Below are 47,919 nucleotides of genomic sequence, written 5' to 3'. Positions count from 1 at the left end.
CACCTCGGCCACCCACGTCCCGCTCATCTGCTCCCACTCCGGGTGCTGCTCCACCTGTCCCTTCATCCACTCGAGTGCGGCCTCGCGCGGGCTCTTGCCCTCGTGTTGCACCTGGTGGGCGATGTGCCGCAAGGCGCGCTGGAAGTCCTCCCGGCTCACCGGCACCGGCCGCGTGGTGCCACGGCCCGGCTCCACCACCGCCACCTCGTACACCACCGCCCCCGCGAGCCCGGCGTCCGAAGCCGGGGGGGCTTCCTCCTGGGGCGCGGGTGGCGGCGTGAGTGACAGCGCAGGTCCCCGGCCCGCGAACATGCCGCCCGAGGGGTGGCCCGTGGCACACGCCGAGAAGAGCAACGGCACCAGCAACACCCACCAACGGCGGCGTGGCCTCGCCGCCACGGGGGGATTCTCCAAAGGGATGGACATGCCATGCCTCCCAACGAACCGTGGACCCTGGAAGCCAGGGGCTCGGGAGTACAGGGGGGCCTGCGTGGCCATGTCAATCCATGGGGTAGGGGCAGGGATGGAGGACGTAACAAGAGGGGCCCCCCTACGGGAATGTCACCCCTTCCAGCGAAACACCCGGGGGCTCGCCGTCCTGCCACAGCAGCAGGGTGAAGCGGCCCCGGGCCCGCGGCGCCTCGGCCTCCACCACCACGCGCTGCCGCTCCGCACCCGGAGGGAGGGGCTCCAGGGGCCACACCCGCCGCACCTTCAGCCGCGTGCCGTCCTCGCCCACCAGCACCGCGCCCGCCGCCGTCCAGGGCCGCGTGGACACGTTGCGCACCCGCAACTCCAGCGCCACCGTGTCCCGGGCGCGGTAGCTCGTGGCGTCTTCTACCTTGAGGGGCTCTCCGGGGCGTTGGGTGAAGTCCTCGCCCGACCGAAGCTTGTGAGCCGTGACGCCCGTGCTGTCCAACTGCCCGGTGGCCAGCAGGCCGGTGATTCCCTCCGGGCGCTGCTGCATCCGCGCCAGCTCCGCCTGGCACCGGCGGGCCGTGACGCGCTCCACTTCGGCCGGTCTCCAGCAAGCGTCCGGCACGGGCGGCTGCACCTCCACATTCACCTGGGGCTCGGCCCGGGAGCCCTCCACCACCAGGAGGAAGTCCGCGCTGACAGGCTGCGTCCCCTCCACGAAGCGCACCTTCAGCCGCAGCCGCCTTCCCGCCCCCAGCGCACCGGAGGGGACGAGCAGGAGCGCATCCTCCAGCACCGTCACCCGGGAGAAGTGCTCGCGCTCCTCTACCTCCACCCCGGCGAGCTTCAGGGGCGCGCCGAAGAGCAGCGTGGTGAGGAGGTCCGGGCTGATGCGCACCTCGGCAACGGCCCCCTGGCCCTCGGAGGACAACACCACGGTGCGGCGAGCACCCGCCGCTTCACCGGTGGGGGTGGAGGGCTGCGCGGCGGCGGAGGTACCGGCGAGCAGCACGAGCAACACGAGGACGGCGGGAGAAGGGTGCATGAGACCTCCGAAGTGGTGCACCATAGCAGGAACCTCCCGCGTTGGCTCCCGCGCTCTTCACCCCTCCGCTTCGTGCCCGCCTACTCGAAGCGCTCCACCGCACGCACGTGTGGGTATGCGTGGACCTTCGCCGTGTCCGGCCCACCATTATGCGGCTTCCGTAAGAGGCCCCGCTCGTCGCCATGCCCTTCCTTCGGGTAGCCCCACGCCTCCAGGCAGACGCGGTAGGTTTCCCCGGTGGGCCGCTGGGCCTCGGTGAAGCGGCCATACACGCGCTCCTTGCCGAAGAGCAGCCGCCCCGTCAGCACGGTGCCCGCCTCCAGCTGGCCCAAGTCGTCTCCCAACTCGAGCCGGGCCCCCGGCCCCTCCTGCACGGTGACGAAGTCCTCGTACACCACACCAGCGAACCGGGTGCCAGCATCGGCCCCGGTGCGGATGCCCAGCAGCCGCATGGTTTCCAGGGCGCCGGGCGGGCACGCCTCGGGCGGGGGCGTGGCGCGCACCTGGGCCCCGGGGCACCCCGCGGCGAGCGCGCCCACGGCGGCGGTGCACAGGGTGTGGGCCATGGCGCTGCGCACCGGGCCCTGCTTCTGCTGCTGCGAGGGGGAGTCCTTCCGCGAAGTCTTCACGCGCGTCGTGTCCTGGGGGAGCATCGCGGGGGCGACGGGCGCGGGGGTGGCCGCCCACGCGGGCGCCGCGCCATCTCCACCTTCCAGCGGACACCATGGAGGCGCCACTTCCTGGCGCTCCAGCACCATCAGCAGGTGCTTGAATCCCTCTTCCAGCCCCCTCTGAACCAAGAAAGACCGGGACGGTGGCACAGGTGGAGGCGGAAAGAGGTTCGTCGCCAGCGCCAGCGCCATGACGCCGCCACCGAGCAGAAATACCTTCGCCTTTGGAACGGTGGGCGCGCGCTCCCCGGCCGTAGCGGCCACGGCGGGAGGCGACACGGGAACCAGTTCCGGCACGTCCCCGGGCTTGCCACGCCGGGGGTGCTCGCGCTCGTACACCAGCAGCCGACGATCCCGAGCCAGCGCCTGCTCCACATCCAGCACTTCGTCCATCCGGGTGGTGGCGCTCTCCGGGCTCCAGGCTTCACACAACGGCACCTCCCAGGCCGCGTCCGCTCCGGCACCTACCGCCTCCAGCGCCGCACAGACAGCCTCCGCATCCGCGTAGCGCGCCTCGGGCGCCGCCTCCAACATGCGCATGCACACGGCGGACAGACCCGGGGGGACGCGCGGGTTGCGCTCGTGCGGCGGCACGGGCCGGGTGCTCAGCACCGCGTCCTCCACCTCCTCCTCCCGCGCCCCGTCGAAGGGCCACACTCCCGTCAACAGCCAGTAGAAGAGTACGCCCAACGCCCACAAATCGTCCCGGGCGCTCGCCACGTACTCCTGGCCTGGCTGGCGCTCACGCCGGAAGCGCCAGGCCTCCGGAGCACGGTAACGGATGGCGCCCGGCAACTGCCCCCGCGTCACCGTCAGCGCTCCTGGAAACGTGCCCACGCCGTAGTCCACCAACACGGGCCTGCCCTCCCCCGTCACCACCACGTTGTCGCACTTGATGTCGCGGTGCACCACGCCCACGTCATGCGCCACCACCAACTGCTCCGCCAGCTTCAGCACCACATCCGCGACCCCACGCGCCGTGGGGTTGTGGCGTTCCACATACGTGTCCAGGGGCAGCCCGGGCACATAGGCCGTAACGATGTAGAGAAAGAGGGGTCCGAAGCCAGGATGCTCACCATGGTGGCCATGGCTGTCCACCACCATGAGACCCACGTGGTGCAGGCGCAGCAACACCTCCAATTCCCGCAGCGCCCACTCGCCCGCGCGAGGCAGGTAGAGCAACTTCACCGCATACTCGGTGCCATCACGCACGGCCCGGTACACGGTGCCGTAGCTGCCCGCCCCCACCTTCGTCTTCAAGACGAGGGTGCCCACCGTCTCCCCCTCCCGTGGCAGGAACTCCTCCTGCGCCCCCTCCTTCAGGAGCCGTCTCAACAACTGCCGCTGGAGCCGTTGCGCACGAGCCTGCCGCGCCCCATCCGTCCCCCCTCCCTCTGCCTGCCTCATGCGTGCTACCTCCCAGGTGGGGCAGCCTAGCATGACACCCGCCGTCACCGGACACGTGCGGGCAGGGCCTCGGGTGGGCTCCGCTTCCAGTCAACTGGAAGCACCCCACATGCACACACATCACTTCCAGTCAACTGGAAGTGAAGGTCCTTTGGCACACCTCTCACCAGCGGCGCGTTAGCCAGCTCTACCGCCTCTCATGAGGGCTGCTGGCCCAGCCAGGAGCGCAGGCCGTGGCTCCGGGCGAAGCATGGGATGGGACGGAAATCAAAAAGGTGCGCTCACGTGGCGCATGAATCCTGCTGCTCCCCCGGACCGGAAGGATTGGGAGCCGGGACCCGGCTGATCAACAAATCGTGCCGAAAACCCCCCAACGGGGCGGCCTTCCAGTAAAAGAGCGCACGCCATGGCGAATTTCCAGGACTCGTACCTCTCCGGCGGAAACATCGACTTCATCGAGGGGCTCTACGCGCGCTACCTCGAGGATCCGTCCAGCGTGGACCCGAGCTGGCGCGAGTTGTTCGAGCGCAACGACGGCGCCGGCCGGCCCATCTTCAACAAGACCCTCATCGAGCCGCCCGCGCCCGTGGTCCCGGGCAAGGACGGCGGCAAGGGAGAGAAGGGCAACAAGGCCGCCGCCGCGGTGGCGCTGGCCCCGCAGACGGCCCCCACGGTCGCCTTCGAGCAGGACATGAAGCTGCAGGCCCGGGTGGACCAGGCCATCTCGGCCTTCCGCCTGCGCGGCCACCTGCGCGCCCAGCTGGATCCGCTCGGCCGGCCCCGCCCGGCCCTGGACCACGTGGCCGACGTGGGCATGGTGGACGACAAGCACTTCTCCACCGCCGAGCTGGAGCAGCTGGTGGAGAGCGCCCACGTCTTCCCCGAGGCCCGGGTGAAGCTCAAGGAGCTGCTGGGCCGGCTGCACCGCACGTACACCGGTGCCATCGGCGTCGAGTACATGCAGATGCTCGACAGCGAGCGGCGGCGCTGGCTGATGAAGCGCATGGAGTTCACGGAGAACCGCACGGCCTTCTCCGTGGACGAGCAGCGCCACATCCTCACCCGGCTGTCCTACGCCGAGGGCTTCGAGAACTTCCTGCACACCAAGTTCATCGGCGCCAAGCGCTTCGCGCTGGATGGTGGTGAGGCCCTGGTGCCCATGCTGGACGCCGTGCTCGAGGTGGGCGGCGACCTGGGCCTCAAGGAGGTCGTCATCGGCATGGCCCACCGCGGCCGCCTCAACGTGCTGACGAACATCCTGGGCAAGAAGCCGGATCAGATCTTCAGCGAGTTCGAGGGCCCGCAGGACCCCAAGCAGCACATGGGCCGCGGCGACGTGAAGTACCACATGGGCTTCAGCTCGGACCACACCACGCGCGGCGGCAAGGGCATCCACCTGTCGCTGGCCTTCAACCCCAGCCACCTGGAGGCGGTGGATCCGGTGGTGGAGGGCCGCGTGCGCGCCAAGCAGGACCGCAGCGGCGACACCGAGCGCACCAAGGTGATGCCGCTGCTCATCCACGGCGACGCGGCCTTCATCGGCCAGGGCGTGGTGGCCGAGACGCTCAACATGGCGGGCCTCGAGGGCTACAAGACGGGCGGCACCCTGCACGTCGTCATCAACAACCAGGTGGGCTTCACCACCGACCCGTCCGACTCGCGCAGCTCCATCTACTCCACGGCCCTGGCGCAGATGCTGGACGTGCCCGTCTTCCACGTGAACGGGGACGACCCCGAGGCGTGCGTCCACGTGGCCCGCCTGGCGTCCGAGTACCGCCAGACCTTCAAGAGCGACGTCGTCATCGACCTCGTCTGCTACCGCCGCTTCGGCCACAACGAGGGAGATGACCCCTCGTTCACCCAGCCGGCGATGTACGAGATCATCCGCAAGCACCCCTCCGTGCGCACGCTCTACGCGCAGCAGCTGGCGCAGCAGGGCCGGATTCCCGCCGACGAGTCCGAGGCCATCAAGCAGCGCTGCATGCAGGAGTTCGACGCGGCGCTGCTGCGCGCCCGCGCGGAGAGCCAGTTCAAGGAGCCCAACGCGCTGGAAGGCCTGTGGCAGCCGTACAAGGGCGGCGCGCACAAGAGCGCCCCGCTGGCCACCACCGCGGTGGACAAGGAGACGCTGCGCGCGGCCCTGAAGAAGCTGGCCGAGGTGCCCGAGGGCTTCAACGTCCACCGCGACGTGGAGCGCACGGTGCTCAAGAAGCGCCAGGCCATGCTGCAGAGCGAGGAGCTGCAGTGGAGCGAGGGCGAGTCGCTCGCCTACGCCACCCTGCTCTCCGAGGGCTACGCCATCCGCCTCAGCGGCCAGGACAGCGAGCGCGGCACCTTCAGCCACCGCCACGCCGTGCTGCACGACGTGAAGACGGGCGACAACTTCGTCCCCCTGCGCCAGTTCCCCACCGGCAAGGCCCGCTTCGAGGTCTTCAACAGCCCCCTGTCCGAGATGGGCGTGCTCGGCTTCGAGTACGGCTACAGCCTCGACGTGCCGGACGGCCTCACCCTCTGGGAGGCCCAGTTCGGTGACTTCGCCAACGGCGCTCAAATCATCATCGACCAGTTCATCGCGGCCGGTGAGAGCAAGTGGCGGCGGCTGAGCGGCCTCACCCTGCTGCTGCCCCACGGCTACGAGGGCCAGGGCCCGGAGCACTCCAGCGCCCGTCTGGAGCGCTTCCTGAGCCTGAGCGCCGAGGACAACCTCCAGGTGGCCTACCCCACCACGCCCGCGCAGATCTTCCACCTGCTGCGCCGCCAGGTGCTGCGCCCGCTGCGCAAGCCGCTCGTCATCATGTCGCCCAAGAGCCTGCTGCGCCGCCCCGAGGCGACGAGCAAGCTGGACGAGCTGGCCACCGGCACCTTCCAGGAAGTCATCCTGGACCGCGTGAACCCGGCCAACGTGACGCGGCTGCTGCTGTGCTCCGGCAAGGTCTACTACGACCTGGTCAAGACGCGGGACGAGCGCAAGGACGAGTCCATCGCCATCGTCCGCGTGGAGCAGCTCTACCCCTTCCCCTTCGACGAGCTGGCAGGCCTCGTCGCGAAGATGCCGAAGCTCACCGAACTCCTCTGGGTGCAGGAAGAGCCCCGGAACTCGGGTGGCTGGCACTTCATGTTGCCCCGTCTGCACGACCTGGCCTCCGCCCGGGGCCAGAACCCGCTGAAGGTGGGCTACATCGGGCGCGCGGAAGCCGCCAGCCCCGCCACCGGCTTCCCCCAGACGCACAACCTGGAGCAGCAGCTCATCGTCGAGGAAGCCATCCTCCGAGGAACCAAGAATGGCCGTTGAACTGAAAGTCCCGCCCCTGGGCGAGTCCATCACTGAAGCCGTCGTCGGGAAGTGGAACAAGAAGAAGGGCGAGTCCGTCTCCGCCGACGAGCCCCTCGTCGTCCTGGAGACCGACAAGGTCACCATCGACGTGCCCTCCCCCGCCGCCGGCTCCCTCGCCACCATCGCCTTCAACGAGGGTGACAAGGTGCGCGTGGGCGACGTGCTGGGCACCATCGACGCCGCTGGCGCTGGCGCCTCCGCTCCCGCGCCCCAGGCCGCCGCTCCCGCCGCCGCGCCCGCTCCCGTCGCCGCCGCCGCTTCCGCCGGTGCCGACGTCCGCATGACGCCCACCGCCCGGAAGATCGTCGAGGAGAACAAGCTCGACGTGGCCCAGCTCAAGGGCAGTGGCACCGGCGGCCGCATCACCAAGGAGGACGCGCTCGGTCAGCTCAACCGCCCGGCCGAGGCCCCCGCCCAGCGTGCCCCGGCTCCGGCCGCTCCCTCCGGCCCGCGCCCGCGCGCCGACCGCGAGGAGCGCGTGAAGATGACGCCGCTGCGCCGCCGCGTCGCCGAGCGCCTCGTCCAGGCCCAGTCCACCGCCGCCATCCTCACCACCTTCAACGAGGTGGACATGGGCGCGGTGATGGAGCTGCGCAAGCAGCACCAGGACAAGTTCCTCGCCCGCCACGGCGTGAAGCTCGGCTTCATGAGCTTCTTCATCCGCGCCGCCGTCGAGGCCCTCAAGGCCTTCCCCCAGGTGAACGCGGAGATCGACGGCGACGACGTCGTCTTCAAGCACTACTACGACATCGGCGTGGCGGTGAGCGGCAGCCGCGGCCTCGTCGTCCCCGTGGTGCGTGACGCCGACACCCTGTCCATGGCCGAGCTGGAGAAGAAGGTCGGCGACTACGGCACCCGCGCGCGCAACGACAAGCTCACGCTCGCCGAGCTGCAGGGCGGCACCTTCACCATCACCAACGGCGGCATCTTCGGCTCGATGCTCTCCACCCCCATCATCAACCCGCCCCAGACGGGCATCCTGGGGATGCACAACATCGTGGAGCGCCCCGTGGCCCGCAACGGCCAGGTCGTCATCCGGCCCATCATGTACCTGGCCCTCTCCTACGACCATCGCCTCATCGACGGCCGCGAGGCCGTGCAGTTCCTCGTGCGCGTCAAGGACTGCATCGAGGACCCCACTCGGCTGCTGCTGGAAATTTGAAAAGCCGCTAAACGGCACCAACCAGGAAAACAGGGCAGCCGACTGGACAGGCGCTCGGCTGCCCGCCTAGCCTTTCACCTGTCACCCGACGGACGGGGGACGGGAGAACGAGTCGGTCTCGGGCCGGCTCCTGACAAGGAAGCACAATGGCAACTGGTACCGTGAAGTGGTTCAACGACGCGAAGGGCTTCGGATTCATCGTGCAGGACGGCGGCGGCGAGGACGTGTTCTGCCACCACACCGCCATCAACATGGATGGGTTCCGCACCCTCGCCGAGGGGCAGAAGGTGGAGTTCGAGCTGGCCAAGGGCCCCAAGGGTCTGCAGGCGCAGAACGTTCGCGCCGTCTGAGTCCGCCCCGAGCCACTGCGTACCGATAGTGGCCTCGGAAAAAGGCCCGGCATCCCTCAGGAGGAGCCGGGCCTTTCTCTTTGCGGGCTGTCCCCGCGGCTACTTCGCCAGGTGCCGCTTGAAGTGGTTCATCACCCACTCGTACTGGCGCTGGGTGACGAGCGGATCCGGCACCATGTGCGTGAGGCCGCTCAGCGGCAGCAGCTCGTGGTGCTTGCCGGCGCGGAAGAGCGCGTCGGACAGCTTGAGCGTGTGGAAGAAGTACACGTTGTCGTCCGCGGTGCCGTGGATGAGCAGCAGCGGGGAGATGGGCTTGCGGGTGTCACGCGCGTAGGTGAGCAGCGAGCTCTTCTCGTAGGCCTCGGGGTGCTGCTGGGGCAGGCCGAGGTAGCGCTCGGTGTAGTGGGTGTCGTAGTCGAGCCAGTCCACCACCGGAGCGCCAGCCACCGCGGCCTTGAAGACGTCCGGACGCTCGAGGGCGGCGAGCGCGCCCATGTAGCCACCGAAGCTCCACCCCTCGATGCCCACGCGCTGCGGGTCCACCTCGGGCACCACGGCGGCGAGCGCCTGGACGGCGGCGGCCTGGTCCTCCAGCGTCACGCCGGAGAAGTCCAGGTGCACGGCGCGCTGCCACTTGGAGCCGCGCAGCGGGGTGCCGCGGCCATCGAAGCGGGCGATGAGGAAGCCCTGGTCCGCCATCCACTGCGACAGCAGGTGCGCGGCCATGGACTTGTGCACGACGGTGACGGTGGGGCCGGCGTACACCTCGACGATGGTGGGCAGCTTCTGGCCGGGCTTCGCGTTGCGCGGGCGCACCAGCGAGGACTGGAACTTCAGCGGACCCACCTCGCGGTACTCGACGACGGGGACGAAGCCGGGCTCCACCGCCACCGAGGGCAGCTCGCCCACGCGGGAGCCATCACCCCGCACCACGTAGGTGCGCGGCATGGACGTGGGGCTCGAGTGGGTGATGACGGCCAGGTTGCCGGAGCGCGCGACGCTGCCCATCTCCACCGCCTCCCCCGTGGTGCCGGGGCGCACCTGCTCCGGAGCGCCGCCCTCCTTCACGCGCCACAGGTAGCTCTCCGAGGGGTTGGGGCCGCCCACGAAGTACAGGGTGCGCTCCTTCTCGATGTAGCGCGCGAGGTTGCGGAAGCCCGCCTCCGGCTTCACCAGCGAGCGCGCGAGGCTTCCATCCGCGTTGCGCAGCTCCACCTCGGGGCCGCCATTGCGCTCGGTGTACCAGAGGAAGCCGCTGCCATCCTCGAGCCACAGCGGGAAGGTCTGCTCCAGCTCGAGCCAGGCGTCATCCTTCTCGGTGAGCAGCTCCTTCGTCTTGCCGCTGGCCGTGTCCACCGCGAGCAGCTTCTCCTCCGTCTGCGTGCGGTTCTGCACCAGCACCGTCAGGGAGCCCTTCTTCGGCCACACCACCGTGGCCAGGTACGGGTACTTCTCCGCGTCCCACTGCACCCACACCGTCTTGCCGCCCGTGACGGGAGTGATGCCCAGGCGCACCTTCGCGTTGTTCTTGCCCGGCCGCGGGTACGCGTAGTCCTCCGCGCCCTTCTCCGGGTGCATCACGTCGATGATGGAGAGCTTCTCCACGTCCGCCGTGTCCGACTCGGTGTAGGCGATGAACTTCGCGTCCGGGCTCCACCACCAACCGGAGAAGCGGCTCATCTCCTCCTGCGCGACGAACTCGGCCAGGCCGTGCGTCTTCGCCGGGCTGCCTCCCGTGGTGACACGGTGCTCCTTGTTGCTGGCCACCTCGAGGCGGAACACGTCGTTGTCCCGCACGTACGCCACCTGCTGGCCGTCCGAGGAGAGCCGCGGATCGATCACGCCCGGGCCCGTCTTCAGCTCGGTGGACTTCCCGGTGAGGCGCTCGACCAGGTAGAGCTTGCCGGAGAGCGGCACGAGAATCCGCGAGCCGTCCTCGGACAGCTGGTACGTGGTGAAGCCCCGGGCACTCACGCGCATGCGCTCGCGGCGGGCCTTCTCCTCGGGGGTGAGCGTCTCCTCGGAGCCCTTGAGGATGGCCTCGGGGGTGAGCACCTCCTTCGCCTCGCCCGTGGCCACGTCGAAGGCGAAGAGCGTCTGGATGGGCGCGCGCGGCTGGCCCCGCAGGAAGAGGACGGTCTTCTCGTCGGGAGTGATGCGCGGATTGACGGGACGCCCGCTCATGAAGCGGCGCGTCTCCGCGAAATCCTTCAGGAAGGCGTCTTGGGAGGCGGTCATGGTTTTCGCGGGGGGCTGCTGGGCGAGGACGGGGGCGCTCGTCAAAAGGAGCGCGGCTGCGAGCAGGATGCGCATGCGGGGCTGGCGCCCGGGGAGCGGGCGTTCCCTCCTTTGAGGTAGGAAGCGCGCGCAGCCTACACTCCCGGCGGCGCGCGGCCCGCCAAATGCCGTGAACGGACGGTTATTCCCTGTGATGGACGAATCCCACAAGCATCTGCGTCTGGCGGGCGTCATCCGGCTGTCACTCGGCGGTGGCCGGGGGCCCTCGGACGCATACGTGTTCGACCCGCACCGGCTGGCACTGCCCGCGTGGGCCTGCGCGCTGGAGGACGGGCCGCCGGCGCTGCTGGTGACGCTGGACCGGCACCTGGATCTGGTGGTGCCCCAGGCCCCCGCGGCGGTGCCGGACCGCTCGGCGGGGCTGCGCGCCCTGGACGAGCACGCGCGGTGGGCCCTGGACGTGCGCAACTACGATCACGTGCTGGCGGCCATGGAGGCGGGGCTGGTGGGCGACGCGCTGGTGCTCGCCCGGGGACGGCCGCGGGGGACGTTCTCCGGAGACGTCTACGTGGACACGCGGGGACGCCCGCACCGGCTGGTGGTGGTGCCCACCGTGGACCGCGCCGCCGAGGCCTTCAACGCCCCCGCCCCCGGTGACGCGGTGCGAGAGGTGCTCCAGGCCGCCGGGCGCGTCCTGCTGGACGTGGACCTGGACTGCTTCACCAGCCTGAGCGACGCGGACCCCACCACCGTGCTCCCCTGGCCCCAAGGTGTCATCCGGGACTACCTCCTGCCACCGGACTCGGAGTCCTTCTGGGACGCGGTGCTGGAGAAGTGCGTGGCGCTGACGCTCGCCCGCGAGCCCCACCACTGCGGAGGGCTGCTGGCCTCGGGGGAGCTCTTCCGGGACGTGGCCGAGGTCCTCTTCCAGGAGCTGCTCCACACCCAGCCGCCCTAGTTTTCCTTTTCCCAGTTTTCCTCTATTTGAAGGCGCACCGGGTGGGACCGGATTAACATCCCGGCCGATAGGGAAGCATCCAGGCAGGCGCCGGGATTTCTTCCCGCGCCTCTCCATAAGCCCCCCCTCCCTCTGGGAGAATGGCCACGCCTCATGAACGGCTCGCCCCCGCAGACGGTCATTCCTCCGCAGCTCGCCCGACGCATCCACCTGGTCGTGTTGGCGTGGCTCACGCCCTCCGCGCCCATCGCGGGCTACCTCCTCGCGTTGTCGTTGGGGCTGTCCGCCCAGGACCACCTCTGGGCCCTGGTGCACGTGCTCCCCGTGGTCTTCGTGGTGGCGGCGCTGCTGATTCCCTGGACGGGCATCTCCTTGCTGCTGCGCGGCAACCTCCCCGCCCGGCCCGGCGAGCCTCCCCAGGAGCGGCTCGCCCGGCTGCAGATGCTGCCCTGGAAGCTCGCGTTCATGGTGACCCAGGCCCCTGCCCTGCTGGGCGGGCTCGTCTATGTCGTCCCGCTGGTGCTCCGCACCGGCAAGCACCCCTTGATGATCGGGCTCGGGTTCCTGGTGGCCGCCACCATCGGCCAGGTGCTGGCGCTGCCCGTGGGCATCAAGCTCGAGCAGATGTTGATGCCGCTCATCATCGAGGAGCGCAACCGCCTGAGGGTGCAGGCCACCGGCCAGGGTGCCTTCTGGCCGCGGCAGCGCTGGTTCCTGCCCTACGTGTTCGCCTCCGCGCTGACGAGCACCCTGGTGCTCACCGGACTGGTGTTCATCCTGCAGACGCTCGAGCTGCGCGATGCGCAGATGAAGGCCGTGCTCGAGGACCCGTCCATTCCCCAGGCCCAGGGCGCGCTGATCGCCGAGAAGCTGCATGGCTTCAGCGACAGCCTGCTGACCACCATGGGCCCGCCGCTGCTGGCGATGGGGGCGTTCGTCCTCATCGTCCTGTCGCTGTCCGCCTGGATGCTGGCGCGCCGCCAGGTGCGCGCGACATCGGCCGTGCTGGAGGCCATCGAGGCCCTGGCCCAGGGCGCCCCCTTCGCGCCCCGCTGGGCCTCCACCGACGAGATGGGTGACCTCGCGGCGGGCATGACCACGGCGCTCGAGCGGCTGCAGGAGATTCCCACCCGCCTGCAGGCCTCGGCCACCATGCTGCTGTCGGCGAGCACGGCCCTGGGCTCCGCGAGCCACCAGCAGCGCCAGCGTCTGACGGAGCAGGCCGCCATGCTCCAGCAGGCCCAGCTCACCTCGGAGGAGATCCGCACCACCTCCGAGCTGGCCTCGCACAAGGCCGAGACGGTGCTCAGCGTGGCCGGCCACGCCGGGCAGCTCGGCCAGTACGGCGAGGAGTCCCTGGAGCGGACCCTCACGGGCCTCAACACCATCCGCGACTTCGTGGACGGCATCCGCGGCAAGGTGCTGCGCCTGCAGGAGAGCGCCACGCAGATCGCCCACATCGCCGTCACGGTGAAGGACCTGGCGGACCAGTCCCACCTGCTGGCGCTCAACGCCTCCATCGAGGCCGCGCGCGCGGGAGACCAGGGCGCGGGCTTCGCCGTGGTGGCCAGTGAGATTCGCAAGCTGGCGGACCAGACCATCCGGGAGAACGCCCTCATCCGCAAGAGCCTGCTGGACATCGGCACCGCCATCCGGGACGTGGTCTCCATGAGCGAGCAGGGCGCGCTGCAGGTGGAGGGCGGCCTGGAGATGGTGAAGTCCTCGGGCAACAACCTGCGCGAGATGTCCTTCATCATCCAGGAGAACGCCGCGGCCGTGCGGCAGATCGCCGTCGCGGTGAACCAGCAGAACACGGGCATCTCCCACATCTTCAACGCCATCGGCCACATCTCGGCGGGCATGGACGAGACGATGAAGCGGCTGGACACCACGCTGCAGGCCACCGAGACGCTCCAGGCCGTCACCCGCGAGGTGACGGAGATCGCCCGCCGCTACCAGCTCAACCGCTGAGGCGGCATGCGTGGGACGCCTGGTCCCACTACCGCGGCACCTCCGGTCCCGCGTAAGACTCCGGGCATGAGCAGGGAAACGACGGAGCCCCAGGCAGACGTGGCCGCGACGCTGGCCGCCATGACGCTCGAGGAGAAGGTGGCGCTGTGCGCGGGCCGGGACCTCTGGACGCTCGGCGGCGTGCCCCGGCTCGGCGTGCCCCGCATCGTCCTCACCGACGGCCCCCACGGCGTGCGCCTGATGAAGGGGGACCTCGGCCAGGCGGTGAACCTGGCCACGAACGAGCCGGCCACGTGCTTCCCCACCGCCTCCGCCCTCGCGGCCACCTGGGACGTGGCGCTGCTCGAGGAGGTGGGCGTGGCGCTCGGCGAGGAGGCCCGGGCCATGGGCGTGAGCGTCCTGCTCGGGCCCGGCGCGAACATCAAGCGCACGCCCCTGTGCGGCCGCAACTTCGAGTACTTCTCCGAGGATCCACTCCTCTCCTCGCGCATGGCGGCCGCGTGGATCCGCGGCGTGCAGCGCACGGGCGTGGCCGCCTCCCTCAAGCACTTCGCCGCCAACAACCAGGAGGAGCGCCGCACGTACATCGACGCGCGGGTGGATGCGCGCGCGCTGCGGGAAATCTACCTCGCGAGCTTCGAGCACGCCGTCACCGAGGCCCGGCCGTGGACCGTCATGGCCGCCTACAACCGGCTCGAGGGGACGTACTGCACCCAGCACCCGTGGCTGCTCACCCGCGTCCTCCGGGAGGAGTGGGGCTTCGACGGCGTGGTGGTGTCCGACTGGGGCGCCATCGACGTGCGCGTCGAGTCGCTCGTCGCCGGGTGCGACCTGGAGATGCCCGGGTCCCTGGGGCGGGGGGATGCGGCCCTCCTGCGTGACGTCCGGAGCGGGCGGGTGCCGCTCGCGGTGCTCGACGCGGCCGTCACGCGCATCCTCCAGCTCATCCAGCGCACGGCCAGGGCGCGCGAGCCCGGCCATACGTACGACCCGGAGGCCCACCACGCGCTCGCGCTCCGGGCGGCCGCGGAGGGAGCGGTGCTCCTGAAGAACGAGGGCGGCGTCCTGCCCGTCAGCCCCGCCTCGCACCTGGCGGTCATCGGCGCCTTCGCGCGGGAGCCTCGCTACCAGGGCGCGGGCAGCTCGGAGCTCACGCCCACGAAGCTGGAGAACGCGCTCGGGGCGCTGCGCACGCGCGTCGCGGAGGCCGGCGGGCGCCTCACCTACGCTCCGGGGTACGGCCGGTACGAGGATCGCCCCGACCCGGCGCTCATCGCCGAGGCGTGCGAGGCGGCGCGCGGTGCGGACGCCGTGCTGCTCTTCGTCGGCCTGGCCGAGGCCTATGAGACGGAAGGGCTCGACCGGGAGTACCTGCGCCTGCCTCCCGCGCATGATGCCCTCGTCCGCGCGGTGGCCGAGGTCCACCCGCGCGTCGCCGTCGTCCTGAGCAACGGGGCTCCCGTGGAGATGCCCTGGCATGCTCGGGTGCCGGCCATCCTCGAGGCCTACCTCGGCGGGCAGGCGGGAGGCGGCGCCGTGGCGCGCGTGCTGATCGGAGACCTGGAGCCCGGGGGACGCCTGGCGGAGACCTTCCCGCTGCACCTCGAGGATCTCCCGGTGAGCGCCATGCCCAAGGGCCCGCGGGTGCTCGAGTACCGCGAGAGCCTGTACGTGGGCTACCGCTACCACGACGCGGCCGGCACGGACGTGCTGTTCCCCTTCGGCCACGGGCTCTCGTACACCACGTTCGCGTACGCGGACCTCTCCCTGGACGCCGAACGGCTGCGCGACGGCGACACGCTCGAGGTCTCCGTCACCGTGACGAACACCGGCCCACGCCCCGGCGCCGAGGTGGTGCAGGTGTACGTGCACGCCGTGGCCCCCGGCGTGTTCCGCCCCCCCCAGGAGCTGAAGGCCTTCACCAAGGTGCGGCTCGCCCCGGGAGAGTCGCAACGGGTGCGGCTGACGCTCGACCGGCGCGCCTTCGCCGTCTGGGACGCCGCTCGCGGGGACTGGGCGGTGGAGCCCGGTACCTACGAGGTGCGCGTGGGCAGCTCCTCGCGGGACGTGCGCGCGCGCGCCCGGGTGGAGCTCTCCTCCGAGGCCCCTCCCCTGCCCCAGGACGTTCCCGCGGTGTACCGGGACGTGCGAGCGCCGGGAGGCTTCAGCCATGAGGCCTTCGCCGCCCTGTACGGCGCCCCCCTGCCGGAGAACACCCACGAGGCGCCCGGCGCCTTCACGCTCAACACCCCGCTCATGGACATGCACGCTTCGCCCGTGGCGCGCTTCATCCACGCGCGCATGTTCGCCGAGGCGAGCAGGTTTCTGGGGAAGGCCCGGGAGGACATCTCCCCCGTCCTCCGCAGCATGCTTCAGGAGGCCTCGCTCCGCTCCCTGTGGCTCGCCACCCAGGGCCTCGTACGGCGGCCCCTCATGGAGGCCCTGCTCTCCCTGAGCAATGGCCGCTACACCCGCGGAGCCCTCGCGCTCCTGCGGGCCGCGCTCACCCTGGGGCGATGAGCGGCCGGGGACCGGGCGCTCAGTCCTCGGCGTCCTGGCACACCGCGCCCGAGCCGCAGACGATGAACACGGTGTTGAAGTAGTCCACCCCGCTCGAGCACGAGGTGGTGCGGATGCGCTCCAGGCACGTGTCGAGCCCCTTCTCGTTGATGGCGGGGCAGTTGTTCGCCGTCCACACGCCCTGGAAGAAGTCCCGGCTCTTCACCTCACACTCGGCCCGGTCCTGGAACTCCTGGCCCGAGCCAGAGCCGATCTCCTCACAGCCCGCGTAGTAGTCGCAGGCGGCGCGGGTGGCCTGGACATGCGCGTCCTCGCGGGTGGTCGGGCCACACGCGGGCAGAACGGCCAGCAGGGACAGCAGGGACAGGGAAGGAGAGAGGCGCATACGGGTGGGCATCGTGGATGACATGGCTTGCTCCGTGTGGGTCCTGACGCGAAGCGCCTTATAGGCAGACACGCCTCATGGGTCACGCACCGAGAGCAGCCCGGGCGGCGCTCCCTTCTTCTTGGAGAGAAGGAGGGCTTTGGGTGCTTCCACTCTGGGGGTAGGCTCGGACGCTGAGTGCGGATGGAACGCAGAGGGGACGTCACCGCGGCGCACGGACCCTCGCGGCATGTGACTCCCAGCGCCCGAGGATCTCCAAATGACTGCGACCCGTTGGTTGGGACTGGCCACGCTGACCCTGCTGTTCGCCACGAACGCCCTCGCCCAGGAGGCGAGCGCCGTGGGGCGCTGGACCACCATCGATGACGAGACGAAGAAGCCCAAGTCCATCGTCACCATCTACGAAGAGGGCGGCAAGCTGTACGGGAAGATCGAGAAGCTCTTCCGCGCGCCCAACGAGGAGCAGAATCCGCTCTGCGACAAGTGCGAGGGGGCGCTGAAGAACCAGCCCATCATCGGCATGGTCATCCTGCGCGACCTCAAGAAGGACGGCAATGAGTGGACGGGTGGCACCATCCTCGACCCGGCCAATGGCAAGACCTACAAGGCCAAGATCGCCGTCGAGGACGGGGGCAAGAAGCTGAAGGTCCGCGGCTTCATCGGCATCGCCCTCATCGGGCGCACCCAGTACTGGATGCGCGCCGAGTAGGTAGAACCCGAGCATCAGGGCCGCCCTCCCGGGAGCTTCCCGGGGGCTGGCGGAGGACACGGCACATGGCGAAGTCACGCGAGTGGACGTACCGGGGACCGCGCGGCCAGCTCGTGGCGCGGACGTGGAGCGGGTCCCAGGCGCCGAGCGAGGTGCTCGCCCACGTCACGGAGTTCATCCGGACGCAGCTCACCGCCCTCTGAGGACGCGGTCACCCTCCAGCGAGCACGACAACCCGCGGCTCGGACCCTACTGCGGACGTGATATTTCCGTGGAGCGAGATGGAGACCTGTCTGGTCATCCTCGGCACCATCGTGCTAGGAACGCTCCTCGGGAGGACTGCATGAAAGAAGAAGACACGCCCTGGAGCGGAGGACCCCTGGGGCCGTATCGCATCACCCTTCGCCATCGCGCGATCGGCGGAGGACTGGGGCGCCTGTACGAGGCGCGCAACACCGAGACGGGCAACCCGGCCCTGGTGCTCATGCCCGCCCCCAAGGGAGATCTGCGGGCGGAAGAGCACTGGCAGGTGCGCGCCACCGCCAACGTCACCCCGCCCTACCTCGCGCTGGAGGTGGAGCACGCGCCCGCGAACGGACAGCCCCGGCAGCTGACGTGGATGCTCGAGCGGTGGGCGGCGACCTTCATGCGCATCGACGCCCGGCCGGAGATGCGCGCCCACCTGACGGGAGGCCCGAAGGAGTCTCGTCCGCGTCCGGCGGGCCGGCTCGGTTCGCCCGGGGCGGCGCTGGCGCTGGCCGCGCTGCTCGCGCTCGCGGTGCTCCTCTGGCCACGGGCCACCGTGCATCCGCAGGAGGTGCACGCCCAGGAGAAGCACTCCGTGGAGGAAAGCCTGGAGTTCATCCCCGCGAACGATGAGGTGCTGGCGGGCATCGCGGGGCTCCCCATGCCCGAAAAGCCTGCTGTGGGCCAGAAGAGGCCTCCGTGCGATGCCACGCGTGGCGAAGTGGAGCTGCGCGGCGCGTGCTGGCTCGAACTGGCCAAACACCCGCCGTGTCCCAGAGGCATCGCCGAGTACCAGGGCAAGTGCTACGTCGGCATCGAAGCCACGCCGCGCCCCCCCACCTCCATCGGGCCCTGAAACATCGTCCCACGGTTCCACTTGGGACTCGCGCAGGCCCAACCCTCGCGGCGCGCACGGCGAAGTCCTTCGCCACCACACAGCCAGCGTCCACCTCGCACGCCGCGCTGCCTCCAATCACGCCGGCTCCGTTCTCGTTGTCACGGTATTCATTGTCATCGCGCCGCGCACTCCGCAGCCCCTCGAGCACCTCCACCACTTGGAATGGATTGGAGGCGCAGGCCGCAAGTAGCATGGCTCCTGGACAATGATGGGCGGCCGGATGTCCAGGCCGCGGGAGGTCAGGCGGCATGATGCTCGCGGTCAAGCACCTGGATCCGGTGTTGGGAATCGACATCCACTTCATCATCACCCCACCCGGAGTGGTGGTGCCCATTCCCCACCCGCATATCGGCATCGTCTTCGACCCGTTCGACTACCTGCCCATCATCGGCGCCACGGTGGTGGTCAACGGCTTGCCGCGGGCGCAAGCGGGCACGGGCGGCGTGACACTGCCTCCCCACTTCCCCATTGGAGGGGTGTTCGCCAAACCGCCGGGCAACGAGAACGAGACCTTCATGGGCAGCTCCACCGTGGTGGTGGACGACGAGCCCTTCACCTACATGACGCTGCCGGTGCTCAGCTGCCAGGACATCGGCATGCCCTCGCCGCCACGCAAGAAGGGGCCGGGGGCCAAGACGCTGCTGCTTCCCACCTCCATTGCCCTGTCCATTCCGACGGGGCCGCCGGTGTTCGTGGGCGGGCCTCCGACGATTTCCCTGTCGGGGCTGATGACGAAGGTGGCGGTGGGAGGCCTGCTCAAGGGCTTGAAGAAGCTGCGCAAGCTGCAGAAGGGCAGCCGGAGGATGAAGGCCCTGTCCGAGCGCCTCAACCGGAAGGCGGCCCGGGCCCTGGACGCGCTGAAGGTGGGCAAGGAGTCGCGCATGCGGGACTTCGCCCGCGGTGCCATCTGCACGTTGACGGGGCACCCGGTGGACGTGGCCACGGGGAAGGTGGTGACGGAGGCGGCGGATTGGGAACTACCGGGGCCCATCGCGCTGCGTTTTACCCGCCGCTACGCCTCGAGTTGGGGCGAGAGGGACACGGGGCTGGGTTGGGGGTGGAGCCACTCGCTGGGGTTGGCGGTATGGGAGGAGGACGGGCGGGTGGTGTACCGGGCGGAGGACGGGCGGGAGCTCGAGTTCGACACCACGGGCTTCCCCGGACAGCGGATGCCGGTGGGGGCCCAGGTGGAGCAGCGGATGAACCGGCTGACGCTGCGGCGGGAAGGGGAGGCGCGCTGGGAGGTGGAGTCGGCGGAGGGCCTCACACACGAGCTGCGGCGCGTCGCGGGCGAGAGACAGCCGGGAGTGTGCCGGGTGGTGCGCACGCGCAACCGGCCAGGCCACGCCATCGAGTACGAGTACGACGGGCTGGGGCACCTGAAGTGGGTGAGGGACAGCGCGGGCCGGCGGGTGCTCTTCGAGTGCGACGCGGCGGGACGCCTCCTACGGGTGGCGCTGCCTCACCCGCGCGAGCCGGGGCAGGTGACGCACAACCGCTACGTGTACTCGGAGGCGGGACACCTGGTGGAGACGCGGGACGCGCTGGGCCAGGCCATGCGCTACGCCTACGAGGGCTGTCTGCTGGTGAAGGAGACGGACAGGACGGGCCTCTCCTTCCACTTCGAGTATGACGGGAAGGGGGCGGAGGCGTGGTGCGTGCACACGTGGGGGGACGGCGGCATCTACAACCACCGGCTGCGCTACGACAGGAGGGCACGAGTCACCGAGGTGACGGACTCACTGGGCCACACCACCACCTACCACTCCAACGCAGCGGGGGTGGTGGAGAGGGAGGTGGACGCGCGGGGAGGGGAAAAGCGCAAGGAGTACGACGAGGCGCTGCGGCTGGTAGGGGAGACGGACGCGCTGGGCCACACTACCACGTACGAGTACGACGCGCGCGGCAACCGGACGAAGGTGGTGGGACCGGACGGGACCACGGTGGCTGTGCGCTACAACCGGCACAACCTGCCGGAGGAGGCCACGGACGCCAACGGGGGCACGTGGCGCTGGCGCTACGACGTGTGCGGCCAGTTGCTGGAGGAGACCCATCCGCTGGGGGAGACGCGGCGCCATGCGTATGTGCGCGGCCTCCGGGTGGTGGAGGTGGGCGGGGGCGGTGAGCGGACGGAGTACGAGTACGACGAGCAGTGCAACCCCATTCGCGTCCGCCTGCCCACCGGAGGGCAGGTGCGTCTGGAGTACGACCGGAGGGGCCGGAGGGTTTGCCTTCGAGACGCACGCGGGGGCGTGGAGCGGGTGCACTACGACTTGCTGGACAGGCCGGTGCGGGTGGAGGGGCCCGGCCTGGAGATGCTCGAGGGCCACTACGACGCGGAGGGCAACCTGCTGGAGGTGAAGGGGCCGCTGCGTCAGGTGCGGCTGGGCTACACGGGCTTGCACTGGCCCGCCTGGCGGGAGGAGGCGGGCACCCGCCTGGGCTGGCGCCATGACGCCGACGGCCAACTGGTGGAGGTGGAGAACGAGGCGGGCGAGGTGTACCGCTATACCCGGGACGAGTTGGGACGGGTGGTGCGCCAGGAGGGCTTCGACGGGGCGGTATGGCACTACGAGTACGACGCGGCCGGGCGGCTGACGAGGGCCACGCAGCCGAGTGGCAAGACGCGGCACCTCACCCATGATGAGGCGGGGAGGCTGACGCGGGTGGAGTACGGCGACGGCACCTTCCGGGCCTTCGGCTACCGGGCGGACGGGGCGCTGGTGGAGGCGGAGAACGAGTCGGGCCGGGTGCTGCTGGAGAGGGATGCGCTGGGACGGGTGGTGGCGGAGAAGCAGGGGGAGGTGGAGGTGGTGTCCCGCTACTCGGCGGCGGGCCACCGGGTGGAGGTGGAGAGCAGCCTGGGGGCGCACCAGAAGCTGCTGAGGGACGCGCTGGGGTGGGTGCATGGAGTCACGTCCACCTCGCCTGGGAGGGCGGCGTGGACGGTGCGGATGGAGAGGGACGCGGGCGGGCTGGAGGTGAAACGGTGGATGCCGGGCGGGGTGGAGGTGGGCTGGAGGCATGACGAGGCGGGCCGCCCCACGGAGAGGCGCACGTGGGTGGGCGGCGGGACGGTGGCCCAACGCACCTGGCGCTGGCGGGCCGGTGGCCAGTTGGCGGCCATGTGGGACGCGGTACATGGCGCCAGCGAGTACCGGCACGACGCGCGGGGACGGCTGGTGGGGACGAAGCGGCCGGACGGCGGCTTCCAGCACCGGGCCCTGGACGAGGTGGGCAACCTCTACCGCCACCCCGCCCGGGCGGACCGGCGCTACGGGCCGGGCGGGCGGCTGCTGCAATCCTTCGAGACGCACTACACCCACGACGCGGACGGCAACCTGACGGAGAAGCACACGCCCCAGGGCACCTGGCGCTATGGGTGGAATGGGGCGGGCTTGCTCTCCGAGGTACAGCGGCCGGACGGCACCCGGGTACACTTCGCCTACGACGCGCTGGCCCGGCGCACGCGCAAGGTGGTGCTGAGCGCGGAGTTGGCGGGGCAGCCGGCATCCACGCGCGAAGTCCGCTTCGTGTGGGATGGACACGTTCCGCTGCACGAGGTGGCTTCTTCCGAAGACGTCACCACCTGGCTCTTCGAGCCGGAGAGCTTCGCTCCGCTGGCCCGGGAGGACACCACCGGGCGCTACGCGGTGGTGACGGATCACCTGGGCGCGCCCACGGAGATGTACGACGAGTCGGGGCAGCTTGCCTGGAGGATGCAACTGGACACCTTCGGGGTGGGCAGGACGGACGTGGCCCTCGAGCCGTGCCCCTGGCGCTGGCCGGGACAGTACGAGGACGAGGAGACGGGCCTCCTCTACAACCGCTTCCGCTACTACGACGCGTATGCCGGGCGCTACATCAGCCAGGATCCGTTGGGACTGGCCGCGGGTCCCAATCTCTACGGCTACCCCGAGGACCCTCTCTCCGCCAGTGATCCCTTGGGGTTGACCAAATGTACGAGGCATGGGGTCAAGCGGAACAATCCAGCCGCTTGGCGCCAGTTGCGCGACTTGTGGGATCAGATTGGTTACGGCGATATTCTCAGTGACGCCAACCGCCAGAAGATTGCCAAGGGGCAGACGCCTGAGGTGGATGATGCTTGGATCCGGCACTTTCCAGGAGACAATGTACTCAAGGGGGAGAAGATTCCAATGCATCACATTGGTGGGAGTCCTATCACCGTTCCGCTTCCAGCAAGTCGGCACCTGGACGCGCATATGCCTGGTGGATTCAAGAACAACCCGGGTGGTCCCGGAATGTCTGGTTGAGGCAAGGATGAGCCACGGATTGTTGGCATACCTGAGTGCGGATTTTTCAGATGATGATGTACGTGCGTTACGAGAGCTTGTTACAAATCTCGCAAGCTCAGGAGGCTGGAGTCATAAACCGCCGATGTTCGTCGATGAGGTGGACGATAGCTCATGCACTCGACCTGAAGATGAACCAGTGAGAACCGTCGGGGTCTTGCTCAAAGTGAGCGAACCTGGAGAGAGTCCGATGACCTTGGTCGACGAACTCATGAGACTGCTTGATGCGTTGTCCTTGTTCTCCAGCGAGCGTGGGGTCGAATTGGAGGTTCAATTGGATGACACGTATGTTGGAGAGATTCGCAATGGAGTGCCGGATCGACTCATTCGTGAGGGACTGCTAGCTCGCTGGTAGGAGCTACGCCGTGGTGACGGACCACCTGGACGTCCCCACGGAGATGTACGACGAGTTGGGGCAGCTCGCCTGGAGGATGCAATTGGACACCTTCGGGCTTCCACCCCGACAACCTCCGGTTCGCGCCCGACGGCTCCCTTCTCGCGACAGGGCACCCGAACTCCATCGCCGTCGTGGGCCTGTGTGGATTCCTGCTCGGGTGCGGCATCGGGACGGAGGTGGCCCGCATCGATCCGGCCACCTTCCAGGCGGCCACACTCTTCGAGCGAGGCGCGAACGAGACCTTCAGCGCGGGCACGAGCGCCATCGTCGTCGGTGACGAGCTCTGGATCGGCTCCTTCGTCTCTCGCGCGCTCCTGATCGTACCGCTCAACGAGCGGATTCAACGCCCGGACGGGCAAGAGAAGAGCCGATGAAGCGGCACGTGCTGATTACCGGGGCCAGCATCGCGGGGCCCGCCATGGCCTGGTGGCTGAACCGCCATGGCATGGCGGCGACAGTGGTGGAACGCGCCCGGGAGTTCCGGGACGGCGGGCAGACCATCGACGTGCGCGGCGCCGGCCGGACGGTGGTCCAACGCATGGGCCTCGAGGAGGCGATCCGCGAACGGACGACGCACGAGGAGGCGGTCGCTTTCGTGGACGCGCGGAACCACGTGCGGGCCCGGATCGGCGTGGAGCAGTTCGGCGGTAACGGTCTTGTCGCGGAGCTGGAGATCCTCCGCGGCGAGCTCGCGCGCTTGCTGGTCGAGCACAGCCGCGACTCGGTCGAGCCACGTTCACGCCGGAGGCACACGCCGTGTTCCGGCGGAGCGCCTCGGGGTCTCACGCGGGTGACAGTGCCCCCGGGAACAAGCGCTGACAACGTGCCCAAATTTCCCCTCGCCCTCCGGGAGAGGGGATATTTCCACGAGGGGATATTTCCACGGACAAGGATTAGAGCGGCGAGTCCAGGAAGCCGGGCCGGAACTCCGTCACCTGTCCGCCGCTGAAGGAGAAACGGCCGCCGAACTCGGGGCGCTCGTCGTTGATGACGTACCCGAAGTCCAGACGGAACGGGTACGTGTTGAACTGGGGGAAGAGCAGCCGCAGCCCCACGCCCACCGAGTGCACGAAGCGGGGGCTCTCATCGAACGCCGAGCCACCGTCGTAGAAGAGCACGCCGCCCAGGTGCACCGTGTAGAGGATGAGCGGCCGGGTGCGGTACTCCACGTTGAGCAGCGCCATGCGCTTTCCCGAGTAGGCCTCCGGCTGCGCCCCCCGCAGTCCGTTGCCGCCGCCGAGCAGCAACACACGCTCGTTCAGGTCATCGGTGTTCACGTCCAGCAGGCCCCGCACCACGAAGCGCCCGCCGAGCACCTTCGGGGAGACCTGCTGGAACTCCACGGCCCAGCGGCGGTTGATCCACGTCCCCGCCCCCTGCCCCCCGAGAATCCGGCGCACGGAGGCGGCGGTGGCCAGCGAGGAGAGCGCATCCCCCAGGCGCAACCGGTAGCGGCCGGTGAGGCCCACCTCGGCGAAGTTCCCCGCCCCGGCCAGCAGCGCGGGGGCGTAGCGCGCCGAGGCGGTGAGGGAGGGCCCCACCTGGAAGTCCTCGGAGAGGGCGTAGGAGTCCACGTCGCGCATCACCTCGTAGCGCGTCTCCCAGAAGCGCGCGTAGCCGAGTACGTACGTGGCGTCCTCGGCGCGAGGCAGATAGGTGTCCCGCAGCCAGGCGCGCCGGGCCTCGTCCAGCCCGGAGTCCGCGGGAGCCCCATAGCGCCGGTGGTACACGCCCACGCCTCCGCCCGCGTCCACCTTGTAGCGCGAGCCCCAGGAGCGCAGGTACAGCAGGCTCCCGCTCAGCTCGCGCGCATCGTAGATGTAGGGCACCGTGCCGCCCTCGGGGTACGGCAGCGCCCACACCTCGGCTCCACGGAAGACACGGACGGGCTGCACGCGCCACACCGCCTGCGCCTGGAAGCTCCACGGCGTGTCCAGCGAGTAGAAGGGCCGCGTCACCAGCACGCTGCCGCGCGAGCCCTCGAGCTGCCCGTTCTCGCGCCCGAAGATGAGCGAGGCCGTCTCACTGAGGTACCAGCGGCTGCCGCCCAGGCGCGGATCCACGTACGTCTGCCCGAAGCTCACCGAGTCCCGGCGCAGCAGGAAGTCCAGCGCCACCTTCTTGTTCAGCCCCAGGAAGTTCTGCTCGGTGCCCTGCAGCCGCAGCGACTGAATCAACGTGCCCACCACCTGGAAGTCCTGGTTGAGCCGCAGCGACCACAGGTCCTTGGTGATGATGAGCAGCGACACCGTGTCCGGCGTGGAGCCGCGCACCGGCACCACGCGCACCACCGCGAAGATGCCCAGCTTGCGCAGGTTGCGCGCCGTCTCGTACGCCCGCGCCGCCGAGTACGGCGCCCCGGGCTCCAGCAGCACCTCGCGCCGGATGACCGACTCGCGGGTCCGCGCGTGGAACACATTGAGGAACAGCGGGTACGGGTCGCTCGGGGCGACGACGTCCTCGGAGGCCACGAGCACGGCCTCCAGGCGCTTGCCCTCGGGCTCCGGCTCCAGGGTGCGGCCCTCTTCGAGGGACAGGCCCCACTGCACGAGCGCGTCCTCGTAACCCTCGGCGGGCGGGGGCGGGTCCGCCGCCAGCAGGGGGGCGATCAAGAGGGGCAGCCAGGCGAGCGACACGGTCACATCCTGACACGCCGCCAGGGCCCGGGAATACGCTAGTGAACAGCTCCGGCCCCCGCCGGGTTGGAGGGGATTCCCGGGCCGGGCCGGAAGCGGGAGACTTCAGCCTTTCAAGAGATGCACCCCGTAAGGTCCGGACGCAACGTGAAGATTCTCCTGGTAGAGGACAACGAGGACATCCGCGAAGGGCTGACCGATCTGCTCGAGAGCGAGGGCTATTCGGTCTCCGGCAGCGGCACCGCGGAGGAGGGGCTGGCCCGCTTGAGGTCGGACTCGTTCCACCTGGTCATCACCGACTACATGCTGCCCGGGCAGAATGGCGATTGGATGCTGGAGCAGGCGGAGCGGGAGCACCGGCTGCGCGGCACGAGCGCGCTGATGATCACCGCCCACCCCCGGGTCCGTCCTCCCGCGGGCGTGCGGCTGATGCACAAGCCGTTGGACATCGACGACTTCCTGCGCGTGGTCTACGAGTCCATCACCCCATTACGGGCGGTGGGCGGGTAGCGGCGCCGCCCGCAGGTCTCCCCCGCGCGGCGAGGGCAGCTTCTCGCCCCGGGCGATGGCCGACACGATGCCCGCCAGCTGCTCCACCCCATCCGACAGCGCCGCCGGACCCGGCTGCAGGATGAACGAGCTCTTCACCTCGTAGAGCTGATCATCCACCACCGCGCGCACCCGCTCCCAGCCCGGCCGCGAGACGATCTTCTCGCGCTTCGCCTTGCGGCCACACCAGCTGGCGATGACGCCCTCGGGGTCCCTCCGGGCCACCTCGGCCGGGTCGAAGATGCGGCCCTTGGCGCCCTGGGACTCGCGCGACTCGCGGCACACGTCCTCGCCCCCCACCAGCTCCACCAGCTCCGAGCACCAGCGGATGCCGGAGATGAGCGGCTCGTGCCACTCCTCGAAGAAGATGCGGGGCCGGCGCGGCAGCCGCTCCGCCGCCTCCGCGTGCCGCACGAGGTTGCCCTCCAGCTCGTCCGCCAGCTTCTCCGCGGCCTCGGCCCGCCCCACCAGCGCGCCCACCACGCGCACCGTCTGGAGGATTTCGGCGAGCGAGCGCTGGTTGAAGAGGTACACGGGCACCCCGCGCTTGCACAGCTCGCGGCCGATGTCCGCCTGCAGGTCCGAGAAGCCCAGCACCAGATCCGGCTTCAGCTCGAGGATGCGCTCGAAGTTGGCGTCCAGGAAGGAGCTGACACGCGGCTTCTTGCGCGCCTCGGGCGGACGCACGGTGAAACCGGAGACACCCACCACGAGGTCCCCCGCGCCCATGCGGTACAGCGTCTCGGTCGTCTCCTCGGTCATGCAGACGATGCGCTGGGGGTAGTGCGGTGCGGAGGAGAGCAGGGCCTTCAGCCGGTCGGTCATGGGACGCACTGTAAGGCTTCAACGGCCCTGGATCAGCGCCCGTGTGGCCCCCCGGACTTCCTTCCACCCGCCCTTCCGGACCATGCTCTGCCCTACCCCGAGCCGGGGATGGCGATCGACATGACTCCCGTACGCACCCCCTCCCGCACCTGGCTGCTCCTCGTCCTCCTGGCGGTGGCCACGAGCGCCTGTGGCCCCCGCACCAAACAGCAGCGCCAGGCCTACGGCGAGAAGCGGACCGACGAGGCCACGCTGCTGCTCAGCGAGGCGACGAGCCACCTGCGCGAGCTGAACGCGGACCGCGCCGAGCCCCTGCTGGCCAAGGCGAAGGAGGTGCTGGCCCACCCGGACGTGGACCTGTCGCCCGAGGGGGAGATGCTGCGCTCGGAGCTGGCGGAGCTGCAGGCGCGCGTGCCCCGGGTGCGCGAGGAGAAGGTCCGGCGGGAGAAGCAGGCCGTCGCCGAGCGCGAGCGCAAGGAGCTCGAAACGGCGGTGGAGAAGCAGCGGGACGCGGTGGTGGAGGCGCTGTTCGCGGCCAACGAGGCGCTGGATGCGCTCGAGGCGAAGGACGCGGGGAGCGCGCAGGTGACGGCGGCGAGCGAGGCCCTCCAGCGCACCCGGGAGCGGCTGAAGGCGGGCAAGGAGCTGGAGGCGAAGAGCGAGGACTACGCGGCCTCGGCGCGGAGCACCGAGCGGAAGCTGGAGCAGGCGGAGGCGCGGCTGAAGCAGGGGCGGAGGGTGATCGACTTCGTGTCCGGGCCGCTCGGCGGCAGCCAGGAGGCGCCGGCGCTGGAGAAGAAGGCGCGCAAGGAGAAGGACCTCGCGGCGAGGCTCTCGCTCTACACGGAGGTGAGGGAGCGCTACCGGGTGTGTGCGAGCGAGGCGGAGACGCTGCTGTCCGAGATGCCCGAGCTCGCGCGCAGCCCGCTGCCGGTGAAGGGCCGCCCGATGGTGCTCAAGGCCGTCATCCTGGGGTGCAAGAAGAAGGCGGGCCTCACCCAGCGCGCGGTGGTGAAGCTGGAGAAGGCCCAGGTGAAGTGGGAGAAGGCCCGGGAGAAGCGCGAGAAGGCCCGGGAGGCCGCGAGGCAGAAGGCGCTCGCGCGCAAGCGCAAGTAGGCCTCACGACGGCGGGGCCGCCGGCTCCCTCGTCCCCACGGAGAACTCCCCCTGGACTCGCCGCCCGCGTTGACGCGGCGCGTAAGTCCGGCGCGTCAGGGAAGGACTCCCCAGGTGAACCGTCCAGGACGTGACGTCCTGGCGCCGGAGCCGTATTCTCGGCCCCGGGTGACTCGGGATTCCAGCAGCTCCCGGGTTTTCGGTGTCAGCGTGTCTGGTGGTAGCATACGAGACAGGTCACATTTCGTCCCGCCCACCCCGGCGGGCGGCGGGGGAGCTCATGGTTCAAAGCGGCGCGCAACCCCAGAGCGCACCGGCCGACGTCGGAGATCCCCTCATCGGCAGGGTCCTCAACGACAAGTTCCGCATCGTCGAGGCGCTCGGCTCGGGGGGCATGGGCCGCGTGTACAAGGCCGTGCAGTCGCCGCTGGAGCGACTGGTGGCGCTCAAGGTGCTCAACCCCCAGTACAGCGAGGGCAAGGACCCCGGCTTCCAGAAGCGCTTCTTCATGGAGGCCGCCGTCACCGCCAGGCTGCGCCACCCCAACACCGTCACCGTCATCGACTACGGCCGCACGGACGATGGGGTGCTGTACATCGCCATGGAGTACCTGGAGGGGCAGACGCTGGCGCAGCTCCTCACCCAGCAGGGGCCGCTGCCGTGGATGCGGGTGATGAACATCGCCCAGCAGGTGGCGCGCTCGCTGCGCGAGGCGCACCGGGTGGGCCTCATCCACCGCGACCTCAAGCCCGCCAACATCATGGTCCTCAACCAGGAGGACGACCATGACGTGGTGAAGGTGCTGGACTTCGGCCTGGTGAAGTCCTTCCTGCCGGACCGGGGCGGCTCCAACGAGACGGAAATCACCCAGGCGGGCGTCATCCTCGGCTCGCCGCAGTACATGGCGCCCGAGCAGGCGCGCAACGTGTCCGACCCGCGCAGCGACGTGTACTCGCTGGGCGTGGTGATGTTCCAGATGCTGATGGGGCGTCCGCCCTTCCAGGCGGCGCAGAGCATCGACGTCATCTTCAAGCACCTCAACGAGGCCCCGCCCGTCTTCGCCGCCGTGTGGCCCGGCCACACCGTGCCGCAGGAGGCGGAGGCGCTGGTGATGCGGTGCCTCTACAAGCGCCCCGAGGAGCGCTTCCAGTCCATGGACGAGGTGCTGGAGGCCATCCGCCGCGTCGCCGCGTCCGCGGGCTTCAGCGGGGCCTTCTCCAGTCCGCGCAACGCCATCACCAGCGGCTTCACGCCCCTGCCCGGCCCCGGCAGCGGTCCCGTGTCGGGCGCGCAGACCGGCCCCCTGCCCTCTCCCGGCTCCACCGGCGCGAGCACCGTGGCGCTCGACATCGCCGTGGAGGAGGCGCCCGCGAAGCCGGCCGCGCCCCGGCGCACGCTGCCCCTGGCCCTCTTCGCGGCCTCGCTGCTGCTCGGCGTCACGGTGGCCGCGGTGGTGGCCCTGCGCGCCCCCGCGCCCCAGCCTCCTCCGGAGCCCGAGCCCCTCCAGGCGGTGGCCCCGGCGGTGAAGACTCCCGCACCCGAGAAGCCCGCGGCCGAGCAGCCCGCGGCCGAGCCGCCCGCCACCGCGGCGGCCGCGCCCGAGGCCCCGGCCCAGCAGCCCGCCGCCGAGCCCGCGGAGCTGGCCGCTCCGCTCGTCCCGTCCGGGCCCGTGGCCATCCGCTTCGTGATCGACAGCGAGCCCGGTGGCGCCAAGGTGATGTACGGGGGGCGCGTGCTGGGAGAGACGCCCCTGGAGCTGCCGGTGCCCCCCGGCGCCGATGGCCGCGCGAGCGCCCGGCTCACCTTCGCGCTGGACGGCTACCAGCGCGTCACCGCCATCGCCGCGGGCGAGGGGCCGGTGGTGCGCCACACGCAGAAGCTGAAGAAGAAGTCCGGTTCCCGCTCCGCGTCGGACAGGAACTCGGCCGGGTACAAGGACGACCCCTACTGAGATGGTGATGAACCCGACCGCCTTGAAGCGAGCGGGCGCCCTCGCGCTGGTGCTGTACGCGGGGAGTGCCTCCGCGGACGCGCGCCTGGAGGCCCGCCGTCACTTCCGCAGTGGCATGAGCCTCATCGCCCAGGGTCAGTACGACCAGGGCATCGCCGAGCTGCTGGTGGCGTATTCCATCAAGCCGCACCCCAACGTCCTCTACAACATCGCCCGGGCCTACCAGGACGCGGGCCTGTTGACCGAGGCGGCCGACTACCTGCGGCGTTACATCGCCGCCAACCCGCCGGACGTGGCCACGGCGCAGGCCACGCTGGTGAAGCTGGAGGAGTCGCTGCGGGCCGCCGAGGCGGCGAAGCAGGACGAGGCGTCGAAGTCCACCGAGCCGGTGGTGCCCGGGAAGAAGCCCGCGCTGCCGCCCATGCCCGCGGCGCCCGGAGGGGCCGAGGCGGCCCGCTCGCTCGCGGTGCTGGTGGAGCGCTTGGAGAAGGCCATCGCCCGCGCCGAGTCCCTGCCCGCGACGCCGGCCCCCAGCCCCTCCGCGCAGCCCGCGCCGGCCGAGGCCGAGGCCGCCAGCACCGAGGCCAGCTCCGACGAGGAGGAGGGAGCGGTGCCCTACGAGGAGCGCGTGGTGACGGCCAGCCGCCGGGCCCAGTCCTCGCTGGAGGCCCCCAACGCCACCACCGTCATCACCGCCGAGGACATCCGCCTGTCGGGCGCCACCACCCTGCCGGAGCTGCTGCGCCGCGTGCCGGGCGCCGACGTGATGATGCTGGGGCCGGGCAGCGCCAACTTCTCCGTGCGCGGCTTCAACCAGCGCGTGGCCAACAAGGTGCTGGTGCTGGTGGACGGCCGCACCGAGTACCAGGACTTCCTGGGCATGACGCTCTGGTCCTCCATCCCCGTGGAGTTGGAGGACATCGAGCGGATTGAAGTCATCCGCGGCCCGGGCAGCGCGCTCTACGGCGCCAACGCGATGCTGGGCGTGGTCAACATCATCACCCGTGCGCCGGGCACCGGCCCCAAGGCGCGCTTCCAGGCCCACGCCGGCAACGCCAACGTCGCGGGCGGCAGCTTCGTGAGCCATGGCGGCTCGGGCGGGCTGCGCTACCGCGCCTCGGCGGCGTACTCGCAGGCGGACAAGTGGAGCCGGGACTTCGCGGAGGACCGGCCGGACGTGGCGGTGGTGGACCCGCAGCCGAACCTCGGCCTGCGCAGCGCGCGCGGCAACCTGGCCACCAGCTACAAGTTCGGCTCGGGCGCCGAGCTGGGCGTGTCCGGCGGCGTCAACCGCCTCTACACGGAAATCTACCCGCTGGGCCTGCTGCGCAACTTCTACCTGGACGGGGTGAGCGCCTTCGCCAAGCTGGACGTGGGGCTGGGGCCGCTCAAGGTCAAGGCCTTCTGGAACCACCTCGGGATGGACGCGGGGCCGCAGTACGAGGCCGTGGGGCAGCGCTCACTGGCCACGCGCGTGGAGTCCAACCTCTTCAACGGCGAGGTGCTCTACAGCAAGGGCTTCCAGCTGCTGGGCGAGCACCAGGTGAACGTGGGCGTGGAGGGCCGCCTCAAGCGCGTGGCGTGGAGCTACCTGGGCCCGCTGCGCGAGGAGTTCCACGCCGCGGCCTACGTGCAGGACGAGTGGCGGCTGGCCCAGCCCCTGCGCGTGGTGGCCTCCTACCGCGTGGACCGGCACCCGCTGCTCGACAAGGGGCAGCCGGGCCTGGCGCACTCGCCGCGCATCTCCGCCCTCTTCATGCCCTTCGAGGGCCATGCCTTCCGCGCCAGCGCGGCCTCGGCCTTCCGCGAGCCCACGTTCCTGGAGAGCTACATGGGCGTGCGCGTCCCCATCCCGGGCGTCAACGGCGCCAGCGCGCTGTCCCTGGGCAACCGGGCGCTCCAGGCCGAGCGGATGGTGGCGCTCGAGCTGGGCTACCGCGGCGAGGCGCCGGAGCTGGGCATGGACTGGGACGTGGCGCTCTTCCAGGACACGGTGACCAACCTCATCCACCTGTCCGCCGTGCGGCCCCTGCCCGCGGGCGAGTCCTGGGACTCGGAGACGGGCACGTACCTGCTGGGCCGCTCCCTCTTCGAGAACGAGGCGGCCGTCTACACCGCGCGCGGCGCCGAGGCCGGCGTCACCCTGGCCCCGGTGGATGGCCTCGGCATCAAGGCCAGCGCCGCCTTCCAGCAGGTGACGGCGGATGGAGAGAAGGGCCTGTGCGGCCCCTGCAGCCAGACGCCCCAGGTGAAGCTCTTCGGCGGCGTCACCTACCGCACGCGCCAGGCGCTGGAGTTCGGCGTGGACGCGGCCTGGACGTCCTCCACCGTCTGGGTGGAGCGGGAGCCCTCGTCCAAGGATCCCACCGTCATCGAGCCGCTGGCCAACACCCTGCCCGCCTACACCATCATCAACGCCCGCGTGGGCTACACGCCGGTGAAGGACAAGGTGTCGGTGGCGCTGGTGGGCTCCAACCTGGGCCCCGCGCACGCCCAGCACCCCTTCGGCAACCGCATCGAGCGCCGCGTGCTCGCCCTCCTGACGGTGACCCCATGAGCCTCTCCGCTTCCAAGACGCTGGCGGGCCTGGCCCTCGCGTCCGTGCTCGCCACCGGCTGCGAGCCCCCGCCCGTGGTGCCCACCGCGGACCAGCGCCAGAACCAGCGGCTGTCCCGCATCGAGGGCCAGGTGGTGGTGCAGAGCCGCGCGCGCGGCAACGCCATCGTCCTGCTCTACGACGCCGCCCGTCCGCCTCCGCCCCAAGGCGCGGGCCGCCCGCTGAGCTTCACCGTCATTCCCGCGCAGAAGCTCTTCGGCCCGGCGGACCCGGCCTCCTCCGGCCCCTTCACCGCGCCCTTCTCCTTCAGCCTCGTGGCCCCGGGGCGCTACCTGCTGCGCGGCTTCATCGACGCGGACACCTGCGTCACGGGCGCCTCGCCCTGCCACGGGCCGGACTTCATTCCCTGGTACGGCATCACCGGCGAGCCCAACGCCGGAGACGTGGGCGGCGCCGCGGTGGACCCGCTCACCCGCGTGCCACGCGTGGTGGAGGTGGCCGCGGGCGCGGACGGGGCGCTGCAGGCCGCCACCGGCGTCATCGTGAGCTTCAGCGACTCGAGCGCCATTCCCCTCGAGCGGCCCGCCTTCCGCGTGGAGGGCGGCGCCCGGTTCGACCCCGCGGCGGGCCTCAAGCGGCTGGACCTCTGGCCCCTGCAGGTGCGCGAGGGGGTGGTGTCCGCGGGTGCTCCCGCCCTGGTCGTGCGCTACGTGGACGACAACGGCGACGGCGTGCCCGATGACGCCAACAGTGACGGCCAGCCGGACCTGTGGCCGCGCGTGCTGGTGCGCAAGCTGGCCGACGCGGAGGGGCTCAGCGGCTCGCAGACGCTCGCCGACGAGAACGACCTGGACCGGGATGGCCTCCTGGATGCCACGGGCGCCGACTACCTCCGGACCGATGGCACCCTCGACGGGCTGCCGGACCAGGTGGTGCTCGCCGCGGGGCTGGTGGCGGACCCGGTGTATGCCGCGCTGCGCAAGCCGGATGGGACTCCGCGTATGGAAGCCGTGGCCGTCCCTTCACTGGGAGTGTACATCCAACCCCATGCGTTCGACGTGAGGGACCCGTCCAACCGGGTGATGCTGAAGTCGGTGCCGCCCGGCCGCTACGCCCTCACGCTCGTCCAGTTCACCGGCCAGACGTGGCGCGTGCCCAACGAGCTCTCCCCCTCCCTGGCGGAGGAGGACGGGCTGCCCGCGGTGGAGAGCCAGTCGTTCGTGGTGGAAGTGCCGTGAAAAAGCCTCATCCCACCGGCGCGAAAAACTCCAGGGCTGGACGACGGGCCACTTTGACTTCGCGTTGTCCGTCGGACAACATACAGTAGGAATTCCCGGACAGGGATGTGGAGGGGGGACAGTGCAGGGAGACTCTCCAATGAAGCCGGCAACTGTTGTGCCCGAAGCAGCGGCGACCTCGTCGCCACGTCCGACGTCGGCCGCCAACGAGCCGCCGCGGCCAGTTGCTGCCCCCACCGGGCCGGCGCTGACACCGGCGCCCCTCAGCGAGCCGTCGCGTCCATTCGGCGTGCTCAACGCCGAGACGGCCAAGGCCTTCGCGGCCGCGGCCTCCAGCGAGACGCGCGCCTTCGCCCGCCCGGATCCCGCGGTGCAGCCCCAGCGCGTGCTGCTGGTGGATGACAGCCGCTCCATCCGGACGCTGCTGAAGATCTACCTGATGGCGCGCTCCTTCGAGTACATCGAGGCCGAGTCGGCCGAGGCGGGCTTGAAGGTGCTGGAGACGCAGCCGGTGGACCTCATCCTCACCGACTTCCACATGGACGGGATGAACGGCGCGGACTTCGCGGCGACGGTGCGGGCCAGCAAGGACGCCAAGGTCTCCAAGATTCCCATCCTGATGATGACGGGAGACGCCAACGCCGCCGAGGTGCGCAACAAGGGCCAGAAGGCGGGCATCAACGCCTTCGTGCGCAAGCCGGTGAGCTGCGCCCAGCTGATGACGCTGGTGGACACCATCCTGCCGCCGGCCAAGAAGGCCTGAGGGGCCCCTGGGACTGGCGGGCGAGCAGCCACGCAGATGGCCCTCCTCACCCGGAGGACCCCTCCTGGCCACCGCCGCCCATGCCGCGCCCGCGGTGGTGAAGGTGTTCGAGGCGGCGCTGGCTCCGGCGGGAGGCCACCCCGCCCCGGCGAGTGAGCGGTGACGCAACTTCCAATATGCTCGGGCATCAGCCCCCCAGCGTATGAGCCGCCTCTGCCTCCACCTCTTCGGTCGTCCCGCCCTCTCGAGCGAGGGTGCGCCGCGGGAGGTGGCGCGGCGAAAGCTCCTCGCGCTCCTGGCCTATATGGCGCTCTCGAACCGGCCGTACGGCCGCGCCGAGCTGGCCACGCTGCTCTGGCCGGACCTCGAGGAGCAGAAGGGCCTGGCCGTGCTGCGCAGCACCCTCTGGGAGGGAAGCCAGCTTCTGGGCAAGGACTGGTTGGAGGCGGATCGCAAGGAGGTGCGGCTGCGCCCCGGCGCCCACCTCTGGGTGGATGTCTCCCGCTTCGAGCAGCTCGTCGAGGAGGCGCGCTCCAGGTCCTCCCAGCGGGAGGCGCACGCCACCGTGCTGCCCCTCCTCACCGAGGCGGCCTCGCTCTACCGGGGAGATTTCCTCGAGGGCTTCTCCCTGCGTGACACCGAGGTATTCGACGAGTGGCGCATCCTCCAGGCCGAGCGGCTGCGCAACCGGATGACGGCGCTGCTGGAGCAGCTCGTTCATCTCCACCTCGAGCAGGGACAGCCCACCCAGGCCCTCGCCTGCGCGCAGCGGCTGGTGGCCCTCGAGCCCACCCATGAGCCGGCCCACCGCCACCTGATGCGCCTGTATGCCCAGAGCGGCCAGCGCACGAAGGCCCTCGAGCAGTATGCGAGCTGCGTGCGCATCCTCTCCGAGCAGCTCGCGGTGATGCCCGAGGAGGAGACGCGGCGGCTTCAGGAGTCCATCAGGGCATGCCCCCTGCCCCCCCAGGCCCCGCGCTCCGCCGAGGGCCTCCCCTCCCCGCGCCTGCCCGCGGAGCTCCCCGCGCCCACCACGGCCCTCATCGGGCGTGTCAGCGAGCTGGCGCTCATCTCCCAGCGGCTCGCGGCGGACGGCTGCCGACTGCTGACCCTGGTGGGGCCCGGCGGCGTGGGCAAGACGAGTCTGGCCCTCGAGGCCGCCCGGGCCTACTCCACGCTCCATGGCGGTGGCGCCCATCTGGTCTCCCTGGCCGGGGTGGATGAGCCCGGACTGCTCGCCTCCGCCATCGCGGACGCGCTCGCGCTCCCCGCCGCTCCCTCCGACACGCCCGAGGCGCTGGAGGCCCGGCTCCTCGAGCACCTGCGCTCCCGGCCCCTGCTGCTCGTCCTGGACAACTTCGAGCACCTGCTCGGCGCCACCCCCCTGGTGGCCCGCCTCCTGGCACACGCGCCCGGGCTCCGGCTGCTCGTCACCTCGCGCGAGCGGTTGGATCTGCGCGGCGAGTGGGAGCTGGCCCTGGAGGGACTGCCCGCCGGCGGCTCCGAGGCCGTGGAGCTCTTCGTCCGGGCCGCCACCCAGACGGATGCGTCCTTCTCCCTGACACCCGACGGCGCGGCGTGTGTCACGCGGCTCTGCCAGCGGCTGGGCGGCATGCCCCTGGGCATCGAGCTGGCGGCCGCCTGGGTGCGGCTCATGCCGCTCGAGGAGATCGCCTCGCGCATCGAGGAGGATCTCGACTTCCTCGCCGGGCCCCGCGACGCCCCGGAGCGGCAGCGCGGCATGCGCGCCACCTTCGCGTACTCCTGGAGGCTGCTGTCCGCCGCGGAGCAGGGCGCCCTGCGCCGGCTGAGTGTCTTCCGGGGGAGCTTCACCCGGGGGGCCGCCCAGGAGGTGGCGGGCGCCTCGCTGGAGCTGCTCGCTTCGCTGATGCGCAAGTTCCTCGTGCGGCGCACCGCGGCGGGGCGGCACGTGCTGCACGAGCTCATCCGCCAGTACGCCGCCGAGCAACTCCACGCGCTGCCCGAGGAGGACGTGCGGACCCGGGAGCTCCATGCCGCCTGGTACGCCGCGCGCCTGGAGGCGTACCGGCCAGCGCTCGAGGGGCCGGAGGCGCGGACCGCGCTCGCGGCGCTGGAGCCGGAGTGGGACAACGTCCGCGCCGCCTGGGCCCATGCCGTGGAGCATGGGCGGCTCGCGGTGCTCCAGCAGGCGCTCGACGGTTTCTGCCTCGTCCATGAGCTGCGGGGCCACCGCGCGGAGGTCTCGGAGGCGCTCCGGCGGGCCCTCTCCCGGGTCCGCCAGGTGTCCAGCGCCAGCGCTCCGGACGCGAGGGAGCCCCGCTTGCTGCTGGGCCGGTTGCTGGCACGGCTGGGACGCCTGTGCCTCGAGGGGGAGACGCAGCGCGAGGCGGCGGGGCTGCTCGCGGAGAGCCAGGGGGTGTTGAGCCCGCTCGACGTCCCAGGGGAGCTGCGCTTCACCCTGGAGGCCGCCGGGAGGCTCGCCCTGCTGCAAGGGGACCACTGCGCGGCCCTCTGGTGCTTCCGCGGCTGCCTGGCCCTCAGCAAGACACTGGAGGACCGGCGCGGGGTGGCGCACTCGCTCGGCGAGTTGGCCGCCGTGGCCATGAGCCAAGGAGACGCCGGGGCGGCCCGGCGGCTCCTGGAGAAGAGCCTGGACGCCTCGCGGGCCCTGGGGGACGAGCGCCAGGTGGCCACGGGCCTCGGCCGCCTGGGGCACCTGCTCGCGCAGGAGGGAGACCTGGAGGGAGCCCACCGCGCCTACCACGACGGGCTGCGGCTGCTGGAAGCATTGGAGGAGCCCCAGCGCACTGCGGAGCTGCTCGGCAGCCTGGCCCGCGTGCTCTGCCTGCGGGGTGACCTCGACGGCGCGTGGCGCTGCTGCGAGCGGCAGCTTCGTCTCGGCCGTGAGCTGGAGCACCCGGAGCTCCAGGCCCGTGCCCTCCTCGGGCTCGGGCGCGTGGCGTGCCAGCGCGAGGAGGGCGCGGAGGCCCGGCGCCTGTGTGAGGAGGGCCTGGCGCTCTACCGCAAGCTCAACGCCCGCCAGGGCATCACCGAGTCGCTCATCTGTCTGGGCCGTATCGCCTCGGCGGCGGGCGAGCCCGAGCGGGCCCGCGGCCACTTCCACGCCGCGCTCGAGATGGGCATGGAGGTGGGCGCCACTCCGCAGGTGCTCGAAGCGCTGGTGGGCCTGGCCGAGCTCCTGGCCCCGGCGGCCCTCGCTCCCCGGACGCAGCGGGCCCTGCGGCTCATCTCCACGCACCCGGCCGCGGAGCGCTCCACCCGGGAGCAGGTGGCGCGCCTGCTCACCCCCGGCGAGGCGCCCGGCGGCCAGCTTCCCCCCGCGCGGCCCACTCCCGAGCTGTCCGCCCTCGTCGCCGACGTGCTGGGCACCCCGCCCTGAGCGGGTGCTCCCTGGCTTGAATTCCGGCCCGGGCCCCGGTCATCATCGCGCTCCACCTCTCCTCGGCCTCCCGCGCCGGTCCCACCCCGCTTCGCCCAGGAAAGAGCCGATGTCCTTCAACGAGCTCGATGAGCTCCTCGCGGAGGATGTTCCCTCCGGCCCCGATGCCGAGCAGCTCCCCCTCCTCGTGGTGGTCGACGACGATGCCACCATCCGCAAGTCCCTCCAGGCCGTGCTGTCCCCCCGCTACCGCGTCGTCCTCTGCGCCTCCGCCCGGGACGGGGTGGCCGCCGTCACCGAGGAGGTGTGCGCCGTCATCCTCGACGTGAAGATGAAGGGCTACGACGGCTTCTGGGCCTGCAATGAGATTCGCAAGAGCCATCCGGACGTCCCCATTTCTACTCGGCCTACCAGGACCTGAAGGACCCCTACGACATCATCAATGAGCACCGGCCCTTCGGCTACATCACCAAGGATGGCTCCACCGGCCGGTTGCTGGAGTCCGTGGACATCGCCGTGCGGCTCTACAAGATGACGTTGGACAACAAGAAGCTGGTCTCCCGGCTGGAGCAGCAGCTCAAGCTGCGGCGGAGTCCGGCGTCCGCGCCAGAGCAGGAGCCGCCCGCGCGGAAGAAGGGCCGCCCCGCGAGCCGATGAGCCACTGGCGGGCGAGGCTGCTGCTCCCGGCTCTCCTGATCGCGGTGGGGGCCGTGTTCCCCGTCCGGGCCCAGACGCCGCCCGGCGCGCTGCCCTTCGTGCGGTACGGGGCGGAGGTGGGCTTCGGCCAGTGGAACGTGCGCGACATCGCCCAGGACTCGCGCGGCGTCCTCTGGGTCGGCACCGATGACGGCATCTACCTGTACGACGGCCACCGCTTGCGGCGCGCGGAGCACCAGGGGCTGCCCTCGGCGTACATCTCCCGGCTGGTGGCCGGCGCCCACGGCGACATGTGGTGCGCGACCCTGGAGGGAGGGGCCCGGTGGCACGCGGGCCAGTGGAGCCCGTATGGCGCCGCCCAGGGCCTGCCCGGCGCCTGGGAGGATGTGCGGGTGGATGAGACCGGGCGCGCCTGGGTGGCCACCCAGCAGGGGCTCTTCTGGGAGGAGGAAGGGCGCTTCGCCCGGGTGCCCGGGTGGCCCGGCGGGGTGCCCCTGGCGCTCTGGAGCGAGCCGGGCGGGGGACTGTATGCGGTGACGGCGGGCGCGCTCCACCACCGGGAGCCGGACGGCCGCTGGCGCACCTGGGGCGAGGCGCAAGGGGTTCCTCGCGAGGGACTCCGCCAGGTGGCGCGCGACGGCGCGGGCCGGGTGTGGATCTGGGGCAACTACAGCATGTGGCGGTTGCCGGCGGGCGCCCGTGCGTTCGAGCCGGTCCCCGGGCTGGAGGCGAACCGCTCGCTGTGGAGGGCCGTGAGAGATCGCCACGGCAGGCTGTGGCTGGGCTCGGACAAGGGGTTGGTGGAGGTGGGCGAGGACGGGCGGCCGCACGGCGTCACGGGCCCGCCGACGCAGCGGGTGGCGGTGGCCTTCGAGGATCGCGAGGGCTCGCTCTGGGTGGGAGGGCTCGGGCTCTTCCGCCTGGCGGGTGGGGGCCTGTGGCGCACGCACTCCGTCGCGCAGGGGCTGCCCTCCGCCGAGGTCTGGGCCATCCACCGGGAGGAGGGTGGCCGGTTGTGGGCCGGCACGAGCCAGGGGCTGGCGAGGGCCACGGCCGAGGGCTGGGTGCCGGTGGCGGAGCTGCCGCCGCGGGCCGTGCGCGGCATCTACCAGGAGCCTGGCGGCGGCGCCCTGTGGCTGAGCGGTGGCTGGGCCGAGCTCTTCCGCTATGAGCCGCGCACGGGCGGGCTCGAGCGCTTCGGCCCGGAGCATGGACTGAGCGCGGCGGTCACCCTCGAGGTGGTGCGGGATGGGGAGGGGCGGCTGTGGGTGGCGACGACCGCGGGCGTGCTCCGGGGCGAGCGGCGCGGCACCGGGTGGCGCTTCGTTCCCGTCGTTCTGCCTGGCGGGCCGCCCAACGAGGTCGTCCTGGACGTGGAGGTGGACAGGCGCGGGCGGGTGTGGCTCGCGGGCCATGCGGGGCTCGTCGTGGTGGAGGGCAACGGCCCGCGGCGCTTCACGGTGGCGGATGGGCTGCGCCGCGACTCGGCGAGCTATCTGCTGGAGCGGCGCAGCGGGGAGATGTGCGTCAGCTACTTCCGCGTCGCGGGGATGAGCTGCTTCCGCTACGACGGCGGCACCCCGGGCGGCTTCACCCACCTGGACACCACGCGGGGGCTGGCGAGTGATCGCATCTACCAGCTCGGTGAGGACGCCGCGGGGCGGCTGTGGGTGGGAACGGGCAAGGGGGTGGACGTGCTCGGTCCGGAGGGGGGAGTCCACTTCAGCGTGGCCGATGGCCTGCCCGGGGACGACTGCAGCGCGCGTGCCTTCTGGCTGGACCCGCACGGCGAGGTGTGGGTGGGCACGAGCACCGGGTTGGGGCAGTTCCTGGCGCCGCGTTACACCGGGCCCCCCCGGCCGCCGGAGGCCGTGGTGGCCTCCGTGCGTGCGGGCGGGTGGGCGCTGGAGCCCGGGCCGCACGAGGTCCCCTACCCGCGCAACACGCTGGAAGTGGAGGTGCGGGCGCACACCTTCCTCAACGAGGGGCAGGTGCAGCACCAGGTGCGGCTGGTGGGGCTCGAGCCGGAGTGGCGGGTGCTCGAGGGGCTCCAGGCGCGCTACACCGCGCTGGCGCCCGGCACCTACGAGTTCCAGGCCCGCGCCCGCCACGCGCCCGGGGCGTGGGGCCCCATCGCGAGCTTCTCCTTCGTGGTGCTGCGCCCCTGGTGGCGCACCGGGTGGTTCTACGCCGGGTGCCTGCTGGGGTTGGGGGGGCTGTTCTCCCTGGCCATCCACACCCGGGAGCGCACGGCCCGGAGCCAGCGTGCGCGGCTGGAGGCGCTCGTCACCCAGCGCACGCGCGAGCTGGAGCAGGCCCAGGCGCGGCTGGTGCAGATGGAGCGGGACGCCACCGAGCAGCAGATGGCGGGGGGCTTCGCGCACGAGATGCGCAACGCGCTGACGGGCGCGAAGATGCTGCTGGGGACGGTGCGCAGCGGGGGCGGCGAGCCCGGCCCCAGCCTGTGCGTGCGCAATGGCGCCCTGCTCAAGGAGCTGTACGTGGGGGTGCGCGAGCACCTGCCGCCCGAGGTACGGCCCCGCGTGGCCACGCTTCTCAAGGAGCTCAACGGGAACGAGGCCCGGATGGAGCAGGTGATGCAGGACACGGACGAGGCGCTCGGCCGGGCCCTCTCCGTCACCCAGCTCATCCTGGAGTATGCGCGCCTGGGGCGGGAGCGGCCCAGCCCGGAGCCGACCCGGGTGCTGGAGGTGCTCACGCCCCTGCTGGAGGAGTCGCGCGAGGACTTCGCGGCCCACTCCATCACGCTGCGCCTGGAGGGGAGCACGGACTGCACGGTGGCCGCCAAGCCCATCCACCTGTACTCGTTGTTGAAGAACCTCGTCCTCAACGCGCGCGACGCGCTGGTGGAGAAGAGCGGCCCCGGCGCGCGGGAGATTCGCATCACGCTGGAGGAGGAGCCGGAGTGGGGGGTGCTGCGCGTGGAGGACACGGGCGCGGGCATGCCGTCCGAGGTGCGCGAGCGCATCTTCGAGCCCTTCTTCACCACCAAGCCGGATGAGGGCACGGGGCTGGGCCTGAGCGTCGTGCGCAAGCTGGTGACGCTCTACGCGGGCACCCTCTCGGTGGAGAGCGAGCCGGGACGGGGGACGTGTTTCACCCTGAGGCTCCCGCGGCCCGCCCCGGCGCCACGGGCACGCCCGGCGAGTCCCTGAAGAAAAAGGCCCTGGGACACTCCCGGTGACGGTGCGTGTGACGGTGGTGTGATGCACCTCCGTCATGACGCACTCCACACGTCATTTGCAATCATTGCCCACTCATTCGTTGCGAGGAGAGCCTCCATCATGACGAGCATTTCCCAGCTCGGCGCCACCCGTCCCTCCCTGGCCCCCAGGTCCACGGGCCCCGCCCTCCAGGTGGACGCCGCGGCCTTCGACAACCCTCGCCTGGACAAGGGGCTCGTGTTGTCCCTGGCCTGCGCCGAGGGCAACACCCACAAGGATGGCTCCCAACGCTTCCTGGGGCGCTCGGAAGGGTGTCCGACCGGCTACCCGGCACAGGGCCACGTGGACCCGGGGGATGGGCTGTGGAACAAGGGCCGGCTCTCCTACGCCCCCGCGCGCCACGGGCTGCCGGAGAGCACCTCGGTCGCCGAGTGCGAGCGCCGCGCGCTGGAGCTCGTCAGCAACCGGATGGGTGACATCGAGAACAAGCTGCAGCAGCTCGGCATGTCGCCGGCCAACCCCAACTACCGCTTCGTCGTGGCCACCCTCATGGACTCCGTCAACCAGACGGGAGACGCCTGCTTCCAGGGCAAACACAGCCTGTGGAACGAGCTGCCGCAGGCCCTGCGCGAGCTGGGCCAGGGGAAGGATCCCCTGCAGGTGATGACCGATTGCCGCATCCGCTCGCATGCGAAGGATGACGGGAGCTGTGGCAGCTTCAACGGGAGCTGGGCGGAGACCCGCTCCGACCAGGCGCGCCGCGTCGGGGAAATCCACGACTGCCTCAAGCTGCACGGTGGGGTGTCTCCCACGGCGGGGGCGGGGACCGCCTCCCCCCCCGCGGGCACGCCGGGCAGCTCGGGTCAAAGCGGGTTCGATCCGAAGCCGGTGGTGCCCTCCAACCCGGTGCTCGGCGGCGTCCCCGTCTCCACCGGGCTGCTGGCCAGGGGGAGCGAGGGCCCCGCGGTGCGCGGCCTCCAGGAGAAGCTCAACCAGGCCGGGGCGCGGCTGGAGACGGATGGCAGGTACGGCCCGGACACGGAGCAGGCCGTCCGCGACTTCCAGGCCCGCCACAACCTCCCGCCGGACGGCGTGACGGGCCCGCTCACCCTGCGGGCGCTGGACAAGGCCGCGGGCGTGCTCACGCGGGGGGCCGAGGGCGCCGCGGTGCGGCAGCTCCAGGAGAAGCTCAACCAGACGGGGGCCCAGCCCCGCCTCGACACCGACGGCGTCTACGGCGAGCGCACGCAGCAGGCCGTCCGTGACTTCCAGAAGCAGCAGGGGCTGAGCATCGACGGCATCGCGGGGCCGGAGACGCTGCGCAAGCTGGAGACGGCGCCGCGCGCCCCCGCCCCCAGCACTCCCGTCACGCAGCCCTCGAAGGGGACTCCGGCCTCCAGCGGCGTGTCGGGCCTCCTGCGGCCCATCGTCCAGCAGGACGCCACCAGCTGCGGCCTCGCCTCGGTGGCGATGATCGCCAACGCGGCCAACCAGAAGGCGGGCACCGGAGCGCGGCCCATCGACGACCAGGATCTGCGGCGCGAGAACGGCGGTGGCACCGGCTACCTGCCCGACGTGCTCAACGGCCACCTCCAGGGCACGGGCTTCCGCGCCACCAACGAGGACTGGTCGGGGGGAAGCTGGGACGCCATCGAGAAGTCGCTCCAGTCCGGCAACCCGGTGATGATCTCCACCAACGGCGAGTTCTCGGCCTCGGGCTACGGCCACTACGTCGTGCTCACCCAGATGGAGGGCAACCGCGTGCAGTACGCCGACCCGGCGGACGGCCAGCTCAAGTGGACCACCCGGGACATCCTCGACGCCCAGCCGGCGCACACGGACGGGCGCTGGTTCTCCCGGCTCGTCAAGGAATAGCCCAGGCGTAGCGGCCCTGCCAGACCCCGAGCAGACCCATGCCTTCGCTCTTCGACCCCTACGGCCTCTCGCGGCCCGAGACGCAGCAGAACCCCTACCCCTGTTACGAGCGCCTGCGGCGGGAGGCGCCGGTCTACTTCTCCGAGGTGTGGAAGGGATGGCTCCTCACGCGCCATGCCGACGTGCTGACGGGGTTCCGCGACGCGCGCCTGTCTTCCAACCGCTCCGGCATGTTCGCACGCTACCTGCCACCGGAGCAGCAGGAGCGCCTGCTCCCATTGACGCGCAACGTCGCCGCGTGGGCCCTGCACATGGATGCGCCCGGCCACACGCGGGTGCGCTCGCTCATCAACAAGGCCTTCAGCCCCCGGCTGGTGGAGGCGCTGCGCCCGCGCATCCAGGAGCTGGTGAACAGGCTCCTGGATGAGGTGGAGGGCACCGGGTGCATGGAGGTGGTGAGGCATCTGGCCGCGCCGCTCCCGGTCATCGTGATCGGCGAGATGATGGGCCTGCCCCGGGAGGATTTCGGGCAGCTCAAGTCCTGGTCGGACAACATGTCCCGCTTCTTCGGTGCCGTGGCGCGCGCTCCCGAGCTGCTGGAGGAGGCGCTGCGGGCGATCCAGGAGATGGAGGACTACTTCCGGCGCCTCCTCGTCCAGCGGCGCGAGCAGCCAGGGGAGGATCTCCTGAGCGCTCTGGCGCGGGCGGAGGAGCAGGGCCGGCTGCTCAGTGAGCAGGAGTTGCTGTCCACCTGCATGATGGTGCTGTTCGGCGGCCACGAGACCACCACCGCCCTGCTCTCCAACGGGCTGTACGCGCTGCTGCGCCACCCCGAGCAGTGGGCGCTGCTGCGGCAGGAGCCCGAGCGGGTGCCGATGGCGGTGGAGGAGTTGTCGCGCTACGAGAGCCCGGTCCATCGCATGTCCCGCATCGCACTGGAGGACCTGGAGGTGGGGGGACAGCGGGTGCGCAAGGGAGACCTGGTCTTCCTGGTGATTGGCGCGGCCAATCGGGATGAGGAGGTGTTCGAGTCACCCGAGCGGTTGGACGTGCGGCGCAATCCCAGACAGCACCTGGCGTTCGGCCATGGAGCGCACTTCTGCGTGGGCACGGTGCTGGCCCGGCTGGAGGCCCAGGTGGCGTTGTCCACCGTGCTGCGGCGCTTCCCCCACCTGGCGCTGGAAGAGGAGGCGCCGCGGTGGGCCCAGAACATCGTCATCAGGGGCCTCGAGTCCCTGCCCGTGAGGTGGGGCCCGCCCCGGTGACGCTCTCCACCCACGGCGGGTTCCCGGCCTCGGGCCACGGCCACCATGTCGCCCAACCGGCGCACACGGACGGGCGCTGGTCCTCCCGGCTCGTCAAGGAATAGCCCAGGCGTAGTGCCCCTGCCCGCGGTGGCTCCTCCCGGGGCCCTCGCGGGCACGAGTCCACCCCTTGCCGGGACATGTTTCACGGCGCGGCCCGTACCGGAACCGGAGTACGGGCCGCACCGTGGTCACCAGGCGGGACAGGGGCGCCCGGTCCTGCCTGTTCGCATTGTTGGGATTGCCGCTACGACGGCGCTAGATGCTGCCGACGAAGGTGACGGAGTGACTCTTGAACTTGTCACTCCCGGGCGAGGCGACCCAGGCATAGCTGTCGGTGCTCGACCTCTGGAAGATGAAGTCGTGGCTGTAGTTGTTCCGGAAGAGTCTGAAACCCTCGTAGATGTTGATGTCGGGGTTCCACACGGTGAAGTAGTACTCGTACCAGAACTGGTAGCCGTTGTTGAAGGTGTGGCTGCAAGGCTTCAGGCGGAGGTAGCCATCGATGTTGTTCATCTCCGGCGTCTCGAGGCAGTACTGGAACGCCCCCGCTCCATTGATGTTGACGGCGCTCTTGTAGATGTACACGGGGACCTGGGTGCCCACGCTCTGCGGGTGCTGGGACCGGGTCCAGAGCTGCGCGGTATCGGCACTGTTGCACGTCGTGTAGTACGCGTAGGTGCCGGTTGCACGCAGGCAGCCCCCCCAGTTCTGCTTGATCTGCCACACGGGGGTGGCCATGGCGGAGACGCTCCCGTCAGCCTCTGCGGACTCGCCCAGCTCGGGCAGCCTCGCGAGGGGCTCGGGCTCCATCACCCCGGGGTGGGCCATGTCGCTCACACCAGGGTCGGAGCCGGTCTCGGCGCCTCCGCAAGCGGCGAGGCCGCACAGCAGGGGCAACGTCAGCAATGAGGAGCGCTTCGGGAAGTTCATGTCAACTCCAGTGTGTGCCGGGCCCCATCGCCCGGTGTTGAAACCGTTATCCACTGGTCGCATCACAAGAACATCACGGGAAACGTCACAAAACAGGAAAAGTGAATTTAGACGAGAATCAGTTCGCCCGGCGTCCACGGGCCTTTCACGGCCCAGGCGGTGTGATGAGGGTGTAACGGTTGGATGGTCCTCTGGTTCTCGCGGTCGAGCATGAAAAGAACCGCCAAGGACAAAACATGATGACCCTACCCAAGTCTCTCGGTGCCTCCCTGCTGGCGACCTCGCTCCTCCTGAGCCTGGGGTGCGGAACCGACGAGGGGAGTCCAGAGCGCATCCGCGTGGAGCCGCCGGAGAGGGCTCCGGAAGAGCGCATCGTCACGGCCCAGGCGGATGTCTGGAGTTGTGGATGGCTCTCCAGCTCCTCCACGAATACGACGGGAGGCTGCCCGGCCCCCAACAGGTATCCAGTATGGCATACCTATATCGAGGGCTGTCTGGGCACTGGGGGCCGCGCCACCTCGTGTCAGGACGTCACGCCCCGGGACAACGTGCAGCCGTGCGGGACTGCCTGCCCCGTGGGCTGGACCCAGGTCGGTACCTACTCGAATCCGTCGAAGTGCCAGGGGACGCCCAACTCCACGTACGTCGACTGCCGGAGGTAGGTCCTGCCCCAGGACGGAGGGGGGGCTCCCGGACGGGCTGCCACCTCCTCCTGTCCCCGTTCCTCCGTGTCGTGCGCACGCGAGCTTCCTCCGCCTGGCTCGAGTCCTTGCCGCTGGACCCTTCCGGCCCGTGCCTTCAGGTCCGTTCACGGGGCCTTCAGCTCGTGCGGCAACCAGCAGGCGCCGACCAACCCGACCTCGGCGTCGCGTGAGCCAAGCCGATCATCGGAGCGAAGCGACGCTGGTGCTCCTCACTTCTCCGGCCCTCGAGAATAGCCCCGCGCGTCCAATCCCGGCCGGTGTGGCCGGGGGCGCCAGGGTTCGGAGTCCGCCTACTGCAGGCGTACTTTCAGGTGCTCCACCGTGAAATTGGGCCGCCCCATGAAGGTGTCCAGCAGGCGTTCCTCGACATCGGACTGCTCCCAGACGGCCATTCGCTCGAGCCCGACACACTCCTGGGGCTCGGCATCTCTCGAATTGCCCTCGGTGTCGAAGATCTTGCAGCGACGGAAGTTTCCCACGTCCTGCCTGAATTGGACGATCGGTTGAGCCAGCGACGCCTCAATCTCTCTCCATCCAATGATCTCCCACGACCCCGGCTCCAAATGGCGGACAGCCACCTTGAAGAGGATGGGCTTGGAGGCGATCCGATCAAGGTCCGCGTCAGGGCTTTCAGTCCTGTACTCGTAGAAGGCATCATGCGTTCGCGCAATCGCCCTCCCGTAGCCGAAAGAACCGTCGGCGAGTGGAATTCGCAGAAACGATCCCGGTCTATACAAGCGCACTTTCGCCATTTCTAGTATCCCGTGTAAGGATGAAGTTGACCCCAGACGTCCGTGGCCGCGGCGTGAAACCGCCTGCCCCGGGGATTGTCTTTCGCCACACCGCGCAAGACATTCTCGGTCCGATAGGGCTTCCCGGTGTCGGACCAGGCGCCTCCATGGGAGTCAATCAACTGCTGCTCTCTTCCGCAGATCCGCCAATACGCGGCGTCGTCATATCTTCGGCCATAGTCAATGGCAGCCCCGACATCGAATTGATCAACCGTCGGCGGGGTGAACACAGCCCCCTTCGGCTCGTCGCTCTCGTCGATGTGATGATTCCGTGATCGAAGAATAACGGCCAGAAACACCTGTTCTTCGAGGGGTCTGGTGAGATCGACGACCATGCTGGTTCGCCCCGAGTAGTAGCGGTGGGTATTCCTGTTGAGCCTCGTGTAGGTCGCATAGATGCGGCCCAGCTTTGTCTTTTCATTCTTGCCTGGC

General features: G+C 70.5%; 35 protein-coding genes and 1 pseudogene. 26 read left to right on the top strand and 10 right to left on the bottom strand.

What is annotated here, in order from left to right; all coding sequences use genetic code 11:
* The 3 genes and pseudogenes from AC16DP_RS06635 to AC16DP_RS06625 form a co-directional block, all read right to left on the bottom strand.
* Positions 1-426: pseudogene (locus tag AC16DP_RS06635) on the bottom strand (AHH domain-containing protein); the annotation flags it as partial.
* A gap of 124 nt (positions 427-550) precedes the next feature.
* Entirely contained in the window at positions 551-1,462 is a 912-nt protein-coding gene (locus AC16DP_RS06630) for a DUF2381 family protein (protein ID WP_483956651.1), read from the bottom strand.
* An 80-nt stretch (positions 1,463-1,542) separates the two neighbouring features.
* Complete coding sequence (locus AC16DP_RS06625) at positions 1,543-3,540, bottom strand: serine/threonine protein kinase (RefSeq protein WP_483956650.1); 1,998 nt, start codon at positions 3,538-3,540, stop codon at positions 1,543-1,545.
* A gap of 406 nt (positions 3,541-3,946) precedes the next feature.
* Between AC16DP_RS06625 and AC16DP_RS06620 the strand changes: the two genes are divergently transcribed.
* The 3 genes from AC16DP_RS06620 to AC16DP_RS06610 all read left to right on the top strand — a co-directional run bounded on the left by AC16DP_RS06620 (position 3,947) and on the right by AC16DP_RS06610 (position 8,386).
* Positions 3,947-6,832 carry a 2-oxoglutarate dehydrogenase E1 component gene (locus AC16DP_RS06620; RefSeq protein ID WP_329730815.1) on the top strand — a complete coding sequence of 962 codons (2,886 nt, stop codon included), beginning with the start codon at positions 3,947-3,949 and terminating at the stop codon, positions 6,830-6,832.
* Positions 6,822-8,036 carry a 2-oxoglutarate dehydrogenase complex dihydrolipoyllysine-residue succinyltransferase gene (gene odhB, locus AC16DP_RS06615; RefSeq protein WP_329730814.1) on the top strand — a complete coding sequence of 405 codons (1,215 nt, stop codon included), beginning with the start codon at positions 6,822-6,824 and terminating at the stop codon, positions 8,034-8,036. Before AC16DP_RS06620 ends, odhB begins: the two co-directional genes overlap by 11 nt.
* Before the next feature lie 146 nt (positions 8,037-8,182).
* Positions 8,183-8,386: a cold-shock protein gene (locus AC16DP_RS06610; RefSeq protein ID WP_073558789.1), complete on the top strand. Its 204-nt coding sequence runs from the start codon at positions 8,183-8,185 to the stop codon at positions 8,384-8,386.
* Between the two features lie 99 nt (positions 8,387-8,485).
* Here the strand turns inward: AC16DP_RS06610 and AC16DP_RS06605 are convergent, their stop codons facing one another.
* A complete protein-coding gene (locus tag AC16DP_RS06605) occupies positions 8,486-10,699 on the bottom strand; it encodes a S9 family peptidase (RefSeq protein ID WP_329730813.1) in 2,214 nt (737 codons plus the stop codon).
* A gap of 118 nt (positions 10,700-10,817) precedes the next feature.
* Here AC16DP_RS06605 and AC16DP_RS06600 point away from each other — a divergent pair, with 118 nt between their 5' ends.
* The 3 genes from AC16DP_RS06600 (at position 10,818) to AC16DP_RS06590 (ending at position 16,073) form a co-directional block, all read left to right on the top strand.
* Positions 10,818-11,582 carry a hypothetical protein gene (locus AC16DP_RS06600; protein ID WP_329730812.1) on the top strand — a complete coding sequence of 255 codons (765 nt, stop codon included), beginning with the start codon at positions 10,818-10,820 and terminating at the stop codon, positions 11,580-11,582.
* Positions 11,583-11,735: 153 nt separating this feature from the next.
* Entirely contained in the window at positions 11,736-13,553 is a 1,818-nt protein-coding gene (locus AC16DP_RS06595; protein WP_329730811.1) for a methyl-accepting chemotaxis protein, read from the top strand.
* A 66-nt stretch (positions 13,554-13,619) separates the two neighbouring features.
* A complete protein-coding gene (locus tag AC16DP_RS06590; RefSeq protein WP_329730810.1) occupies positions 13,620-16,073 on the top strand; it encodes a glycoside hydrolase family 3 C-terminal domain-containing protein in 2,454 nt (817 codons plus the stop codon).
* Positions 16,074-16,092: 19 nt separating this feature from the next.
* Here the strand turns inward: AC16DP_RS06590 and AC16DP_RS06585 are convergent, their stop codons facing one another.
* Complete coding sequence (locus tag AC16DP_RS06585) at positions 16,093-16,458, bottom strand: DUF6184 family natural product biosynthesis lipoprotein (protein WP_329730809.1); 366 nt, start codon at positions 16,456-16,458, stop codon at positions 16,093-16,095.
* Between the two features lie 259 nt (positions 16,459-16,717).
* Between AC16DP_RS06585 and AC16DP_RS06580 the strand changes: the two genes are divergently transcribed.
* The 7 genes from AC16DP_RS06580 to AC16DP_RS06550 all read left to right on the top strand — a co-directional run bounded on the left by AC16DP_RS06580 (position 16,718) and on the right by AC16DP_RS06550 (position 23,970).
* Positions 16,718-17,167 (top strand): DUF2147 domain-containing protein, encoded by a 450-nt coding sequence (locus AC16DP_RS06580; protein ID WP_329730808.1) that lies wholly within the window; start codon positions 16,718-16,720, stop codon positions 17,165-17,167.
* Positions 17,168-17,232: 65 nt separating this feature from the next.
* Positions 17,233-17,370, top strand: coding sequence for a hypothetical protein (locus tag AC16DP_RS06575; RefSeq protein WP_329730807.1), 138 nt, complete (start codon positions 17,233-17,235; stop codon positions 17,368-17,370).
* A gap of 140 nt (positions 17,371-17,510) precedes the next feature.
* A complete protein-coding gene (locus tag AC16DP_RS06570; protein WP_329730806.1) occupies positions 17,511-18,269 on the top strand; it encodes a hypothetical protein in 759 nt (252 codons plus the stop codon).
* 290 nt (positions 18,270-18,559) lie between these two features.
* Positions 18,560-22,585, top strand: coding sequence for a DUF6531 domain-containing protein (locus AC16DP_RS06565; protein WP_329730805.1), 4,026 nt, complete (start codon positions 18,560-18,562; stop codon positions 22,583-22,585).
* A 7-nt stretch (positions 22,586-22,592) separates the two neighbouring features.
* On the top strand, positions 22,593-22,979 hold the full coding sequence (locus AC16DP_RS06560; protein WP_329730804.1) for a nucleotidyl cyclase domain-containing protein: 387 nt from the start codon (positions 22,593-22,595) through the stop codon (positions 22,977-22,979).
* Positions 22,980-23,152: 173 nt separating this feature from the next.
* Positions 23,153-23,395 carry a hypothetical protein gene (locus AC16DP_RS06555; RefSeq protein WP_329730803.1) on the top strand — a complete coding sequence of 81 codons (243 nt, stop codon included), beginning with the start codon at positions 23,153-23,155 and terminating at the stop codon, positions 23,393-23,395.
* The gene (locus tag AC16DP_RS06550; protein ID WP_329730802.1) at positions 23,392-23,970 is read left to right on the top strand and encodes a Rossmann-fold NAD(P)-binding domain-containing protein; all 579 of its coding nucleotides are present in this window, start codon (positions 23,392-23,394) and stop codon (positions 23,968-23,970) included. Before AC16DP_RS06555 ends, AC16DP_RS06550 begins: the two co-directional genes overlap by 4 nt.
* Here AC16DP_RS06550 and AC16DP_RS06545 read toward each other — a convergent pair.
* Positions 23,915-25,657 (bottom strand): BamA/TamA family outer membrane protein, encoded by a 1,743-nt coding sequence (locus AC16DP_RS06545; protein WP_329730801.1) that lies wholly within the window; start codon positions 25,655-25,657, stop codon positions 23,915-23,917. The two genes, AC16DP_RS06550 and AC16DP_RS06545, sit on opposite strands and share 56 nt — an antisense overlap.
* A gap of 147 nt (positions 25,658-25,804) precedes the next feature.
* Here AC16DP_RS06545 and AC16DP_RS06540 point away from each other — a divergent pair, with 147 nt between their 5' ends.
* Positions 25,805-26,167: a response regulator gene (locus tag AC16DP_RS06540; protein WP_329730800.1), complete on the top strand. Its 363-nt coding sequence runs from the start codon at positions 25,805-25,807 to the stop codon at positions 26,165-26,167.
* On the opposite strand, the gene AC16DP_RS06535 is transcribed toward AC16DP_RS06540, so the two are convergent.
* Positions 26,147-27,031: a cobalamin-binding protein gene (locus tag AC16DP_RS06535; RefSeq protein ID WP_329730799.1), complete on the bottom strand. Its 885-nt coding sequence runs from the start codon at positions 27,029-27,031 to the stop codon at positions 26,147-26,149. The two genes, AC16DP_RS06540 and AC16DP_RS06535, sit on opposite strands and share 21 nt — an antisense overlap.
* Positions 27,032-27,151: 120 nt before the next feature.
* On the opposite strand from AC16DP_RS06535, the gene AC16DP_RS06530 reads away from it, so the two are divergent.
* The 11 genes from AC16DP_RS06530 to AC16DP_RS06480 all read left to right on the top strand — a co-directional run bounded on the left by AC16DP_RS06530 (position 27,152) and on the right by AC16DP_RS06480 (position 45,020).
* A complete protein-coding gene (locus AC16DP_RS06530; protein WP_329730798.1) occupies positions 27,152-28,147 on the top strand; it encodes a hypothetical protein in 996 nt (331 codons plus the stop codon).
* Between the two features lie 280 nt (positions 28,148-28,427).
* A complete protein-coding gene (locus AC16DP_RS06525) occupies positions 28,428-30,098 on the top strand; it encodes a serine/threonine protein kinase (protein ID WP_329730797.1) in 1,671 nt (556 codons plus the stop codon).
* A gap of 7 nt (positions 30,099-30,105) precedes the next feature.
* Positions 30,106-32,655, top strand: coding sequence for a TonB-dependent receptor plug domain-containing protein (locus AC16DP_RS06520; protein WP_329730796.1), 2,550 nt, complete (start codon positions 30,106-30,108; stop codon positions 32,653-32,655).
* Complete coding sequence (locus tag AC16DP_RS06515; RefSeq protein WP_329730795.1) at positions 32,652-33,893, top strand: hypothetical protein; 1,242 nt, start codon at positions 32,652-32,654, stop codon at positions 33,891-33,893. Before AC16DP_RS06520 ends, AC16DP_RS06515 begins: the two co-directional genes overlap by 4 nt.
* A gap of 139 nt (positions 33,894-34,032) precedes the next feature.
* Positions 34,033-34,656: a response regulator gene (locus tag AC16DP_RS06510; protein WP_329730794.1), complete on the top strand. Its 624-nt coding sequence runs from the start codon at positions 34,033-34,035 to the stop codon at positions 34,654-34,656.
* Between the two features lie 268 nt (positions 34,657-34,924).
* Positions 34,925-38,038, top strand: coding sequence for an ATP-binding protein (locus tag AC16DP_RS06505; RefSeq protein ID WP_329730793.1), 3,114 nt, complete (start codon positions 34,925-34,927; stop codon positions 38,036-38,038).
* A 109-nt stretch (positions 38,039-38,147) separates the two neighbouring features.
* Entirely contained in the window at positions 38,148-38,459 is a 312-nt protein-coding gene (locus AC16DP_RS06500) for a response regulator (RefSeq protein ID WP_329730792.1), read from the top strand.
* Between the two features lie 71 nt (positions 38,460-38,530).
* A complete protein-coding gene (locus AC16DP_RS06495) occupies positions 38,531-38,695 on the top strand; it encodes a hypothetical protein (protein WP_329730791.1) in 165 nt (54 codons plus the stop codon).
* On the top strand, positions 38,692-41,871 hold the full coding sequence (locus tag AC16DP_RS06490) for a sensor histidine kinase (protein WP_329730790.1): 3,180 nt from the start codon (positions 38,692-38,694) through the stop codon (positions 41,869-41,871). Before AC16DP_RS06495 ends, AC16DP_RS06490 begins: the two co-directional genes overlap by 4 nt.
* A 129-nt stretch (positions 41,872-42,000) precedes the next feature.
* Positions 42,001-43,755 carry a peptidoglycan-binding protein gene (locus AC16DP_RS06485; RefSeq protein WP_329730789.1) on the top strand — a complete coding sequence of 585 codons (1,755 nt, stop codon included), beginning with the start codon at positions 42,001-42,003 and terminating at the stop codon, positions 43,753-43,755.
* A gap of 38 nt (positions 43,756-43,793) precedes the next feature.
* The gene (locus tag AC16DP_RS06480) at positions 43,794-45,020 is read left to right on the top strand and encodes a cytochrome P450 (protein ID WP_329730788.1); all 1,227 of its coding nucleotides are present in this window, start codon (positions 43,794-43,796) and stop codon (positions 45,018-45,020) included.
* Between the two features lie 297 nt (positions 45,021-45,317).
* Here the strand turns inward: AC16DP_RS06480 and AC16DP_RS06475 are convergent, their stop codons facing one another.
* Positions 45,318-45,992: a hypothetical protein gene (locus AC16DP_RS06475; RefSeq protein WP_329730787.1), complete on the bottom strand. Its 675-nt coding sequence runs from the start codon at positions 45,990-45,992 to the stop codon at positions 45,318-45,320.
* A 236-nt stretch (positions 45,993-46,228) separates the two neighbouring features.
* Between AC16DP_RS06475 and AC16DP_RS06470 the strand changes: the two genes are divergently transcribed.
* Entirely contained in the window at positions 46,229-46,654 is a 426-nt protein-coding gene (locus AC16DP_RS06470) for a hypothetical protein (RefSeq protein ID WP_329730786.1), read from the top strand.
* Positions 46,655-46,986: 332 nt separating this feature from the next.
* On the opposite strand, the gene AC16DP_RS06465 is transcribed toward AC16DP_RS06470, so the two are convergent.
* On the bottom strand, positions 46,987-47,448 hold the full coding sequence (locus AC16DP_RS06465) for an immunity 26/phosphotriesterase HocA family protein (RefSeq protein WP_329730785.1): 462 nt from the start codon (positions 47,446-47,448) through the stop codon (positions 46,987-46,989).
* Between the two features lie 2 nt (positions 47,449-47,450).
* On the bottom strand, positions 47,451-47,919 hold a 469-nt coding region (locus AC16DP_RS06460), incomplete at its 5' end, for a hypothetical protein (protein ID WP_483956649.1).

This window comes from Archangium sp., assembly GCF_057119385.1.
The sequence above is the reverse complement of the archived record's forward strand: the minus strand, read 5'-3'. Positions and strand labels throughout refer to the sequence as shown.

Coding starts and splice junctions, on each gene's coding strand:
- AC16DP_RS06630 (WP_483956651.1), bottom strand. CDS start 1,462: ATGCACCCTTCTCCCGCCGTCCTCGTGTTGCTCGTGCTGCTCGCCGGT.
- AC16DP_RS06625 (WP_483956650.1), bottom strand. CDS start 3,540: ATGAGGCAGGCAGAGGGAGGGGGGACGGATGGGGCGCGGCAGGCTCGT.
- AC16DP_RS06620 (WP_329730815.1), top strand. CDS start 3,947: ATGGCGAATTTCCAGGACTCGTACCTCTCCGGCGGAAACATCGACTTC.
- odhB (WP_329730814.1), top strand. CDS start 6,822: ATGGCCGTTGAACTGAAAGTCCCGCCCCTGGGCGAGTCCATCACTGAA.
- AC16DP_RS06610 (WP_073558789.1), top strand. CDS start 8,183: ATGGCAACTGGTACCGTGAAGTGGTTCAACGACGCGAAGGGCTTCGGA.
- AC16DP_RS06605 (WP_329730813.1), bottom strand. CDS start 10,699: ATGCGCATCCTGCTCGCAGCCGCGCTCCTTTTGACGAGCGCCCCCGTC.
- AC16DP_RS06600 (WP_329730812.1), top strand. CDS start 10,818: ATGGACGAATCCCACAAGCATCTGCGTCTGGCGGGCGTCATCCGGCTG.
- AC16DP_RS06595 (WP_329730811.1), top strand. CDS start 11,736: ATGAACGGCTCGCCCCCGCAGACGGTCATTCCTCCGCAGCTCGCCCGA.
- AC16DP_RS06590 (WP_329730810.1), top strand. CDS start 13,620: ATGAGCAGGGAAACGACGGAGCCCCAGGCAGACGTGGCCGCGACGCTG.
- AC16DP_RS06585 (WP_329730809.1), bottom strand. CDS start 16,458: ATGCGCCTCTCTCCTTCCCTGTCCCTGCTGTCCCTGCTGGCCGTTCTG.
- AC16DP_RS06580 (WP_329730808.1), top strand. CDS start 16,718: ATGACTGCGACCCGTTGGTTGGGACTGGCCACGCTGACCCTGCTGTTC.
- AC16DP_RS06575 (WP_329730807.1), top strand. CDS start 17,233: ATGGCGAAGTCACGCGAGTGGACGTACCGGGGACCGCGCGGCCAGCTC.
- AC16DP_RS06570 (WP_329730806.1), top strand. CDS start 17,511: ATGAAAGAAGAAGACACGCCCTGGAGCGGAGGACCCCTGGGGCCGTAT.
- AC16DP_RS06565 (WP_329730805.1), top strand. CDS start 18,560: ATGATGCTCGCGGTCAAGCACCTGGATCCGGTGTTGGGAATCGACATC.
- AC16DP_RS06560 (WP_329730804.1), top strand. CDS start 22,593: ATGAGCCACGGATTGTTGGCATACCTGAGTGCGGATTTTTCAGATGAT.
- AC16DP_RS06550 (WP_329730802.1), top strand. CDS start 23,392: ATGAAGCGGCACGTGCTGATTACCGGGGCCAGCATCGCGGGGCCCGCC.
- AC16DP_RS06535 (WP_329730799.1), bottom strand. CDS start 27,031: ATGACCGACCGGCTGAAGGCCCTGCTCTCCTCCGCACCGCACTACCCC.
- AC16DP_RS06530 (WP_329730798.1), top strand. CDS start 27,152: ATGACTCCCGTACGCACCCCCTCCCGCACCTGGCTGCTCCTCGTCCTC.
- AC16DP_RS06525 (WP_329730797.1), top strand. CDS start 28,428: ATGGTTCAAAGCGGCGCGCAACCCCAGAGCGCACCGGCCGACGTCGGA.
- AC16DP_RS06520 (WP_329730796.1), top strand. CDS start 30,106: ATGAACCCGACCGCCTTGAAGCGAGCGGGCGCCCTCGCGCTGGTGCTG.
- AC16DP_RS06515 (WP_329730795.1), top strand. CDS start 32,652: ATGAGCCTCTCCGCTTCCAAGACGCTGGCGGGCCTGGCCCTCGCGTCC.
- AC16DP_RS06510 (WP_329730794.1), top strand. CDS start 34,033: ATGAAGCCGGCAACTGTTGTGCCCGAAGCAGCGGCGACCTCGTCGCCA.
- AC16DP_RS06500 (WP_329730792.1), top strand. CDS start 38,148: ATGTCCTTCAACGAGCTCGATGAGCTCCTCGCGGAGGATGTTCCCTCC.
- AC16DP_RS06490 (WP_329730790.1), top strand. CDS start 38,692: ATGAGCCACTGGCGGGCGAGGCTGCTGCTCCCGGCTCTCCTGATCGCG.
- AC16DP_RS06485 (WP_329730789.1), top strand. CDS start 42,001: ATGACGAGCATTTCCCAGCTCGGCGCCACCCGTCCCTCCCTGGCCCCC.
- AC16DP_RS06480 (WP_329730788.1), top strand. CDS start 43,794: ATGCCTTCGCTCTTCGACCCCTACGGCCTCTCGCGGCCCGAGACGCAG.
- AC16DP_RS06475 (WP_329730787.1), bottom strand. CDS start 45,992: ATGAACTTCCCGAAGCGCTCCTCATTGCTGACGTTGCCCCTGCTGTGC.
- AC16DP_RS06470 (WP_329730786.1), top strand. CDS start 46,229: ATGATGACCCTACCCAAGTCTCTCGGTGCCTCCCTGCTGGCGACCTCG.
- AC16DP_RS06465 (WP_329730785.1), bottom strand. CDS start 47,448: ATGGCGAAAGTGCGCTTGTATAGACCGGGATCGTTTCTGCGAATTCCA.